45 protein-coding genes (2 of these 45 running past the window's edge) are annotated in these 57,671 nt (G+C 61.7%); 25 read left to right on the top strand and 20 right to left on the bottom strand.

The annotated features are described in order from the left end of the window. Positions 1 to 175: the beginning of a transporter substrate-binding domain-containing protein gene (locus HU748_RS06710; protein ID WP_186719768.1), read on the bottom strand. It extends 584 nt beyond the left edge of the window; 175 of the gene's 759 nt are visible here — the first part of the coding sequence; its start codon is at positions 173 to 175; the stop codon falls past the left edge of the window. 132 nt (positions 176 to 307) lie between these two features. On the opposite strand from HU748_RS06710, the gene dnaX reads away from it, so the two are divergent. The 3 genes from dnaX (at position 308) to recR (ending at position 3,452) form a co-directional block, all read left to right on the top strand. Beyond that, a complete protein-coding gene (gene dnaX, locus HU748_RS06705) occupies positions 308 to 2,368 on the top strand; it encodes a DNA polymerase III subunit gamma/tau (protein WP_186719767.1) in 2,061 nt (686 codons plus the stop codon). A gap of 62 nt (positions 2,369 to 2,430) precedes the next feature. Beyond that, positions 2,431 to 2,766, top strand: coding sequence for a YbaB/EbfC family nucleoid-associated protein (locus tag HU748_RS06700; protein WP_186666736.1), 336 nt, complete (start codon positions 2,431 to 2,433; stop codon positions 2,764 to 2,766). 83 nt (positions 2,767 to 2,849) lie between these two features. After that, a complete protein-coding gene (gene recR, locus HU748_RS06695; protein ID WP_054893641.1) occupies positions 2,850 to 3,452 on the top strand; it encodes a recombination mediator RecR in 603 nt (200 codons plus the stop codon). Positions 3,453 to 3,481: 29 nt separating this feature from the next. Here recR and HU748_RS06690 read toward each other — a convergent pair whose 3' ends face one another. From HU748_RS06690 to gcl, 8 genes are all read right to left on the bottom strand, one after another. After that, positions 3,482 to 4,480, bottom strand: coding sequence for a sulfate ABC transporter substrate-binding protein (locus tag HU748_RS06690; RefSeq protein ID WP_054893642.1), 999 nt, complete (start codon positions 4,478 to 4,480; stop codon positions 3,482 to 3,484). Between the two features lie 93 nt (positions 4,481 to 4,573). Then, entirely contained in the window at positions 4,574 to 5,410 is an 837-nt protein-coding gene (locus HU748_RS06685; RefSeq protein ID WP_186666735.1) for an ion transporter, read from the bottom strand. A 45-nt stretch (positions 5,411 to 5,455) separates the two neighbouring features. Then, on the bottom strand, positions 5,456 to 6,331 hold the full coding sequence (locus HU748_RS06680; RefSeq protein WP_186719766.1) for an urea transporter: 876 nt from the start codon (positions 6,329 to 6,331) through the stop codon (positions 5,456 to 5,458). 190 nt (positions 6,332 to 6,521) lie between these two features. Next, a complete protein-coding gene (gene pyk, locus HU748_RS06675) occupies positions 6,522 to 7,937 on the bottom strand; it encodes a pyruvate kinase (RefSeq protein WP_186666733.1) in 1,416 nt (471 codons plus the stop codon). Continuing rightward, complete coding sequence (locus tag HU748_RS06670) at positions 7,934 to 9,208, bottom strand: glycerate kinase (RefSeq protein WP_186666732.1); 1,275 nt, start codon at positions 9,206 to 9,208, stop codon at positions 7,934 to 7,936. The genes pyk and HU748_RS06670 overlap by 4 nt, the downstream gene beginning before the upstream one ends. Before the next feature lie 189 nt (positions 9,209 to 9,397). Continuing rightward, a complete protein-coding gene (locus tag HU748_RS06665; protein ID WP_186719765.1) occupies positions 9,398 to 10,291 on the bottom strand; it encodes a 2-hydroxy-3-oxopropionate reductase in 894 nt (297 codons plus the stop codon). A gap of 129 nt (positions 10,292 to 10,420) precedes the next feature. Beyond that, positions 10,421 to 11,203 (bottom strand): hydroxypyruvate isomerase, encoded by a 783-nt coding sequence (hyi, locus tag HU748_RS06660; protein WP_186719764.1) that lies wholly within the window; start codon positions 11,201 to 11,203, stop codon positions 10,421 to 10,423. A 54-nt stretch (positions 11,204 to 11,257) separates the two neighbouring features. Then, positions 11,258 to 13,033, bottom strand: a complete 1,776-nt coding sequence (gcl, locus tag HU748_RS06655; RefSeq protein ID WP_151924134.1) for a glyoxylate carboligase — start codon at positions 13,031 to 13,033, stop codon at positions 11,258 to 11,260. A 257-nt stretch (positions 13,034 to 13,290) separates the two neighbouring features. Between gcl and HU748_RS06650 the strand changes: the two genes are divergently transcribed. Continuing rightward, on the top strand, positions 13,291 to 13,731 hold the full coding sequence (locus HU748_RS06650) for a heme-binding protein (protein ID WP_186666729.1): 441 nt from the start codon (positions 13,291 to 13,293) through the stop codon (positions 13,729 to 13,731). A 66-nt stretch (positions 13,732 to 13,797) separates the two neighbouring features. Here HU748_RS06650 and HU748_RS06645 read toward each other — a convergent pair whose 3' ends face one another. Next, positions 13,798 to 14,409, bottom strand: coding sequence for a TetR/AcrR family transcriptional regulator (locus tag HU748_RS06645; protein WP_054893651.1), 612 nt, complete (start codon positions 14,407 to 14,409; stop codon positions 13,798 to 13,800). Positions 14,410 to 14,540: 131 nt separating this feature from the next. On the opposite strand from HU748_RS06645, the gene HU748_RS06640 reads away from it, so the two are divergent. After that, entirely contained in the window at positions 14,541 to 15,455 is a 915-nt protein-coding gene (locus HU748_RS06640) for a DUF808 domain-containing protein (RefSeq protein WP_186666728.1), read from the top strand. A gap of 54 nt (positions 15,456 to 15,509) precedes the next feature. On the opposite strand, the gene HU748_RS06635 is transcribed toward HU748_RS06640, so the two are convergent. From HU748_RS06635 to puuE, 7 genes are all read right to left on the bottom strand, one after another. Next, positions 15,510 to 16,292 carry an outer membrane protein OmpK gene (locus tag HU748_RS06635; protein ID WP_186666727.1) on the bottom strand — a complete coding sequence of 261 codons (783 nt, stop codon included), beginning with the start codon at positions 16,290 to 16,292 and terminating at the stop codon, positions 15,510 to 15,512. Between the two features lie 354 nt (positions 16,293 to 16,646). After that, positions 16,647 to 17,432, bottom strand: coding sequence for an outer membrane protein OmpK (locus HU748_RS06630; RefSeq protein ID WP_186709330.1), 786 nt, complete (start codon positions 17,430 to 17,432; stop codon positions 16,647 to 16,649). Positions 17,433 to 17,569: 137 nt separating this feature from the next. Beyond that, the gene (locus HU748_RS06625; protein WP_065861332.1) at positions 17,570 to 18,925 is read right to left on the bottom strand and encodes a nucleobase:cation symporter-2 family protein; all 1,356 of its coding nucleotides are present in this window, start codon (positions 18,923 to 18,925) and stop codon (positions 17,570 to 17,572) included. Positions 18,926 to 19,124: 199 nt separating this feature from the next. Next, the gene (locus HU748_RS06620) at positions 19,125 to 20,444 is read right to left on the bottom strand and encodes a urate hydroxylase PuuD (RefSeq protein WP_186666725.1); all 1,320 of its coding nucleotides are present in this window, start codon (positions 20,442 to 20,444) and stop codon (positions 19,125 to 19,127) included. 56 nt (positions 20,445 to 20,500) lie between these two features. Continuing rightward, positions 20,501 to 21,004 carry an ureidoglycolate lyase gene (locus HU748_RS06615; protein WP_133331566.1) on the bottom strand — a complete coding sequence of 168 codons (504 nt, stop codon included), beginning with the start codon at positions 21,002 to 21,004 and terminating at the stop codon, positions 20,501 to 20,503. Between the two features lie 106 nt (positions 21,005 to 21,110). Then, positions 21,111 to 21,626, bottom strand: a complete 516-nt coding sequence (gene uraD, locus HU748_RS06610) for a 2-oxo-4-hydroxy-4-carboxy-5-ureidoimidazoline decarboxylase (protein ID WP_186709333.1) — start codon at positions 21,624 to 21,626, stop codon at positions 21,111 to 21,113. Continuing rightward, on the bottom strand, positions 21,626 to 22,552 hold the full coding sequence (puuE, locus tag HU748_RS06605) for an allantoinase PuuE (protein ID WP_186666723.1): 927 nt from the start codon (positions 22,550 to 22,552) through the stop codon (positions 21,626 to 21,628). Before puuE ends, uraD begins: the two co-directional genes overlap by 1 nt. A 400-nt stretch (positions 22,553 to 22,952) precedes the next feature. Here puuE and uraH point away from each other — a divergent pair, with 400 nt between their 5' ends. From uraH to HU748_RS06585, 4 genes are all read left to right on the top strand, one after another. Continuing rightward, the gene (gene uraH / locus HU748_RS06600; RefSeq protein ID WP_186666722.1) at positions 22,953 to 23,306 is read left to right on the top strand and encodes a hydroxyisourate hydrolase; all 354 of its coding nucleotides are present in this window, start codon (positions 22,953 to 22,955) and stop codon (positions 23,304 to 23,306) included. Positions 23,307 to 23,555: 249 nt separating this feature from the next. After that, the gene (locus HU748_RS06595; protein ID WP_065861330.1) at positions 23,556 to 25,250 is read left to right on the top strand and encodes a ShlB/FhaC/HecB family hemolysin secretion/activation protein; all 1,695 of its coding nucleotides are present in this window, start codon (positions 23,556 to 23,558) and stop codon (positions 25,248 to 25,250) included. 89 nt (positions 25,251 to 25,339) lie between these two features. Continuing rightward, entirely contained in the window at positions 25,340 to 36,283 is a 10,944-nt protein-coding gene (locus HU748_RS06590; RefSeq protein ID WP_186719763.1) for a DUF637 domain-containing protein, read from the top strand. Continuing rightward, positions 36,283 to 37,149, top strand: coding sequence for a hypothetical protein (locus HU748_RS06585; protein ID WP_186711734.1), 867 nt, complete (start codon positions 36,283 to 36,285; stop codon positions 37,147 to 37,149). Before HU748_RS06590 ends, HU748_RS06585 begins: the two co-directional genes overlap by 1 nt. Here the strand turns inward: HU748_RS06585 and nfi are convergent. Next, positions 37,133 to 37,831 carry a deoxyribonuclease V gene (gene nfi / locus HU748_RS06580; RefSeq protein ID WP_186711735.1) on the bottom strand — a complete coding sequence of 233 codons (699 nt, stop codon included), beginning with the start codon at positions 37,829 to 37,831 and terminating at the stop codon, positions 37,133 to 37,135. The two genes, HU748_RS06585 and nfi, sit on opposite strands and share 17 nt — an antisense overlap. A gap of 376 nt (positions 37,832 to 38,207) precedes the next feature. On the opposite strand from nfi, the gene HU748_RS06575 reads away from it, so the two are divergent. From HU748_RS06575 to HU748_RS06545, 7 genes are all read left to right on the top strand, one after another. Continuing rightward, positions 38,208 to 39,062, top strand: a complete 855-nt coding sequence (locus HU748_RS06575; protein ID WP_186719758.1) for a hypothetical protein — start codon at positions 38,208 to 38,210, stop codon at positions 39,060 to 39,062. Then, positions 39,026 to 39,757: an HNH endonuclease gene (locus tag HU748_RS06570; RefSeq protein WP_202885225.1), complete on the top strand. Its 732-nt coding sequence runs from the start codon at positions 39,026 to 39,028 to the stop codon at positions 39,755 to 39,757. Before HU748_RS06575 ends, HU748_RS06570 begins: the two co-directional genes overlap by 37 nt. Then, positions 39,754 to 40,131, top strand: coding sequence for a hypothetical protein (locus HU748_RS06565; protein ID WP_346655457.1), 378 nt, complete (start codon positions 39,754 to 39,756; stop codon positions 40,129 to 40,131). The genes HU748_RS06570 and HU748_RS06565 overlap by 4 nt, the downstream gene beginning before the upstream one ends. Before the next feature lie 444 nt (positions 40,132 to 40,575). After that, the gene (locus HU748_RS06560) at positions 40,576 to 41,139 is read left to right on the top strand and encodes a hypothetical protein (RefSeq protein ID WP_238343295.1); all 564 of its coding nucleotides are present in this window, start codon (positions 40,576 to 40,578) and stop codon (positions 41,137 to 41,139) included. A gap of 698 nt (positions 41,140 to 41,837) precedes the next feature. After that, positions 41,838 to 42,080 (top strand): hypothetical protein, encoded by a 243-nt coding sequence (locus HU748_RS06555; protein ID WP_186719757.1) that lies wholly within the window; start codon positions 41,838 to 41,840, stop codon positions 42,078 to 42,080. Between the two features lie 247 nt (positions 42,081 to 42,327). Beyond that, positions 42,328 to 42,711, top strand: coding sequence for a hypothetical protein (locus HU748_RS06550; RefSeq protein WP_238343294.1), 384 nt, complete (start codon positions 42,328 to 42,330; stop codon positions 42,709 to 42,711). A gap of 203 nt (positions 42,712 to 42,914) precedes the next feature. Continuing rightward, positions 42,915 to 43,307: a DUF2846 domain-containing protein gene (locus HU748_RS06545; RefSeq protein WP_186667000.1), complete on the top strand. Its 393-nt coding sequence runs from the start codon at positions 42,915 to 42,917 to the stop codon at positions 43,305 to 43,307. 123 nt (positions 43,308 to 43,430) lie between these two features. Here HU748_RS06545 and HU748_RS06540 read toward each other — a convergent pair whose 3' ends face one another. Then, positions 43,431 to 43,784: a hypothetical protein gene (locus tag HU748_RS06540; protein WP_063543983.1), complete on the bottom strand. Its 354-nt coding sequence runs from the start codon at positions 43,782 to 43,784 to the stop codon at positions 43,431 to 43,433. A 331-nt stretch (positions 43,785 to 44,115) separates the two neighbouring features. Here HU748_RS06540 and HU748_RS06535 point away from each other — a divergent pair, with 331 nt between their 5' ends. Then, entirely contained in the window at positions 44,116 to 48,981 is a 4,866-nt protein-coding gene (locus HU748_RS06535) for an NAD-glutamate dehydrogenase (RefSeq protein ID WP_186666715.1), read from the top strand. 66 nt (positions 48,982 to 49,047) lie between these two features. On the opposite strand, the gene HU748_RS06530 is transcribed toward HU748_RS06535, so the two are convergent. Continuing rightward, the gene (locus HU748_RS06530; RefSeq protein ID WP_054892475.1) at positions 49,048 to 49,866 is read right to left on the bottom strand and encodes a pyruvate, water dikinase regulatory protein; all 819 of its coding nucleotides are present in this window, start codon (positions 49,864 to 49,866) and stop codon (positions 49,048 to 49,050) included. Between the two features lie 181 nt (positions 49,867 to 50,047). Here HU748_RS06530 and ppsA point away from each other — a divergent pair, with 181 nt between their 5' ends. From ppsA to HU748_RS06490, 8 genes are all read left to right on the top strand, one after another. Beyond that, positions 50,048 to 52,423 carry a phosphoenolpyruvate synthase gene (gene ppsA / locus HU748_RS06525; RefSeq protein ID WP_054892474.1) on the top strand — a complete coding sequence of 792 codons (2,376 nt, stop codon included), beginning with the start codon at positions 50,048 to 50,050 and terminating at the stop codon, positions 52,421 to 52,423. Positions 52,424 to 52,592: 169 nt separating this feature from the next. After that, positions 52,593 to 53,555 carry an alpha/beta fold hydrolase gene (locus HU748_RS06520; protein WP_186666714.1) on the top strand — a complete coding sequence of 321 codons (963 nt, stop codon included), beginning with the start codon at positions 52,593 to 52,595 and terminating at the stop codon, positions 53,553 to 53,555. A 190-nt stretch (positions 53,556 to 53,745) separates the two neighbouring features. Next, positions 53,746 to 54,237 carry a ribonuclease E activity regulator RraA gene (rraA, locus tag HU748_RS06515; RefSeq protein ID WP_186719756.1) on the top strand — a complete coding sequence of 164 codons (492 nt, stop codon included), beginning with the start codon at positions 53,746 to 53,748 and terminating at the stop codon, positions 54,235 to 54,237. A 27-nt stretch (positions 54,238 to 54,264) separates the two neighbouring features. Continuing rightward, entirely contained in the window at positions 54,265 to 55,260 is a 996-nt protein-coding gene (locus HU748_RS06510) for a zinc transporter ZntB (protein ID WP_186666713.1), read from the top strand. Between the two features lie 98 nt (positions 55,261 to 55,358). Further along, complete coding sequence (locus tag HU748_RS06505) at positions 55,359 to 55,613, top strand: hypothetical protein (RefSeq protein ID WP_054892470.1); 255 nt, start codon at positions 55,359 to 55,361, stop codon at positions 55,611 to 55,613. Positions 55,614 to 55,615: 2 nt separating this feature from the next. After that, positions 55,616 to 56,440 carry a mechanosensitive ion channel domain-containing protein gene (locus HU748_RS06500; RefSeq protein ID WP_054892469.1) on the top strand — a complete coding sequence of 275 codons (825 nt, stop codon included), beginning with the start codon at positions 55,616 to 55,618 and terminating at the stop codon, positions 56,438 to 56,440. A gap of 113 nt (positions 56,441 to 56,553) precedes the next feature. Then, complete coding sequence (sigX, locus tag HU748_RS06495; RefSeq protein WP_054892468.1) at positions 56,554 to 57,120, top strand: RNA polymerase sigma factor SigX; 567 nt, start codon at positions 56,554 to 56,556, stop codon at positions 57,118 to 57,120. Positions 57,121 to 57,230: 110 nt separating this feature from the next. After that, a protein-coding gene (locus HU748_RS06490; RefSeq protein WP_186666711.1) for an OmpA family protein crosses the window boundary here: on the top strand, positions 57,231 to 57,671 show its 5' end (the start). It continues 597 nt past the right edge of the window; only the first 441 of its 1,038 coding nucleotides appear in the window; it begins with the start codon at positions 57,231 to 57,233; its stop codon lies off the right edge, out of view.

Genomic DNA, 57,671 nt, shown 5'->3' with positions numbered 1-57,671 from the left:
CGGCTTCACGGGCCAGGGCCTGGATCAGGTCGAAGAGAATGCCTTCCACCGGCACATCGCCCTCGGTGCGCATCAACGGCATGCTCCAGCTCTCCGCGACGGAGAAGCGCAGCGCAGGCTGCTCGGCAAGGCCGGTGGAGCACCATAGCAACAGGATGGCGAGAAGTCGCCGCACGTCTATCCTCCTTGGACTTTCTATGTTCACCGGCAGCGTCCAAAGTCTAGACGAGCCTGGCAGGGTGCAATTTTGCCCCCGCTCCGCTAGCATTAGCGATCTTCCGCTCGATCAGGCTGCGATGGTTTTTTGATGAGTTATCAGGTTCTTGCACGTAAATGGCGCCCGCGCTCGTTCCGCGAGATGGTAGGCCAGACCCATGTGCTCAAGGCATTGATCAACGCCCTGGACAACCAGCGGCTGCATCACGCCTACCTGTTCACCGGCACCCGCGGGGTCGGCAAGACCACCATCGCGCGGATCATCGCCAAGTGCCTGAACTGCGAGACCGGTATCACCTCCACACCTTGCGGCACCTGTTCGGTATGCCGGGAAATCGACGAAGGCCGCTTCGTCGACCTGATCGAGATCGACGCCGCCAGCCGCACCAAGGTCGAGGACACCCGTGAACTGCTCGACAACGTGCAGTACGCGCCCAGCCGCGGACGCTTCAAGGTCTACCTGATCGACGAAGTGCACATGCTTTCCACCCACTCCTTCAACGCCTTGCTCAAGACGCTGGAAGAGCCGCCACCGTACGTCAAATTCATCCTCGCCACCACCGATCCGCAGAAGTTGCCGGCCACCATTCTTTCGCGCTGCCTGCAGTTCTCGCTGAAGAACATGAGCCCGGAGCGGGTAGTCGAGCACCTCACGCACGTGCTCGGTGCCGAGAACGTGCCATTCGAGGAAGATGCCCTGTGGCTGCTTGGCCGCGCCGCCGACGGCTCGATGCGTGATGCCATGAGCCTGACCGACCAGGCCATCGCCTTCGGCGAGGGCAAGGTACTGGCCGCCGATGTGCGGGCGATGCTCGGCACGCTCGATCATGGCCAGGTGTACGGCGTGCTGCAGGCCTTGCTCGAAGGTGATGCCCGGGCGCTGCTCGAGGCGGTGCGCGCCTTGGCCGAGCAGGGGCCTGACTGGAACGGCGTGCTGTCCGAGATGCTCAACGTGCTGCACCGGGTCGCCATCGCCCAGGCGTTGCCCGAAGCGGTGGACAACGGCCAGGGCGATCGCGACAAGGTGCTCGCGCTAGCGGCTGCGTTGCCGGCCGAGGATGTGCAGTTCTACTACCAGATGGGCCTGATCGGTCGGCGCGACCTGCCGCTGGCGCCGGATCCGCGCGGTGGCTTCGAGATGGTCTTGCTGCGTATGCTCGCGTTCCGTCCGGCCGATACCGATGACGCGCCGAAACCTGCGCTAAAGCCGGTGGGGATCAGCCAGGCCACAGCTGATCCAGCCAAGCCGGTGGCAACTGCGACCGTGGTTGCCGAGCCTTCCGTGGTTGCCGCTGCGCCTGAGCCTGTTGCGCCGCCCGCACCAGTGGTCGATGAAGCGCCCGCCGCCGAGCCGGTCGCTGCTGTTGCGCCCGCTGTGGCGCCGGAGCCGGCCCCTGTGATGGAACCTGAACCCGAGCCCGAGCCAGCCGTTGCGCCGCCAGAGGCAGTGGTCGACCTGCCATGGGAAGAACCTTCCCCGCCCGTCGCAGCCCCGGCGCCGGTCACCCCGGCCGTTGTCGCGCAGCCTGCTGGCGAGGAACCGGACTACGACGAGCCGCCCTTCGATCCGTCGGCCTATGCGTCGGTCGGCATGGAGCGCGACGACGACGGCCCGGATGACGACTATTACGCACCGCAAGCCGATCCGGCAGGTTTCAGCTACCTGGACGAGCTCGCCGAGCATATCCAGGAAGATGCCCCTGCGGCGGCGCCCGAGCCTCTGCCCGCGGCGCAACCGGCCACGGGCCTGGCCTTGCAATGGCTGGAATTATTCCCACAGTTGCCTGTCTCCGGTATGACAGGCAACATCGCCGCGAACTGTACGCTGATCAGCGCCGATGGCGATGACTGGCTGCTGCACCTGGACCCAGGCCAGGGTGCGTTGTTCAACAGCACCCAGCAACGCCGGCTCAACGAGGCGCTCAACCAGCATCTGGGGCGTACGCTGCGCCTGCAGATCGAGCTGGTTCGCCCCGAGCAGGAAACCCCGGCCCAGGCCGCCGCGCGCAAGCGCGCCGAGCGCCAGCACGATGCGGAGCTGTCGATCGAGCAGGACCCGCTCATCCAGCAGATGATCAAGCAGTTCGGCGCCCGGGTGCGGCACGATACAATCGAACCTGTAGACGCGGCCCTGGCAAACCCTGGGCAGTGAAGCGAACCCCTTGCGCCCGGCCTCGTGCCGGCCGCACATACGACCCAATCGAGGATTCTCCCATGATGAAAGGTGGCATGGCCGGCCTGATGAAGCAGGCTCAGCAGATGCAGGAAAAAATGGCCAAGATGCAGGAAGAGCTGGCCAACGCAGAAGTCACCGGCCAGTCCGGTGCAGGTCTGGTCAGCGTGGTGATGACCGGTCGTCACGACGTCAAGCGCGTCAACATCGACGCCAGCCTGATGACCACCGATCCGGACGACAAGGAAGTCCTCGAGGACCTGATCGCCGCCGCACTCAACGACGCCGTGCGCAAGGTCGAGCAGAACAGCCAGGACAAGATGGGCAGCATGACCGCCGGCATGCAACTGCCGCCTGGTTTCAAGATGCCGTTCTGATCGACGGTTTGCAGCACATGGGGAGCACGATCGACTGATCGCTGCTCCCTTCTTCATTCTGTACCACTGACAGGCCTGCCTACATGAGCTTCAGCCCCCTGATCCGCCAACTGATCGATGCCCTGCGTGTGCTCCCGGGTGTCGGCCAGAAAACCGCCCAGCGCATGGCCCTGCAGTTGCTCGAGCGCGACCGCAGCGGCGGCACGCGCCTGGCCCAGGCCCTGAGCCAGGCCATGGAGGGTGTTGGCCATTGCCGCCAGTGCCGCACCCTGACCGAGCAGGAATTGTGCCCGCAGTGCGCCGATCCTCGCCGCGATGACACCCAGCTGTGCGTGGTTGAGGGGCCGATGGATGTGTATGCGGTAGAGCAGACCGGCTACCGTGGTCGTTACTTCGTGCTCAAGGGGCACCTATCGCCGCTCGACGGCCTGGGCCCGGAGGCGATTGGAATTCCGCAACTGATGGCGCGGATCGAGGAGCAGGGCACCTTCAGCGAGGTGATCCTGGCGACCAACCCCACGGTGGAAGGCGAGGCGACGGCGCATTACATCGCCCAGTTGCTGGCCGAGAAGGGCCTGACTGCCTCGCGGATCGCCCATGGCGTGCCGCTGGGCGGAGAGCTGGAGCTGGTGGACGGTGGCACGCTTGCGCATGCCTTTGCCGGGCGTCGTCCTATCTCGCTGTAAGTGTTGGGGCGCAGCGCGCCCCAAGCCAGTTACTTATTGGTGTAGATCTGGTCGAACACGCCACCGTCGTTGAAGTGGGTCTTCTGTACGGTGCGCCAGTCACCAAAGGTCTTCTCCACCGAGAGGAAGTCGACTTTCGGGAAGCGGTCGGTGTATTTGGCCAGGACCGTGGCATCACGCGGGCGCAGATAGTTCTGTGCGGCGATTTCCTGAGCTGCCGGCGACCACAGGTACTTGAGGTATTCCTCGGCCACCGCGCGGGTCTGCTTCTTCTCGACGACCTTGTCGACCACGCTCACCGGCGGTTCGGCTTCCGCCGACACGCTTGGGTAGACCACCTCGAACTGATCACGACCGAACTCGCGGGCGATCATCTCGGCTTCGTTCTCGAAGGTGACCAGCACGTCGCCTATCTGGTTGGTCATGAAGGTCGTTGTGGCAGCGCGGCCGCCAGTGTCGAGCACCGGTGCCTGCTTGAACAGCTTGCCGACGAAATCGCGGGCCTTGGCTTCGTCGCCGCCTTGCTTGAGGACGTAGCCCCAGGCCGAGAGGTAGGTGTAGCGGCCGTTACCCGAGGTCTTGGGGTTGGGCACGATCACCTGTACGCCATCCTTGAGCAGGTCCGGCCAGTCTTTCAGCGCCTTCGGGTTGCCCTTGCGCACGATGAACACGGTGGCCGAGGTGAACGGGGCGCTGTTGTTCGGCAGGCGGGTAACCCAGTTGTCCGGCACCAGCTTGCCGTTGTCGACCAGGGCATTGATGTCAGTGGCCATGTTCATGGTGATGACATCGGCCGGCAGGCCGTCGATCACCGCCCGCGCCTGTTTGCTCGAACCGCCGAAGGACATCTGCACATTGACCTTCTCCTTGTGCTCTTCTTCCCAGTGCTTCTGGAACGCCGGGTTGTAGTCCTTGTAGAAATCGCGCATCACGTCGTAGGAGACGTTCAGCAGGGTCGGCGCGGCCTGGGCCAGGTTGCCGAGAGCCAGGCCTGCGGCGAGCAGCGAGGCGCTGAAGAGTTTTTTCACAGGGGCGTTCCTTGTTGTGAGTGAAAGTTTGGCAATGTGCCAGCAACTATAACCTTTGGTTCTTGAGCCATTAAAGATCAAAACAGACTTTGCTTATGCCTGCTCGGTCACTGTCTTGGGGAACAACGCATTGCCACAGCGCGAACAGAATGCCGCCGTCGGCTCATGGGTTTTCTTGGCACAGGTCGGGCAATCGTGGCGCAGCTGTTCGCCGCGCATGGCGTTGGCCAGCTCGGCGGTGAAGATCCCGGTGGGCACTGCGATGATCGAGTAGCCGATGATCATCACCAGCGAGGACAGTACCTGGCCCAGCGGCGTCTTGGGCACGATGTCGCCGAAGCCGACTGTGGTCAGGGTGACGATGGCCCAGTAGATGCCCTTGGGAATGCTGGTAAAGCCGTGCTCGGGCCCTTCGATCACGTACATCAGCGTGCCGAACACGGTCACCAGGGTCGAAACGCTGACCAGGAACACGATGATCTTCTGTTTGCTGCCGCGCAACGCCTCGAGCAGATAGTGCGCCTGCTTGAGGTAGGGGCTGAGCTTGAGCACGCGGAAGATCCGCAGCATGCGGATCACCCGAATGATCAGCAGGTACTGGGCGTCGCTGTAGTACAGGGCGATGATCCCCGGCACGATGGCCAGCAGGTCGACCAGGCCGTAGAAGCTGAACGCGTAGCGCAGCGGCTTGGGTGAGCAGTACAGGCGGGTGAGGTACTCGGCGAGGAAGATCGCCGTGAAGCCCCACTCGATGCCGGCCAGCAGGCCGGAATAATTGCGGTGCACATCGTCGATGCTGTCGAGGATGACGGTGACCAGGCTGGCCAGGATGATCAGCAGAAGGATCTTGTCGAAGCGTCTTCCAGCGACGGTGTCGGTCTGGAAGACGATCACATAGAGCCGCTCACGCAGGCTCGCAGGGGTGTTCATGGGCTCGTTCCGTTATGCGTTGCGGGTGAGCCTAGGGCCTGCTTCTCAGCCGTGCAAGCGCTGCGCGCTGCGCCGCCGCCCCTGTTGCACAAGGTGGCTGCCCAGGTGCATCAGCCAGCAGGCGATGACGAACGGGGCGGTGAGCGCCGGCAGCGGCCACAGGCTGGACAACGCTTGCAGCAACAGCGCCAAGGCGATGGCCAGCAGGGGGATCCAGGGGCGCTCGCCCTGGCGGCTGAACGCCAGGGCGGCCAGCGCCGCATTGAAGCCATACAGCCCCATCCAGGCCACCGCAGGTTGGTCGGCCAGCAATGCCGCACCGCCGCCGATGGTCGAGCCGAGCAGGGCCCAGAGCGCCGCATAGGGGTTGGCGACCAGCATCCCTAACACGATCAGCAGGCCTGCCAGGGGCTCGTCCAGCAGGAATATCTGGCCCAGGCCGCGCAATACGCCGTGCAACGGGTCGGGCGCGGCCTGCGGGATGGCCAAGGGTTCGGCCGCCAGCAGGATGATCCAGCCGAGCAGCACGAAGGGCGCGGTGTAGGCGACCAGCAAGGTGCCGCCGCGCTTGCGCCACTGGTGGGTGAGGATGCTCGACAGGCCACCGGCGGCGAGGATCAGTGGCGGCAGGATCGCTGACCAGGGCAGCACCGCGCAGATCAGCACGCCGATCAGCACGCCGTTGTAGCAATACAATCCGGCCTGGCGGTCGGCGCGTTCATAGCCGCGCCGTTGCGCGGTCAGCAGGCCGGCCAGTGCGCCGAGCAGCGCGCCGCCGACCAGGTCGGGCGCAGTGAGGAGGATGGCCAGCAGGCAGCACAGGCCGCACAAGGGACTGCGCAGCAGCAGCACCTGGCTGAAGCCATTGAGCAGTGCCGTGGCCCAGTCGGGGCACGGGTTGACGAAATTCTTGGTGTACATGGGCAGTCGGCAAGGTGAGTGAAAGGCGCTGGGCCTCTTCGGGCCTCGGTTGTGCGCCATCGGATTGTTTTTTGTAGGAGCGGGCTCGCCCGCGAACACGGGCGCAGCCCGTGCCATTCACCGCGGTGCCCTTTTCGCGGGCAAGTCGCAGCGGCGAACCGCCGCTCCTACAAAAGTGCAGAGCCGGTCTTCAGATCAAAGTCTCGATCCGCAGGGTATTGGTGCTCCCCGGCTGGCCGAATGGCACCCCAGCGGTGATCAGCAGGGTGTCGCCGCGGCTGGCCATACCTTGCGCCTGGGCGATCTCCAGTGCAGTCGAGCAGATCTCATCGACCTGGCGCAGACGGTCGTTGACCACCGAATGCACACCCCAGGTGACGCTGAGTCGGCGCGCGGTCTTGAGGTTCGGCGTCAGGTTGAGGATGGGCGCCCGCGGTCGCTCGCGGGCGGCGCGCAGGGTCGAGGCCCCTGACTCGCTGTAGTTGACCAGCACTGCCACCGGCAGGATGCCGCTGATGCGCCGAATCGCGCAGCTGATGGCATCCGAAACCGTGGCCTCGGCCTTGGGGCGGCCGACGTCGAGCTGCGCCTGGTAGTCCGGGCCGTTCTCCACCTGGCGGATGATCTTGCTCATCATCTGCACCGCTTCCAGTGGATAGTCGCCGGAGGCGGTTTCGGCCGACAGCATCACCGCGTCGGCGCCTTCGGCCACGGCATTGGCCACGTCGGTGACCTCGGCGCGGGTCGGTGCGGGCGAGAAACGCATCGATTCGAGCATCTGCGTCGCTACCACCACCGGCTTGCCCAGTTGGCGGCAGGTATTGATGATGCGCTTCTGGATCTGCGGCACGCTCTCGGCCGGCACTTCCACGCCCAGGTCGCCCCGGGCGACCATGATCGCATCGGACAGCTCGGCGATGGCCTGCAGTTGCTCGACCGCCGAGGGCTTCTCGACCTTGGCCATCAGGTAGGCACGTTCGCCGATCAACTGGCGCGCCTCGACGATGTCTTCGGGGCGCTGGACGAACGACAGCGCCACCCAGTCCACGCCCAGTTCCAGGCCGAAGGCCAGGTCGCGGCGGTCCTTCTCGGTGAGCGGCGAGAGGTCCAGCACCGCCTGGGGGACGTTGACGCCCTTGCGATCGGACAGCTCGCCGCCAGCCAGCACTTCGGTGTCGATGGCGTCGGCGTGCTTGGCGGTGACCCGCAGGCGCAGCTTGCCATCGTCGAGCAGCAGGTCCATGCCGGGCTCCAGCGCGGCGATGATTTCCGGGTGGGGCAGATTGACCCGGCGGCTGTCGCCCGGGGCCTTGTCCAGGTCCAGGCGCAGGGCCTGGCCACGCTGCAACTGCACCTTGCCTTCGGCGAAGCGGCCGACACGCAGTTTCGGCCCCTGCAGGTCCATGAGGATGCCCAGCGGGTAGTTCAGTTGCTGCTCGACCTCGCGGATCCACTGGTAGCGCAGGGCGTGGTCGGCGTGTTCGCCGTGGCTGAAGTTGAGGCGGAAGATATTCACCCCGGCCTCGACCAGTTGGCGGATGTCATCGATGCCGTTGATCGCCGGCCCCAGGGTGGCGAGGATTTTCACTTTTTTATCGGGCGTCATGATTGCGAGGTCTCGAGGATCAGGATGGCGCGGAAGTCGTTGACGTTGGTGCGGGTCGGCTCGGTGACGATCAACGCATCGAGCGCAGCGAAGTAGCCATAGCCGTTGTTGTTGTCCAGCTCATCGCTGGCCGACAGGCCCAGGGCCTGTGCGCGGCCGAAGCTGTCCGGGGTCATCAGGGCGCCGGCGTTTTCTTCGGAGCCGTCGATGCCGTCGGTGTCGCCGGCCAGTGCGTACACGCCAGGCAGGCCCTTGAGGCTTTCGGTGAGGCTGAGCAGGAATTCGGCGTTGCGCCCGCCACGGCCATTGCCGCGCACGGTGACGGTGGTCTCGCCGCCGGACAGGATCACGCAGGGGGCCTTCAGCGGCTGGCCATGCAGGACGATCTGCCGGGTGATACCGGCGTGCACCTTGGCCACTTCGCGCGATTCACCTTCCAGATCCCCCAGGATCAGTGGGCTGAAACCGGCCTGGCGGGCTTTCACTGCGGCAGCCTCGAGTGATTGCTGGGGTTTGGCGATCAGTGTGAAGTGGCTGCGCGCCAGGGCTGGGTCATCGGCCTTGACGGTTTCCGATGCCGGGTTGTTCAGCCAGTCGATGACCGCTTTGGGCGCCTCGATGTCGTAGCGCTTGAGGATCGCCAGGGCATCGGCCGAGGTGCTCGGGTCGGCCACGGTGGGGCCGGAGGCGATGACGGTGGCCAGATCGCCCGGTACGTCGGAAATGGCGTAGGTATAGACAGTGGCGGGCCAGCAGGCCTTGGCCAGGCGTCCGCCCTTGATCGCCGAGAGGTGCTTGCGCACGCAGTTCATCTCGCCGATGGTCGCGCCGGACTTGAGCAGCGCCTTGTTGATCTGCTGCTTGTCGGCCAGCGTGAGGCCGTCGGCGGGCAGTGCCAGCAGGGCCGAGCCGCCGCCGGAGAGCAGGAAGATGACGCGGTCGTCTTCATCGAGGTTGCTGACCAGTTGCAGCACGCGCTTGGCGACCGCAAGGCCGGCGGCGTCGGGGACCGGGTGGGCGGCTTCGACCACCTCGATCTTCTGGCAATTGGCGCCATGGCCATAGCGGGTCACGACCAGGCCGGAGACTTCGCCCTGCCAGCTCTTCTCGACCACTTCAGCCATGGCGGCGGCGGCCTTGCCGGCACCGATGACGATGACCCGGCCGCTGCGGTCGGCGGGCAGGTGAGGTTCGAGGACCTGACGGGGGTGGGCGGCGGCGATGGCTGTGTCGAACAGCTCGCGCAGGAGTTTCTGTGGATCGACCGACATGGCAGGCTCCCAAAATTCTTGTTGTTCTGCGAAATCGAAAACGCCCCTGGAACTGCCTCCGTGCAGGCCGAACCAGGGGCGGGTGTTGCTCGGGGTCACCGCTGGGCCTGTGGTCGCAGGTTCAGCGGTGTTGGCTTCTTCGCTCCTAGGAGCGGGCTTGCCCGCGAAGAGGCCGGTATGGCTTACAAATTACTGGTCGTCACGAATCGAGAAGTTGGCCATGTGCTCCAGCCCCTTGATCAGCGCCGAGTGGTCCCAGTTGCTGCCACCCAGTGCTGCACAGGTGTTGAATACCTGCTGCGCATTGGAGGTGTTGGGCAGGTTGATACCCAGCTCCTTGGCGCCCTGCAGCGCCAGGTTGAGGTCTTTCTGGTGCAGGCTGATACGGAAGCCCGGGTCGAAGGTGCCCTTGATCATACGTTCGGCGTGCACTTCGAGAATCTTCGAGGAGGCGAAACCGCCCATCAGCGCCTCACGCACCTTGGCCGGGTCTGCGCCGTTCTTGGTGGCGAACAGCAGCGCTTCGCTGACGGCCTGGATGTTCAGGGCGACGATGATCTGGTTGGCCACCTTGGCGGTCTGGCCATCGCCATTGCCACCGACGCGCGTGATGTTCTTGCCCATGGCTTCGAACAGCGGCAGGGCGCGCTCGAAGGCTTTCGGGCAGCCGCCGACCATGATGCTCAGGGTTGCGGCCTTGGCGCCGACTTCACCGCCGGACACCGGGGCGTCCAGGTAGGCGGCGCCGGTGGCCTTGATTTTCTCGGCGAAGGCCTTGGTGGCGGTGGGGGAGATCGAGCTCATGTCGATCACCACCTTGTTCGGGCCGACACCTTCACCGACGCCATTCTCACCGAACAGCACGCTCTCGACCTGCGGGGTGTCGGGCACCATCACGATGATGAACTCGGCTTCCTGCGCCACCTCTTTAGGGTTGGCCAGGGCCACGGCGCCTGCGGCGATCAGGTCGGCGGGGGCGGCATCGTGGTGGGTGGAAACGAACAGGCTGTGACCTGCCTTTTGCAGGTTCTGGGCCATGGGCTTGCCCATGATGCCGGTGCCGATGAAACCGATTTTAGCCATGAGAATGTGCCTCTCTTGTTATAGGACGCGCGGATCCTGTGGGAGCGGGCTTGTCCCGCGATGGCGGTGGTGGGCTCACCGCCGCCATCGCGGGACAAGCCCTACTCCCCCAGGGAGCGACTGTGTTCGTTAGATCGCGTTATGGGTTTTCAGCCAGGCGAGCCCGGCCTCGGTGGTGGTCTTGGGCTTGTACTCCGCGCCCACCCAGCCCTGGTAGCCGATGCGGTCCAGGTGCTCGAACAGGAAGCGGTAGTTGATCTCGCCAGTGCCTGGCTCGTGACGACCAGGGTTGTCGGCGAGCTGGATGTGATTGATCTGCTTGAGGTGGGTTTCCATGGTCCGGGCCAGGTCACCTTCCATGATCTGCATGTGATAGATGTCGTACTGCAGGAACAGGTTGGCACTGCCCACCTCGGCCTGGATCTCCAGGGCCTGGGCGGTGGTGTTCAGGTAGAAACCGGGGATGTCGCGAGTGTTGATCATTTCCATGACCAGGCGGATCCCGGCGGCTTCGAGCTTGTCGGCGGCGTACTTGAGATTGTCGACGAAGGTCTTGCGCACATCGGCGCACTGCAGGCCTTGCGGACGGATACCGGCCAGGGCATTGACCTGTTTGTTGCCCAGCACCTTGGCGTATTCGATGGCCTTGTCGACGCCGGCGCGGAACTCTTCGACGCGGTCGGGGTGGCAGGTGATGCCGCGTTCACCTTTGGCCCAGTCGCCTGCAGGCAGATTGAACAGCACCTGGGTGAGGCCGTGGGCATCGAGCTGCTGTTTGATGTCGCTGGCGCTGAAATCGTACGGGAAGAGGTATTCGACACCGCTGAAGCCCGCGTCGGCGGCGGCCTTGAAGCGGGCCAGGAAATCCTGTTCGGTGAACAGCATGGACAGGTTGGCAGCGAAGCGAGGCATGGTTGTCTCCTTGCAGATGAAAGCCCCCGGCAGCCTGCGCGGGGGCGTCGGCAATCAGTCGAGCAGCGAGATGGCGGTCGGCGCGTCGTTGCCGACCAGTGCGAGGTCTTCGAACTCGTTGACCGCGTTGATCTCGGTACCCATGGAAATGTTGGTGACGCGCTCGAGAATCACCTCGACCACCACTGGCACGCGGAACTCTTCGGCCATTTTCTGCGCCTTGAGCAGGGCAGGGGCGATCTCGCCCGGCTCGAACACGCGCAGCGCCTTGCAACCCAGGCCTTCGACCACGGCGACGTGATCCACGCCGTAGCTGCCGGCTTCGCTGGAGTTGATGTTCTCGAACGCCAGTTGTACACAGTAATCCATGTCGAAGCCACGCTGGGCCTGGCGGATCAGGCCGAGGTAGGCGTTGTTCACCAGCACATGGACGTAGGGCAGGTTGAACTGCGCACCGACCGCCAGTTCCTCGATCATGAACTGGAAGTCGTAGTCACCCGACAGCGCGACCACCTTGCGTTTCGGGTCGGCCTTGACCACGCCCAGCGCTGCCGGGATGGTCCAACCCAGCGGGCCGGCCTGGCCACAGTTGATCCAGTGGCGCGGCTTGTACACGTGCAGGAACTGCGCGCCGGCAATCTGCGACAGGCCGATGGTGCTGACGTAGCAGGTGTCCTTGCCGAACACCTGGTTCATCTCTTCGTACACGCGCTGCGGCTTGACCGGCACGTTGTCGAAGTGGGTCTTGCGCTGCAGGCTCGACTTGCGCTCCTGGCAGTCTTCCAGCCAGGCCTTGCGGCACTTGAGCTTGCCGGCGGCTTTCCATTCGCGGGCCACTTCCAGGAAGGCGTCCAGCGCGGCACCGGCGTCGGAGACGATGCCCAGGTCCGGGGTGAACACACGACCGATCTGGGTCGGTTCGATGTCGACGTGTACGAACTTGCGGCCTTCGGTGTAGACATCGACCGAGCCGGTGTGACGGTTGGCCCAGCGGTTGCCGATGCCGAACACCAGGTCGGACTTGAGCAGCGTGGCGTTGCCGTAGCGGTGCGAAGTCTGCAGGCCGACCATGCCGACCATCAGTTCGTGGTCGTCAGGGATGGTGCCCCAGCCCATCAGGGTCGGGATCACTGGCACGCCGGTCAGTTCAGCGAACTCGACCAGCTTGTCGCTGGCGTCGGCGTTGATGATGCCGCCACCTGCGACCAGCAGCGGACGTTCGGCGTCATTGAGCAGGGCCAGGGCTTTCTCGGCCTGGATGCGCGTGGCCGAAGGCTTGTGTACCGGCAGTGGCGCGTAGGCGTCGATGTCGAATTCGATCTCGGCCATCTGTACGTCGAACGGCAGGTCGATCAGTACTGGGCCTGGGCGGCCGGTGCGCATTTCGTAGAAGGCTTTCTGGAAGGCATAGGGCACCTGGCCCGGCTCCAGCACGGTGGTGGCCCACTTGGTCACCGGCTTGACGATGCTGGTGATGTCGACGGCCTGGAAGTCTTCCTTGTGCAGACGGGCGCGGGGGGCCTGGCCGGTGATGCACAGGATCGGGATGGAGTCGGCCGAGGCGCTGTACAGGCCGGTGACCATGTCGGTGCCGGCTGGCCCGGAGGTGCCGATGCACACACCGATGTTGCCCGGGTTGGCGCGGGTGTAGCCCTCGGCCATGTGCGAGGCACCTTCGACGTGGCGAGCGAGGACGTGATCGATGCCGCCGACTTTCTTCAGGGCCGAGTACAGCGGGTTGATGGCAGCCCCGGGAATGCCGAATGCCGTCTCTACGCCTTCACGGCGCATGACCAGAACGGCTGCATCGATTGCTCTCATTTTGCTCATGATTTGTGCCTCATCGATTTTGTAATTGTATACAACCTACTTTGCTCCAAAGTGTATTCACGCTCTGAGCTTCAGGTCAATGTATTTTCATCGGGTAGATTGGCTTTCGCTGGAAACCCCACAGAAAAGGCTCTCTATCTGATTGAGTACGATCGTTCAAAAATATTGTATACAAAAAATCTTTCTGTTGTGTTCTATTTGCTTATCGGTTTTCAACTGCCCCTCAGGGCTTCTCACAACAAGAAGAGGACCTTTCCATGAACGCAATGACGCTCAACGTCGCCAACACCTTGGTCGCCGCTGCCCTTGCCGCCGGGCGCAAGATCGACGCCGCACCGCTGACGGTGGCGGTGCTGGATGCCGGCGGCCATCTGCTGGCCTTGCAACGCGAGGACGGCGCCAGTCTGTTACGTCCGCAGGTGGCCATGGGCAAGGCCTGGGGGGCTGTGGCCCTGGGCAAGGGGTCACGCCTGCTGGCGCTGGATGCGCAGCAGCGACCGGCGTTTTTCGCGGCGTTGAACGGCTTGGGCGAGCGGTCGGTGGTGCCCGCGCCAGGTGGGGTGCTGATCCGGGATCAGGCGGGAAAAGTGCTGGGTGCGGTGGGGGTCAGCGGGGACACGTCGGACATCGACGAGCAGTGCGCAATCACTGCCATCGAGGCGCTGGGGCTTACGGCTGATGCTGGCGTGGCTGTCTGATACAGCGTTGGCCTGCGCTCCCGCCAGGGCCAGTCGGCCACGGGTGGGAGCGGTGTACGCCGACCGTCAGGCCGCCTCGGGCTCACACCCCTTGAGCACCAGGCGGATGATGGTTTCGGCGGCGGCGTCGTAATCGCTGTCGGCGAGCTTTGCCTTGCCGGTCACCACGGCAATCTGCCAATCGAAGTCGGCGTAGGTTTGCGTGGCCGCCCAGATGCTGAACATCAGGTGATGCGGATCGACCGGGGCGATCTGGCCGCGCTCGATCCAGCGCTGGATGCACTCGATGTTGTGTCGTGCCTGCTCGTTGAGCTGCTCGACCTGCCCAGGCGACAGGTGCGGGGCGCCGTGCATGATCTCGCTGGCGAACACCTTGGAGGCATGTGGCAGGTCGCGGGAGATGCGGATCTTCGAGCGGATGTAGCCGCTGAGCACCTCTTTGGGATCGCCGTCGGCGTTGAACGGCGTGGACGCCTGCATGATCGGCGCGATGATGCTCTCGAGCACCTCGCGGTAGAGGTTTTCCTTCGACTTGAAGTAGTAGTAGACGTTCGGCTTGGGCAGCCCGGCCTTGGCAGCGATATCGCTGGTCTTGGTGGCGGCGAAGCCTTTGTCGGCGAATTCCTCGCTGGCCGCGCGCAGGATCAGTTCCTTGTTGCGCTCGCGAATCGTGCTCATGGTGTCTGAATCTTCCTGTGACTGGCCGCCTCTAATAGCGATCGGGCATGGTAGCACCGGCCCGGAGAGCGGCTCAAGGCGACGGCATTGGGCTAGAATCGGTCCTTTGCAATCATTGGAAACACAACGACATGGCAGGAAGCAGCTTACTGGTGTTGATCGACGACATCGCCACGGTGCTGGACGATGTTTCGCTGATGACCAAGGTCGCGGCGAAGAAGACCGCAGGTGTGCTGGGCGATGACCTGGCGCTCAACGCCCAGCAGGTCACCGGGGTACGGGCCGAACGGGAGATTCCGGTGGTCTGGGCGGTGGCCAAGGGTTCGCTGCTGAACAAGGCGATCCTGGTGCCGGCGGCCCTGCTCATCAGCGCTTTCATCCCCTGGGCGGTCACCCCGCTGCTGATGCTCGGGGGTGCCTACCTGTGCTTCGAGGGCTTCGAGAAGCTGGCGCACAAGTTCCTGCACAGCCAGGAGGAGGATCAGGCGCAGCACATGGCGCGCAAGGAGGCCGTGGCCGATGTGAATGTCGACCTGGTGGCCTTCGAGAAGGACAAGATCAAGGGCGCAGTGCGCACTGACTTCATCCTCTCCGCCGAAATCATCGCCATCACCCTCGGTACAGTGGCCGATGCGCCGCTGAGCCAGCAGATCATCGTGCTATCAGGCATCGCCGTGGTCATGACGCTGGGTGTGTACGGGCTGGTGGCCGGAATCGTCAAGCTCGATGACCTGGGGCTGTGGCTGACTCGCAAGGGCTCGAGCCTGGCGCAAGCGGTCGGTAATGGCATCCTGCGTGCGGCCCCCTACATGATGAAGGGCCTGTCGGTGATCGGCACTGCGGCCATGTTCCTGGTCGGTGGCGGCATTCTCGTGCACGGCATCGCGCCGTTGCACCACGCCATCGAGGCCTTTGCCGACGGCCGTGGCGGGGCACTGACCGGAGCGTTGATCAATGGCGTGCTGGGGGTAGTGGCCGGGGCAGTGGTGCTGGCGGTGGTGAGCGTGGTTGGCAAGTTGTGGCGGGTGGTGCGGCCAGCAGCGTGATCGTCGGTGGGTCTGCTTCGCGGTTTTACCCGCGAAGCAGACCCACCGCTCAGATCAGAAGTGCACCTTGACCAGGAAGCTCATGGTGTTCTGGTCGGTGGTGAAGGCATCGCTGTCCTTGATCCCGTACTTGTCGCTCCAGTAGTCATACTCGATACCGACGTACAGTTGCTTCTCGCCCAGGTGCAAGGCCTTGCCCAGGTCATATTTGACCTGCGGGTTGAAGTGCAGGTTGGCGTGGTAGCTGCCACGGCTGTTCTCGTCGTTGTCCACCACCCAGTCCATGAAACCGTCGATCAGCACATCCGATGAGCCCACGGGAATGGTGTAGGACCACACCGGAGTGATCTGCCAGACATGATCACCCGGACGGCTGCCATCGGTGGTGCGGTGGTAGAAGTTCAGCTGGAAATAGTCGAAGCCGGGAATCGCCAGGTCGAAGCCAGGGCCGATCAGGTAGGACTCGGTATCACCCTCGCCGAACTCGTAGGTCATGGCCAGCAGCACATCCTTGACCGGGCCGAACTCCAGCTTCTGGTCGAAGATCTTGCCGAACGACAGGCGTGGGCTGATCTCGCCGTAGTAGGTGTTCGGGCCGTTGTTGGCGTCCTTCTTGCCCTGGTAGAAGATCTTGTCGACGAAGATGAAGTTATCGCCGTACTTCCAGGCATCGGCGTGCTCGAAGGTGACGGTCTGCTGGGTCTCGGGGTTGACCTTGAAGTTCTTGCCCCAGAGGTAGGTCAGGCTGTTGGTCTGCCACTGCAGCAGGTCTTCGGCGAAGCTGGTGCCGCAGGCGAGCAGGCCGCCGGCGAGGATCAGGCTGTTGATGATGCGCATTGCGTGTGTCGCTCCCTTGATTGGATATTGCTGTCAGCGCTCGTGTCGGCGCCTTTCTTGTCTTTCGGGTCAGTTTTTTCGGGTTGGCCACAGCTCTCTGGCAAGTGCTGCGCCAACTTTCCGGGTTGGTCACAACCATCCTGCTCGACGTCGTTCTGAACGGATGAAAAGGGTGTTTCTGGCTGGCAAAACATCGACCAACCGCCCGAATTCATTGACTGAGCGGTCAGTAAACGCGGGCAGGATCCGGCCTGCCCTGAGCGAGGGGGCGCGCAGATTACTGGCTTGCGCGCCGGTCCTCAAGTGCTCCGTCCTGGAGCGCGGTGATACAAAATTGGGCGTTCGGTCAGGTTCTTAGAAATGCACCTTGACCAGCGCACTGGCCACGCTCTGGTTGCTCTGTAGATTGCCGCGGCTGTCGATGCCGTACTTGTCCTTCCAATAGCTGTACTCGAAGCCCACATACAACTGCCTGGCGCCCAGGTTGAGGGCCTTGCCCAGGTCGTACTTGACCTGTGGGTTGAAGTGCAGGTTGGCGTGGTAGGTGCCGCGGCGGGTCTGGTCGTTGTCGGTCACCCAGTCCATGTAGCCGTCGATCAGAAGGTCGGAGCGGCCCAGGGGAATGGTGTACGACCAGCCGGGGGTGAACTGCCAGACGTTGTCGCCGGGGCGACTGCCCTCGGTGTTGCGCAGGTAGATGTTGAGGTAGAAATAGTTGAAGCCGGGGATGTCCAGGTCGAACCCTGGGCCGATCAGGTAGGCCGCGTTCAACCCTTCGCCACGCTCGTAGGTCATGGCCAGCAGCACGTCCTTGACCGGGCCGAAGGCCAGCTTGCGGTCTAGGATCTTGCCGAACGACAGGCGCGGGCTGAATTCACCGTAGTAGGTGTTCACACCTTTGCTGGCGTCGGTCTTGCCGTTGTAGAAGATCTTGTCGATGAACAGGAAGGTGTCACCGTACTTCCACTTGTTGGCGTGCTCGAAGGTAATGGTCTGCTGGATGTCCGGGTTGACCTTGAAATCCTTGCCGTAGAGGTAGGTCAGGCTTTCGCCGTGCCATTGCAGCCAGTCGCCCGCGAAGGCGGGGAGGGTGGCCAGCAGGCTGCTGCCCAGCAGCAGGGACGAGGTGGTGCGCTTCATGTGCGAGTTCCCGTGTTCTTGTTGTTGTTCGAGGTGTCTTCGGCGCGCAGGCGCCCCGGACGGCCCGCTCCCGTGGGCCGCCGGTACTGCGTTTCACTGCTTGGATGAGACGGGCGACCAGGGCGCCGCCCGCTGACTCAGTGCGGGTGACAGGCCTCGTTGTGGGCCGCGCGTTCGGCGCCCCCGAGGATGTTGAACAGCACGTTCAGCACCAGGGCGCTGAGCGTGGCCATGGCGATGCCGCTGTGGGTAATGGGCTCCATCCACTGCGGCATCTGCGCAAAGAACTCCGGACGCACCACGGGGATCAGACCGAAGCCCACGCTGACCGCGACCAGCAACTGATTGCGCCGGTCACTGATGTCGGCCTCCTGGAGGATCTTGATGCCGGTGGCGGTGACCATGCCGAACATGGCAATGGAGGCGCCGCCCAGTACCGCAGGCGGGATCGAGGCGATCAGGAAGGCCGCCTTGGGCAGCAGGCTGAGCAGGATCAACAGTGCGCCTGCAACCACCGTGACATAGCGGCAGCGCACGCCGGTCATCTGCACCAGGCCGATGTTCTGGGCGAAGGAGGAATGGGTGAAGGTATTGAAGAAACCGGCTACGAACGAGGCGCCGGCATCGCACAGCAGGCCGCGACGCAGCATGCCGGGTGTCACTTCGCGGTCGGTCACCTTGCCCAGGGCCAGGAACATGCCGGTGGACTCGACGAAGATGATCACCACCACCAGGCACATCGACAGGATCGGCGCGAGGCTAAAGGTCGGCATGCCGAAGTGCAGCGGTGTGACCACCTGCAGCCACGGCGCTTCGTTCAGGCCCGACAGGTCGACCATGCCGATGGAACCGGCCAGCACATACCCCAGGCCCATGCCCACCAGCACCGACACGTTGACCCAGAAGCCACGCATGAAGCGATTGATCAGCAGGATCACGGCCAGCACCAGGCCTGCGACCATCAGGTAGATCGGCGAGCCGAAGGTTTCCGCCTGCTGCCCGCCGCCAGCCCAGTTGACCGCGACCGGGAACAGCGACAGACCGATGGAGGTGATCACGGTGCCTGTGACCAATGGCGGGAAGAAGCGCACCACCTTGGACATGAACGGCGCGATCAGCATGCCGAAGAACCCGGCAGCGATGGTCGCGCCGAAGATCCCCTGCAAGCCCACGCCGGGCATGCCGGCCATGGCCACCATGCTGCCGACGGCGGCGAAGCTTGCGCCCATCATCACCGGCATGCGGATGCCCACCGGGCCGATGCCGAACGATTGGATGATGGTGGCGACGCCGGCCACGAGCAGGTCGGCGTTGATCAGGAAAGCGACTTCTTCACGGGACAGCCCGGCGGCCTGGCCGATGATCAGCGGTACGGCGATGGCGCCGCCGTACATCAGCAGGACATGTTGCAGGCCCACCAGGATCAGCTGGAACAGGGGCAGGGGCTGTCGTGGCGGCGCAACGGGGATGTACGCCTTGGGTGACTCGGACATGCAGCACCTCGAGTTTTGTTTTTATTCTCGGATCCAAGCGGGCAGCTCCAGGCGGCAGGCGCTTCGGTTGAAGGACCTGGGGTTCCCGGATGGAGCCGCACGCTCGATGCTTGCTTGTTACGGTATTTCATTGGAAGCGAGGCCGGCAGGACCGGCCTCTTCGCGGGCAAGCCCGCTCCCACAAACAGGCAGTGGGGTGTCAGTTGACCGGGGCGCCCTTGGCGATCCAGTCACCGACCAGCTTGCGTTCCTCGACGGTCATCTGGGTGATGTTGCCCAGCGGCATGATCTGGCTGGCCACGGCCTGCGCCTGGATGCGCGCGGCCTGGGCCTGGATCTGCTGCGGGGTGTCGAACATCACGCCGCCCGGGGCGGTGCTGAACAATGGGCTGGTCGGTTTCGACGAGTGGCACACGGTGCAGCGTTCCTGAATGACGTTGTGGATCTTCTCGAAGTTGCCGGGCGCCGCCTGGGCGGTGGCCTGGGCCGGAGCTTCGGCAGGTGCCTGGGCAGCCTTGGCCGCTTCCTCGGCGCGTAGCTCGGCAGCGGTCTTGCCGCCGACCGCGGTGGCTGGCAACGGCTGGTACTCGATCTTCGCGGCAGCCTGCTCGGGCGAGGTCGGCAGCGGCTTGGGACCGGTCACATAGGCCAGGCAGATCATCGCCAGGGCACCCACGGGCAGGGTCCAGGCGTACTTGTTGCTGTCGTGGCGGGTGTTGAAATAGTGACGGATCAGTACCGCAGCCACTGCGATCCCGGCCAGGATCAGCCAGTTGTACTGGCTGCCGTAGGTGCTCGGGAAGTGGTTGCTGATCATGATGAACAGCACCGGCAGGGTGAAGTAGTTGTTGTGTCGCGAGCGCAGCAAGCCCTTGGCCGGCAGTACCGGATCAGGGGTCTGGTTGTTCTCGATCGCCGCCACCAGCTGGCGCTGGGCCGGCATGATGATGCGGAACACGTTGCCGACCATGATGGTGCCGATGATCGCGCCGGTGTGCAGGTACGCGCCACGACCGCTGAACACCAGGCTGAAGCCCCAGCACGCGGCGATGATCAGCACGAACAGCACGGCGCCAAGCAGGGCAGGGCGCTTGCCCAGCGGTGAGTCGCAGAGGAAGTCGTAGACGAACCAGCCGACGATCAGCGAACCGATGCCGATGGCCACGCCTTCTGCGCCGCTCAGGGTGCTGCCCGGTGCCAGCAGGTACAGGGTTGGGTTCCAGTAGAACACCACGCACAGCAAGGCGATCCCGGACATCCAGGTGAAGTAGGCTTCCCATTTGAACCAGTGCAGGTTCTCGGGCATTTTCGGTGGTGCGAGCTTGTATTTCTCCAGGTGGTAGATACCACCGCCATGGATGGCCCAGAGGTCACCTGACAACCCATCGCGCGGGTTGCTTCGATTCAGGTGGTTCTCCAGCCAGACGAAGTAGAACGATGCACCGATCCAGGCCACGCCGGTGATCATGTGAACCCAGCGAATGCTCAGGTTCAGCCATTCGTGAAGGTGTGCTTCCACAGTATGTACCTCTGCCGATCACCGACGGGCCGAGACCCGGGATGACCGACCTTTTCTTATTGGTGGGGATTGAGGATCAACATCTGTTCCTCGGTGAAGTAATGCTCGTCGCAGTTGTTGCCGGAACCACTGCGATCAACCACCAGGAAGTCATCCCGCTTTTCGATCGTCAGCACCGGGTGGTGCCAGACGCCGCGATGGTAATTAACGCCCTGCCTGCCGTTGCTGCGGAAGGCTCGGACCAAACCTGATACAGGTGCATCGCCAACTGGCGCGACCACGATCAGAAAGGGGTTGCCGAGCAGCGGGATGAAAGCCTGGCTGCCCAGCGGATGGCGCTCCAGCATGCGTACGGTCAGCGGCATCTCCAGCGCGTCGGCGCGGAAGATGCTGATGATCGCCTTATCTTCCGGCTCGGCGGTCTCGACCGTGGCGAGCTTGTGGAAGCGCATGGTCGAGCCGTTGTTGATCATGAAGTGGTCGCTGCCATCGGTTTCGATCACGTCACCGAACGGGGCGAAGGCTTCTTTGGTCAGGGGCTCGATCATCAGGGTACGCATGCGGTTATCTCTTCTGTATTCGTTATCGGTATGTAGGGCGGACCTCGTTCGGGCAGGCCCTGGGTGCGGTCGCGTCACGCACTCGGGCCAGTCCCGGGGTTGGTCCTCAAAGCTGCAGCAGGCGGAACAGGGCGATCAGGTTGATCTGCGCCAGGGCTTCCTTGAACTCGGCATCGATGTCGTTGTGGATGCGCTTTTCGAAGGAGGCCAGGATCTGGTGCCGGTTGCTGCCCTTGACCGCCATGATGAACGGAAACTGGAATTTTGCCTTGTAGGCGTCGTTGAGCTCGGTGAAACGTGCGAACTCTTCGGCAGTGCACTGGTGAATGCCGGCGCCGGCCTGTTCGTTGGTGCTCGATTCGGTCAGTTCGCCCTGCACTGCCGCCTTGCCGGCCAGGTCCGGGTGAGCGTTGATCAGCGCCAGTTGCTCGGCGTGGCTGGCGCTGAGCAGGATGTCGCTCATGCGCTGGTGCAGCACCTCGATCTCGTCCAGCTCGCTCAGGTTGCCCAGTGCGTAGGCTTTTTCGGCGACCCACGGCGAGTGCTCGTAGATGTCGGCGAAGGCCGCGACGAAGGCGTCGCGGTCAAGGGCCGAGGGCTTGAGGGTATTGAAAGCGGTCATCAGGCGTTCTCTTTCTTGTACGGATGGGTGGCGTGCCAATGGCGGGCGATATCCACGCGACGGGCGAACCAGACCTGCTCGTGGCTCTTGGCGTATTCGACGAAGCGCTTGAGCGCGGCCAGGCGCGCGGGGCGACCGACCAGGCGGCAGTGCAGGCCGATGGAGAGCATCTTCGGCGCTTCGGCGCCTTCTTCGTAGAGCACGTCGAAGGCGTCCTTGAGGTACTGGAAGAACTGCTCGCCGCAGTTGAAACCCTGTACCTGGGTGAAGCGCATGTCATTGGTGTCCAGGGTGTAGGGGATCACCAGGTGCGGCTTGTCGGTGGGGTTGTTTGCTTCCCAGTAGGGCAGGTCGTCGTCGTAGGTGTCGCTGTCATAGAGGAAGCCACCTTCCTCCATCACCAGGCGCCGGGTGTTCGGGCCGGTGCGGCCGGTGTACCAGCCCAGCGGGCGCTCGCCGGTCAGCTCGGTGAGGATGCGGATGGCTTCGAGCATGTGCTCGCGCTCCTGCGCTTCGTCCATGTACTGGTAGTCGATCCAGCGATAGCCGTGGCTGCAGATCTCATGGCCGGCCTCGACCATGGCGCGGATCACGTCCGGGTGGCGCTGGGCGGCCATGGCCACGGCAAAGATGGTCAGCGGTACGCCAGTGTCCTTGAACAGCTTGAGCAGGCGCCACACCCCGGCGCGGCTGCCGTATTCGTAGAGCGACTCCATGCTCATGTTGCGCACGCCCTGCAGCGGCTGGGCAGCCACCATTTCAGAGAGGAAGGCTTCGGACTCCTTGTCACCGTGCAGGATGTTGCGCTCGCCACCTTCTTCGTAGTTGAGCACGAAAGACAGGGCAATGCGGGCGTTGCCCGGCCATTGCGGGTGAGGTGGGTTGTTGCCGTAACCGATCAGGTCGCGAGGGTAGTCAGCGCTCACTGCAGTCTTCCTTATGTTCGTAGGTGCGGGTGGTGGGCGGACCGCGGCGGGTTGTCGCACGCACCGGACGGGGTGATTGTATACAACTTATTTGTCCATTTGTAAGCCCGTTTTTCCGCATTTCTTCCCACTTGTCGCCTCAAACCCAGGCTGGAAAAGCACTGCAAGAAACCTGCCTGATCGGTCAGATAATATCTCGGCCTGCTGCACAGGCCCTGTATTTGCGACTGATGTCCATGCTCGGAAGGCCTGCCATGAGCGGTGCGCAGGGAAGTTCAAAAAATTGTGTACAATCTGAATCGAAAGTGTCTTAATGAGCCCATTCCGGCATTTCGTCAGCCTCGTGTTGGTGCATGCCGTGTATTTTCTGCCCATGCAAACGACAAGAGGCGACAAGCAAATGGGACGTTTGACCACACACGTACTGGATGCCGCTCACGGCTGCCCGGGCAGCTCGATCAAGGTCGAGCTGTACCGTGTCGAAGGCCAGCAACTGGAGCTGGTGAACAGTGCACTGACCAACAGCGATGGCCGCGTCGATGCGCCTTTGTTGCAGGGCGATGACTACCGTACCGGTGTCTACCAGTTGCAGTTCGGTGCCGGGGACTACTACCGGGCCAAGGGTGTTGCACTGCCTGACCAGGCGTTTCTCGATGTCGTGGTGCTGCGCTTCGGCATCGATGAAGGGCAGGAGCACTACCACGTGCCGCTGCTGATCTCGCCGTACAGTTATTCGACCTATCGCGGGAGCTAGTTGGTCGCTAGAAGAATCTTCGTAGGTCCTTGCCCGCTATCACACTGGCGGGCTTTTTTCATTCTGTAGCAATTGTCCGAAACCCCGCCCGATCCCCCAGTCCCGCATCCCTTCGCTATTCCAGGCACGGAAACGTATCAGCGTTCGTCGCAAAGCACTGAGTGGCGCATTGATGGCGTGGTTCTGCTCTTGTATCCTGCGCACCCTTTCGCAGTGATGCGATCAGTTCTCAAGTGACGGATTACTTGCATGTCCCTCTTCCTCCGTGCGCTGGCAACCGGCTTTGCGCTCCTGCCGCTGCTTGCCAGTGCCGCCCCCTTCCAGTCTCCCGGCGACCGCGACCTGATTCGTGACCGTCAGGAAAACCTTCTGCAAGAGCAGCGCAAGCGCCTTGAGGAACTGCAGCAATTGCCCGGCAAGCAGGCCCCTCAGGCTCCTGTGGCGCCCTCGGAGCAAGGGCGCTGCTTCCAGATCCGCAGCGTCGAGCTGCAAGGTGCGACCCTGCTCAGCGAGCGGCAGCGCCAGGCACTGGTGGAGGGCTATGAAGGCAAGTGCCTGCAGGTCGGCGAGCTCAACGGCCTGCTCAAGCGCATCACCGACCACTACATCGACCGCGGCTACCTGACCACCCGTGCCTACCTGCCGCAGCAGGACCTGGGTTCGGGCATCCTGCAGATCATCATCGTCGAAGGGCGCCTGGAAGGCCTGGACAGCTCGGCGCTCGCCAGCCCACGGGAAATGGCCATGACCTTCCCCGGCCAGGTCTCCGAAGTACTCAACCTGCGCGACATGGAGCAGATGGTCGACCAGCTTGGTCGCTTGCCGTCGCGTCAGGTCGAAGTCGAGCTGGTGCCAGGCCAGGAAGTCGGCGGTAGCCGCGTGCAGCTCAAGGGCCAGCGTGACAAGCCCTGGCGGGTCTCGGCCAGCCGCCACAACAATGGTGATGCCAGCAGCGGCGAGCAACAGATGAACCTGGGCCTGGAGTGGGACAGCCCGTTGGGCCTGGCCGATCAGCTGAGCCTCAGGGGCGGGCGTGATGTGGTCAGCGACCACTGGCGCCATTCCGACAGCCATGGCCTGAACTACAGCCTGCCGTGGGGCTGGTGGACCTTCAACTACAGCTACAACCACAACTACTACCGCACCCGCGACACCTCCAGCGGCTTTCCCTTCAAGCTCGACGGCGACAACAGCGTGCACCAGTTCCAGGCCGAACGGGTGATCCACCGCGACAGCCTGAGCAAGACGGCGGTGAACATCGGCGTGAGCCACCTGCGCGCGCGCAACTACCTTGACGACACCCTGATCGATGTCTCCAGCACCCGCATCACCGAGCGTCAGCTTGGCGTCAACCACGGCCGACGCATCGGCAACGCCTTCGTCAACCTCGATGCCGGCTGGCAGCAGGGCATCGGCGCGCTCGACGCCCAGGGCGCAGGCGACCCCCACGGCAACGAACCGGTGTCGCGCTACAACAAGTACACCCTGACCCTGAGCTACCTGCAGCCGTTCCAGCTGTGGGGCGAACAGTTCAGCTTCGACAGCCTGGCCACCGGCCAGCGCAGCGAGGACGCGCTCTACAGTGCGCAGCGCATCAGTGTCGGCGGGCTGACCTCGGTGCGTGGCTTCAAGGATCAGACTCTCACCGGCGACAGCGGCGGCTACTGGCGCAACCAGTTGCGCTGGCGTCGGCCGGTCACCTGGGCAGCCCTGCAGCCCTGGTTGCGCGAATACGGCATGGCGTTCGCCTACGACGCCGGTGTGATCAAAGGCCAGCATGGCAATGGCAAGGACCATGGGCGCCTGAGTGGCAATGCCCTGGAATTCAACGTCCGCGGCCAGTACTTCGCCGCCAGCGCAACCTTTGCCCGTTCGCTGGAGCGGCCCGATGCGGTGACCCGCCGCGAGCACCCGATCTATTTCCGCGTCGACGCCTTCTTCTGAGCGTCGGCCCTACCCATTACCCGTGACATCGCTGCCCCTTGCGGGGCAGGCCGGCAACTGGCCTGAGCTGCGACTGGAGTTTGTTCGACATGGATATCCGCACCCCACTGAACCAGTGCATCGCCCTGATCGTCGCTGGCGTGATGTTCCTCAACCCCATCGTCAGCACGGCTGCACAGCTGACCGTCGATGCAGCGGCCAATGCCAACACCAGCATCAACCAGGCCGGCAACGGGGTGCCGATCGTCAATATCGCCACCCCCAACGGCAGCGGCCTGTCGAGCAACACCTTCCGTGACTACAACGTCGGCAGCAACGGGTTGATCCTCAACAACGCCACCGGCAAGACCCAGTCGACTCAACTGGGCGGCATCATCGTCGGCAACCCCAACCTCAGGGGGCAGGCGGCCCAGGTGATCCTCAACCAGGTCACTGGCGGCAACCGCAGTACCCTGCAAGGCTACACCGAGGTGGCGGGGCAGTCGGCACGGGTCATCGTCGCCAACCCCCACGGCATCACCTGCAATGGCTGCGGCTTCATCAACACGCCACGGGCGACCCTCACCACCGGCAAGCCGATCATGGACGGCGAGCGCCTGGACCGCTTCCAGGTCGATGGCGGCGACATCGCCATCGAGGGCGATACCCTCAACGCCACCAATCTCGACCAGTTCGACCTGATCACCCGCAGTGCCAAGCTCAATACCGAGCTGCATGCCAAGCAACTGAACATCGTCACCGGGCGCAACGACGTCCAGGCCGACACCCTGCAAGCCACCCCGCGTGCCGACGACGGCAGCGAAAAGCCCCTGCTGGCCATCGACAGCTCGGCGCTGGGCGGCATGTACGCCAACACCATCCGCCTGGTCGGCACCGAGCAGGGCGTGGGTGTCAAGCTGGCTGGCAACATGGCCGCCACCACCGGCGATATCCAGGTGGATGCCAACGGCAAGGTGACGCTTGCGCAGACCTCCAGCGCCGGCGACCTGAAGATTGCCGCACAAAGCGCCGAGCTGACCGGCAAGACCTACACCGCCGGCAGCGCCACCGTACGTGTGCGCGACGATGTGAGCGTCGGCCAGAGCCTTGCCGCCAAGGGCAGCATCAGCGTGCAGGGCGCGCGGATCGACAACCAGGGCATCATCGAAGCCGGCGTGGAGCCAGACAACAGCCGCAACGCCCAGGGCGACGTGACCCTCAAGGGCCAGACCCTGCACAACCGCGGTAGCGTGGTCGCCAACCGCAACCTCGAGATCGACAGCAGCGCCAAGCTCGACAACCAGGGTGGCAGCCTCAAGGGCCGCAACACCACGCTGACCGCAGGCCTGTTGGACAACCGCAAAGGCCAGGTGCTGGCCGACGACACCCTGAAAGCCAAGGGCGGTGCGATCGACAACCGTGAGCAAGGCCTGCTGCAAGGCAAGGGCCAGGCCGTGGTGGATATCACCGGCAACCTCGACAACCGTGGCGGCCGCGTGGTCGGCCAGGGGGATCTGCAGGTCAGCGCCGCCCGGGTGGACAACCGCGGCAACGGTCTGATCGGCAGTGACAAGCAGGCCAGGCTGACCACCCGCGCGCTGCTGGACAACCAGGACGGCGGCAAGCTCAAGGCCGATCGCCTCGACATCACCACCGCCGGGCTGCTCAACAGCGGCGGGCAGTTGCTGGGCGGCGACGTGCTGATCGTCGCCAGCGCCGACATCGACAACCGCCTCGGCCTGATCTCGGCCAAGCGTCTGCTCGATCTCAAAGCCGTGGGCCTGGACAACAGCGGCAAGGGCAACCTGCTCAGCGACGGCACCCTGGCCGTCAAAGTGGCCACCCTGAACAACCGCGACAACGGCATGCTGTCGAGCGTCGGCGACCTCGCCTTGCACGGCGAACGCCTCGACAACCGTGGCGGTCTGGTGCTTGCCGACCGCTCTCTGACCGTCACCGGCGGGGACTTCGACAACCGCGACAAGGGCGTAGCCACCACCAAGGGCAAGGCCCACATCGAAGTTGCCAGCCTCGCCAACAGCGATGCCGGTCACCTGCAGAGCGATGGCCGCCTCGAGCTGATCGCCGCTAAGGTCGACAATCAACGCCTGGGCAACATCACCGCCAAAGGTGACCTCGAAGCCCACCTGGGCACCTTGAACCAGCAGGGCGGCAGGCTGACCAGTCTGGGTAGCTTGCTGCTCACCGCCAATACTATCGACAACCAGAACGGCGGCGGGATTGGCGCGACCAGCCTGGTCGACATCCGCGCGGCGCGCGTGCTCAACCAGCAGGGTGAGATCTCCAGCGCAGGCAAGGTCGTGCTCGACGCCAGCGAGCTGCTGGACAACCAGGCGGGCAAGGTCATTGGCGACCGTGGCCTGACCCTGACCGTCCAGCGCCTGCTGAACCAGAACAAGGGCCTGCTCAGCGGCTACGACAGCCTGAGCCTGAAAGGCACCGAACTGCTCAACAACGGCGGCCGGTTGAGCAGCCACAAGCATATCGAGCTGGCCCTGGACGGCCAGTTGGACAACAGCGACGCCGGGCTCATCGTCAGTGACGGCACCCTCACGCTGAACGCCGGCACGTTGCGTAACCGCCAGGGCGGCAAGGTCTCGGCAATCGCTGCCATGGGCCTGACCAGCCAAGGGCTGCTGGATAACCAGGGCGGCATTCTGGTGACCGATGCCGGGCTGGTGCTTGACGCCGCCCGCCTGGACAACAGCCAGGGCGGCGCCATCAGTGCAGCTGGCCATGCCCAGTTGCGCAGCGGCGCCATCGACAACAGCGCCAAGGGCAACATCGGTGCCGGCAGCCTGCTGCTGGTCGCCACCCAGCTCGACAACAGCGCCCGTGGCCGTATCAGTGCCTCCGGCCAGATCGATGCGACGCTGACTGGCCTCGACCAGCATGACCACGGGCAACTGGTCAGCGGGACCGGCATCGACCTCGACCTGCAGCACGGCCAGCTGGTGAACCGCGACGGTGGCTTGCTGCGCTCGCCAGGCAGCCTGCTGTTGCGCCAGATCGGCGCGGTGGACAACCGCAACGGCGCAGAGATTTCCAGCGACCACGGCTTCAGCCTGATCGCCGACCGCCTCGACAACCGTGGCGGACGCGTGATCAGCGCCCAGGACCTGACCCTGCGCATCGCCGGTGTTCTGGACAACAGCCTCAAGGGCGTGTTGTCGGCTAGCCACGACCTCGACGTCGAGGCTGCCAGCCTCGATAACTTCAGTGGCGGCACCCTGGCCAGCGGCAAGGCCCTCAAGGCCGTGATCGACGGCCAACTCGACAACCACGACCAGGGCATCCTTTCTGCCGCCGCAGCGCTGACCGTCACCAGTGCAGGCGTGCTCAACAGCGAGCGTGGCGTGATGTCGGGCAACACCGGCCTGACCGTCACGACCGGACAACTGGACAACCACCAGGGCGGCCAGCTCATCAGCCAGGCGGCGCTGACCGTCACCAGCGATGGCCTCGACAACCGTGGCGGCGCCTTGAGCAGCAAGCAGGCCATGACCCTGACCACGGGCGACGTGCGCAACGGCGCCGATGCCCTTCAGCGCGGCGGTCGCATCCACAGCGATGCCGAGTTGACGCTGGTGGCCGGGCAGGTCGATTCCAGCGAGGGTGGCGAGATCTCCGCCAAGGGCGATCTGCTGCTGCGGGTGAGTGCGTTGATCCAGCGCCAGGGGCGTCTGATCGGTGAACAGAAACTCGACCTCGACCTCAACGGCGGCGACCTGACCAACCAGGGCGGCCTGATCAGTGCCAATGGCCCGCTGATCATCCAGCGCCTGGGCACGCTCGACAACAGCGCTGGCGAAGTCACCAGCCAGCAATCCTTCAGCCTGCTGGCCAAGCGCATCGACAACCAGCAGGGCCGCATCCTCAGCGACGGCCGGCTGACCGTAGAGGCGGCACAGCTGGACAACAGCACCAAAGGCCTGATGTCCGGCGTTCAAGGCTTGCAGGTCACCGGCAGCGACCTGAACAACAGCGGCGAAGGCACGTTGTCGAGCAAGGACGGCGATCTTGCCGTGACCCTGACCGGCGCTCTCGACAACCGTGACCAGGGTGCTTTGGTCAGCAAGGGCCACCAGCAGATCACGGCGGCCAGCCTGGACAACCGCAAGGGCATCGTCTCCTCGGAGCAGGCGATCACCCTCAGTGTCAGCGACCGGCTCGACAACAGCGGCGGCCTCATTTCCGCCACAGGTGACCTGAAGCTCGACCAGGACAGCACCGTCATCGACAACCAGGGCGGGCAGATCAACGGCCAGGCGATCAGCGTCGCCGGCAAGCGTCTGGAAAACGACAAGGGCCAGCTCATCAGCCGCGCGGCGCTCGACCTGACCTTGACCGATGCACTGCTCAATACCGACGGCGCGCGCCTGGTCAGTGGCGCCGACCTGCTGCTCAAGGCCGCGCGTGTCGACAACCAAGGCGGCAAGCTGATCAGTCATGGGTTGCTGCATGTCGATTCGGGCACGCTGGACAACAGCCACGGCGGCAACCTCGCCAGCCAGCAGAACCTGGTGCTGCGCCTGAGCGGCGATCTGCTCAACGGCAACGATGGCCTGTTGTTCAGTGAACACGGCGAGCTCGATATCCATGCCGTAGCCCTCGACAACCAGGCCGGCACGCTCAAGAGCCAGGGCGATATCGACGTGCGCCTGGACAAGCGCCTGGACAACCGCGGCGGTCGCCTGGAGAGCCAGGCAGGCAACCTCGAACTGCACGCGGCGAGCCTCGACAACAGCGGCAATGGCATGCTCAGCGCGGCCAAAGGCCTGTTCAAGGGCGTCTTCAGCGACCTGTTCGACAACGCTGGCGGTACCACCCAGGCGCAGTCCGTGGACATCGCAGCCTATGCCAAGGTGAACAACCAGGGCGGCTACCTTTCGGCGCAGGGCGGTGATGGCAAGATCGTCACCGCCGATCTCGACAACCGCGACGGCGGGCTGTACGCCGCCGGATTGCTGCAGGTGCAGGGCCAGCAACTGTTCAACCAGAGCGGCAAGATCGGCGCCGGACGCATCGACTTTGGCCTGAGCGGCGCGCTCTACAACAGCCTCGGCCAGCTGGAAAGCGAGAGCGACCTGCAACTGCGCGCCAGCGAACTCGACAACCGCAGCGGCAACCTGCGCGCCCTTGGCAAGACCGGCACCAGTCGATTGATCGTCGCGGGCAACCTGCTCAACGACAACGGCGTGCTGGCCACCGCCAACCAGGACCTCGACCTGCAGATCGGTGGCCTGAGCAACAGCGGCGGGCAACTGCTGCACACCGGCCAGGGTAGCTTCGGCCTGGCCTCCGACAAGGTCACCCAGGCTGGCGGCGTGCTGCATACCGATGGCCTGCTGAGCATCGCCGCTGCCAGCTGGACCAACAGCAGCGTGCTGCAAGCCCGGCGCCTGGAACTGGACATCGGTCGATTCGTCCAGACCGCCAGCGGCAAGCTGCTGGCCGTCGAGAGCCTCAAGGGTCGAGGCGGCGACTGGACCAACCATGGCCTGCTGGCCAGCGATGGCAGCCTGCAACTGGATCTGACCGGCAACTATGACGGCAATGGCCGCCTGAGCAGCCTTGGCGCACTGACGCTGGGCGCCAACGATATCCGCCTGTCCAGTACCGCCAGCCTGGCCGGTGGCGCCGACACCGTGGTGACCGCGCGCAACCTGCTGAGCAACGACGGTCGCCTGACCGCCCTGGGCGGCCTGACGGTGACGGCCGCCAGCCTCGAAAACCGCGGCACCCTGGGTGGCGCTGCGGCGGTGAAGCTGGCCGCCAACAGCCTGAGCAACCAGCGCGGCCTGGTGTTCAGCGGCAACGACATGACCTTGCGCGTCGGCAGCCTGAGCAACTACTACGGCGATATCTACAGCCTTGGTGGCCTCGACCTTGCCGGCAACGCCGCTGCCCGCGCGGTGCTGTTGGACAACATCTCCGGCAGCGTGGAAAGCGCCGGCAACATGACCCTGGCGGTGGACACGCTGCTCAACCGCAAGGAATTCCTGAGCTCGACCAAGAAACTGGTCGCCGGCAACGTCAACGTCTATTCCGACGACCGCTGCAAGGGCAAGGGCTGCGAGCTGTACTTCTCGGCAACCGAAAGCTGGGAAGACGTCATCGACCGCGATACCCCCACCGCCTTCATCACCACTGGTAGCAAGCTGACCTTCGCCGGTGACGCATTCCGCAATCACTACAGCAGCGTTTCGGCGGCGGGTGATATCGCCATCAACACAGCGGTGTTCGAGAACAAGGGCGCCGGTGGTGGCGAGCAGCGCAACCTCACCGCGAGCATGTATACCCGCGATCGCGGCCAGTACAACGCTTTCATCCAGGCCAAGAACCAGTTCAATCAGAACCCCGGCTCGCTGACCCTCGACCAGGTCATGGCCGCTGCGGGGTATCCGCAGTACAGCATCTACGACGTCATCGACAACAAGACGCCGATCGCTGGCGCCGTGGTTGCCCCGGCGGTCGTGCAGTCGGCTGGCGCCGTGACCATCAACGCCACCCAGCGCATCGACAACAGCGTGGTGCGCGTCAATCAGGCTGGAGCCGGTGCCATCGGGGCCCGTGGCGATGCCACGGCTGATCCGCGCCAGGTCCAGACCCAGGTGCGCGCGCTCAACCCGCAGTTGCCGCCTGACCTTGCCCAGCGCCAGGTCAATCCGGTCACGCTGCCCAGCTTCAGCCTGCCGCAAGGCAGCAACGGCCTGTTCCGCATCAGCACCCAGACCGGCCAGGCCGCGATCAGCGGCGATGCCCTGGGCGCGACCGCCGACCATACCCAAGCAGGCAGTGGCACCTTCATCTCACCGCTGGCCAGCACCACCAATGCCGACAACCGTGCGGCGCAGACGCTGTCCGCCCAAGGCTCGGCTGCGGCACAAGGCGCCGTCAGCGGCGCCGGTGTGGCGCTGGATGGCCTGGCAGCGGGTGTTCGACTGGTCCAGGGCGTCCCTGAGCGCAGCGTGCCGAGTACCTCGCACAAGTACCTGGTGGAGACCAACCCGGCCCTGACCGACCTCAAGCAGTTCCTGAGCTCCGACTACCTGCTTGGCCAGCTCAACGTCAATCCAGACCAGGCCATCAAGCGCCTGGGCGACGGCCTCTACGAACAACGCCTGATCCGCGAAGCCGTGGTGGCCCGCACCGGCCAGCGCTACATCGATGGCATGACCAGCGACGAGACGCTGTTCCGCTACCTGATGGACAACACCATCGCCAGCAAGGACAAGCTGTCGCTGAGCGTAGGCGTGTCGCTCAGCGCCGAGCAGGTCGCCGCCCTGACCCACGACATCGTCTGGATGGAGCAGGTCGAGGTCAACGGCGAGAAGGTGCTGGCGCCGGTGCTGTACCTGGCCCACGCCAACGGTCGCGTGGCCCCCAACGGCGCGCTGATCCAGGGCCGTGACGTCAACCTGATCAGCGGCGGCGACCTGGTCAACGTCGGCACCCTGCGTGCTACCAACAACCTCGCCGCCAGCGCCACCAACATCAGCAACAGCGGGCTGATCGAAGCGGGCGGGCGCCTGGACATGCTAGCCACCGACTCGATCCGCAACGCCCAGGGCGGGATCATCGCCGGTCGTGAAGTGAGCCTGACCGCGCTGACCGGCGACGTGATCAACGAACGCAGCGTCACCCGCCTGGAAGGCCGGGCCGGTGGCGAGCATGTGACGAAGGACCTGGTCGACACTGCAGCACGCATCGAGGCGGCGAACGACCTGACCATCACCGCTGGGCGGGATATCGGCAACGTGGGCGGGGTGCTCAAGGCGGGTGGCGATATCAGGCTGGATGCCGGTCGCGACCTGTCCATCGTCAGCCAGGAAGGCGTCGACAGCCACGAATATCAACGCCGCCGTGTCAGCGGCCACGACACCAGCATCACCCAGTACGGCAGCGAGATCAGCGCAGGCGGCAACCTCACCGCCACGGCAGGCCAGGACCTGAGCATCGTCGCCAGCGAAGTCGAGGCACGCCGCGACCTGGCCCTGCAGGCCGGCCGCGACGTGACCCTGGCTGCTGCGGCGAACGAGGAGCACAGCTACGCCAAAGGCAAGAAGGGCAAGACCAAGTACGAGCGGCAAGAGGATGACGTCGAGCAGCAGTCTGCCGTGGTGAAGGCCGGCGGCGACCTAGCCATCGACGCCGGGCGTGACCTGCGCCTGGTGGCGAGCAAAGTCAGCGCTGGCGAGGAAGCCTACCTGGTGGCGGGCGACAAGCTGGAACTGCTGGCGGCCAACGACAGCCAGTACTCGCTGTACGACATGAGCAAGAAAGGCGGCTGGGGCAGCAAGCAGACCCAGCGCGACGAAGTCACCGACGTCAAGGCGGTGGGCAGCGAAGTCAGCAGCGGTGGTGATCTGACGCTCAAGAGCGGCGGCGATCAGTTGTACCAGGGGGCGAAGCTCGCCTCGGGTAATGACCTGACCATCGACAGCGGCGGCGCGGTGACGTTCGAGGCGGTCAAGGACCTGCATCAGGAGAGTCACGAGAAGAGCAAGGGTGATCTGGCCTGGACCAGCATGAAGGGCAAGGGCAACACCGACGAGACCGTGCGCCAGAGCCAGTTGACGGCCAACGGTGACGTGCTGATCAAGGCGGTAGATGGCTTGAAGGTCGACGTCAAGCATATCGATCAGGCCACTATCAGCCAGAGCATCGATGCCATGGTGGCGGCTGATCCGCAGTTGGCGTGGTTGAAGGAGGTCGAAAAGCGCGGAGATGTGGATTGGCGGCAAGTGAAGGAGGTGCATGACTCCTTCAAGTACAGCCATTCAGGGCTAGGCGCAGGCGCGCAGATGGTTATCGCGATCCTGATTGCCTATTTCACCGCCGGTGCGGCTAGTGGATTGGTGGCCAGCGGAGCCTCGACCGCCGGCGCTTCTTCGGTGGCTACCTCGGCCGGAGGCATGTGGGCAGCTGGGACCGGTGCATCGTTGCAGGGTATTGGCTGGGCCAACGCCGCAGTAACCGCAGGTGCGATGGGGATGACCAGCAATGCCGCCATCAGCACCATCAACAACAAGGGCAACCTGAGCCTGGTACTCAAGGACGTGACCTCCAAGGATGCGCTGCGTGGGTATGTGGTGTCGGGCATCACCGCCGGATTGACAACAGGGTTGTTCGAGGGCTGGACAGGAACGAAGACTGACGTTGCTGGCGCTGGCGGTGCGACCGGAACGGTGGTCAATACCACGACGGTTCTGCCACCAGGCGGGCTATCCAGCGTAGGGGGAATTGGCCGGTTTGCTGGCAACCAGATGCTGCAGAACGGGACATCTGCTGTGTTGGATCGAGCACTCGGCGGTAACAGCTCATTCAGCGAGGCACTGCGTAATAGCTTGGTTAACACATTTGCGGCGGCAGGCTTCAAGTGGGTTGGCGACATCAGTGCAGAGAACAAGCTTGACCTGAAGGACGGCGGAATCCCCAAGGTTGCTTTGCATGCCCTCATGGGTGGTCTTGCAGCGGAAGCCTCCGGTGGAGACTTCAGAATGGGTGCGCTGTCAGCGGGTGTGAACGAAGCTGTGGTGGGGCTACTGGCTGATCAGTACACCAAGATCCCGAAAGAGGACAAGAATCGGCTGTTGGTGATGAACTCGCAGCTCATCGGTGTTCTGACCGCTGCCGCGGCCGGGGGGGACGCCAAGGATCTTCAAACTGGATCCTGGGTTGCGGGCAGTGCGACTTCCTACAACCGTCTCTTGCATGACGCCGAGAAAAAGGCCCTCACGACCGAGGCTGCGGAGCTGCAGAAGCGGCTGGGTAAACCAGGGACGGATCTGTCTTGGGAAGACTTGTTGTTGGTAGCCGCCAACGCTCAGGTGGATGAGACGGAGAGCAAGCGGCTGTTGCTGCTTCTGAAAATGTATGACCCAACAAAACCTGAAGGGCAGCATTTTGTTGAAAGTCTGAAAATCGCCCAACAGAGCATCTCCAGATTAGCGGCCCAGGACATTGTCCTGACCTGGAAAGATGGAAGCCCCATCACGGCCGATGGGGATGAGGTCAAGGCGTTCCAGTCCACTGGAAAGCAATTCCAGGATCACGGATTGTTCAATACCGATTCGAAATGGACGCAGGCATCGGGCAACAGCTGGGCGGGCGATGTTGATATGGTGCCCGAGGCATGGAAGCGGCAGTTTGGCGAGAAGAATGCCGCAATCTACATGCGTGAGATTGGGCAGGTATCGAGTAGCCCGGCTGAAATGAAGGATCTCGCGGAGCGCATCTCAGTCATCGCCACAGGTGGTGTGCAGGATGTGACGGTGGATCTGGATATCGCGTTGGCGATGACGGGCGTGCCTGCTGTAATGCGCGCGTTGCTGGCCAAGCGCATTAGTGCGGCCATGGCTGAGGTGGGAGGAGCGGCTGGGAAGGAGGGGCTGGTTGATGCTGGGGGCGCGTCGGCAGGGAAGGGTACTGCTGGTGGTGCGGGCAAGGGCGCATGGGTAGATGGGGAGTTTGGCCATCTTGACCCGCTGAACAGTGCTGAGTTTGACCGTCTGCTCTTCCAAAAGGTCGGTTCAGAAGCTGAAGCGCTGATTAAAGCAGGAGATACTGCCGGTGTCGCGTTGTCGAGGGCAGGTGTACCGGGGCGAGATTATGTGAGCGAGGCGTTCACCAATATAAGTGCGAAGGTGCCGAAATTCCCTGGGATAGAGCGGTTTGGCGAGGCCAAAGAGTATTTCACAGTGGTCGATCAGGGGGCGTTCATGCGAAAGGTAGAGCAGCTGTATGCTGACACAGGAACGCCGCTGACACCTCAGGTTAAAGGGATGATTGAAAACCTTGTCAGCAATGGAAAGAGATTTGATGTCCAGAATGGTATTCCTGGGCTGCATGCCGAGGTCAGAGCGGTGAATAGCGCGCTTACTCGGTACCCCAAGGTATCAATTGATGATGTGAAAGTGGCCACCTACAAGCTGGCACCGAAGCAGGGTCAGGGGGATAAATTCGAGGCGTGCTCGAACTGTAGCGGTGTACTGAAGGATGCCGATGTGATTACCGGAAGGAAGCACTGATGATTATCAAAAGAAATGCGATAAGCAACCAGGGCGGATTGTGGACTTTTCGGGGCGTACCCTACACCGGGGGGGCGTTGGAATTCTCGAATGGTCATGTGGTTGGAGGAGGTATGTATGAAGATGGCCGCTATGTTGATGTCTACCGCAGCGAGTTTATTATTGGGGAGGTGCGTAATGGTATCGAAATGGAGCGAGACTATACGGGGGAGCAGTTTTATTGGGGAGATAGTGTCTACAATGGATTTTCCTATGAGTTTAGTGGAAATGTATGTGTCAGCGAGCGCTTGTATGAATATGGCTGGGTGATAGAGGAAGTAACATATTTCCCAGATGGACAGTTGCGAACTGTCGAGATCGGGGAGGATGTTCCACAGAGTTATGAGTGGTTCGAAGGCGGTGGGCTGGAAGCTATGACGGTTCACCAGAATAATATTTTCATGTTTTCCTTGAAATTTTCATTGGAAGGTCTGACGCGGTTGACTCTGTTGGGTGACTATTTTTCTAAGCTACCGCAAGTGATCGGGTGCATAAGGTTTCCTGTGTTGCGTGATAAAGCGGAGCTCTCCTCTCTTAAGTATGCAGCCCGGGTTTCACTCATTGGAGATGGTATTGACAAGGCTGTGGTTGATTACATTTTTATGGGGGGCAATGAGCGCTGTATCAGAGAGTTAGAGCTGGATGGTGTCAATGGTACACCGGAAATTTTGCAGTGTTTGAAAAATTATCAGCAGTTGAGTGTATTGAAAGTTGTGGCTGCTAAGGATTGCGTTGACTGGTGGCGTGAAGGGTGCGTCCAGTTTCAGGTACTTCGTCCCGAATGTGACGTATATTTAAATAATCGGAAGGTTAGTTTGGAGGGGTGATGGGGTGTTTGTTCTGTTCGTAGAATTGCCTTCCATATCGATCTGCAAGCCGGGTCGTTTCTGGTAGTCGATAGTGGCGTGTTGCATTCAATACCCAGTGACAGGCAGTTTCAAGGGAGATTCGGTGGCCGATTGAAACGAACACGGGTTTTACATTTTTTTGAGTCTTGAGCGCGGCCCCGATTAGTTCGTCGCCGTCGAACAGGCCTGATTGGCATCCCCTTTCATTAAGCGGAGGTGCGTATTCACCAATGAAGCGACTTTTTCCGCATCCAATAGTGGGTATGTCATAAAGTACCCCCAAATGCGATGCCAAGCCAAACCGACGAGGGTGAGCTATACCTTGCCCGTCGCAGATGATCAGGTCAGGTCGGTGGGTTATAGTTGATAAGAGCTTTACGATAGAAGGCAGTTCTCTAAACGAAAAAAGACCAGGCACATAGGGAAACGCAGTCGTACCCGACCATGCATGCTCTTCGATGATTTCCAGGCTTTCTGCGTCAACCACAACAATAGAGGCTATGAGTGTATCGTTTTCTTTGTGGTAGGCGACATCAATGCCTGCGATACTAGAAATAGGCCCAAGCTGATCTTGCTTGACTACAAGTTTAGATAGTCGTGTCTGTAGATCGATAGCCTCGCTTGGGGTTATATCCCAAGGGTGTTGTATGACTGGTTGCATGTGGACTGTTCTCGCTAAATCAAATGGGTGAGGTTGTCGTCAATGATTCGTAAGATTATGCCATTTAAGAGGCAAATGACCAGCTGATTTACTATTGATCTTGGGCATGAAAAGCATGAAAGGGGCTAAACGTTGGGTGGGTCTAGTTTTGCTACTCTAATTTTGGTCACTATGGGGTCGAAGGAATCAGGTAGTCATGCAGGTCAAGGAAAAATCAATCTATCCCTGTTTTCTGGTTTTTCTGACTGACGGTTTCGTGGGTTTTTGAGTATTTACGAAAGACGGAAGGGGCGGTGAGACTCAATATATTTTTAGTTTTGCTCTTTGTTCTGTCTTGCTGTGTAACCAATCAACCACACAGCGTAGCGACAAGCTGTTGCAAGTCTACAAGCGCGATCCCTCATTGCTTAGCCAGGATGAGAAGGTCGAGCTCGCGGCAGACCTTCAGGTTTATGCCTTTGAGAGACTGGATGCCGTCAGGAAACTGGATGCCCAAAATGGCTTGGGTCTCAGCCATAGCCTGGCAACCGTCCAGGCAAGTGTCGCCGGTTTGCTCAGTGGTGAGCAGACCTTGGGCTATGGCTATCCCTATGCAGGTAGCAGCCAGGACAAGCTCGCGTGGACAGATGCTCAGCGCAGCCAAAGGCGGTGGGGAGCGAAGTCAGCATGGGTCGCCAAAAACGGCACGCAATACAACTTCCTTGGGGACCATTCGGCCAAGCAGCGAGACGAGGCAAGGGACAATTATCGCAAAGACGGCGGAATGGACGCCGCGCGTGATCTGGTCAACCTCGAAGGCGCGGATCAGCGTAGCGACAAGCTGTTGCAACTCTACAAGCGCGATCCCTCATTACTTAGCCAGGATGAGAAGGTCGAGCTCGCGGCATACCTGCAGGTTTATGCCTTCGCGAGACTGGATGCCGTCAGGAAAGTGGATGCCCAAAATGGCTTGGGTCTAGCCATAGCCTGGCAACCGTCCAGGCAAGTGTCGCCAGTTTGCTCAGTGGTGAGCAGACCTTGGGCTATGGCTATCCCTATGCAGGTAGCAGCCAGGACAAGCTCGCGTGGGCAGATGCTCAGCGTAGCCAAATGGGACTGGTTGAAAACCTGGCCTGGACCCGGGACCGTAGCGTCGACGAGCAGACCTACCTGGATGCCAAGTCCAGCCTTCGCATTGGCGAACAGCAGCAGGGTTTGGCCAACCTGGGTGATCCTGCGATCTACTTCCTGACCGGCTCTATTGGCAGCACGATCAGGGCGGTGGCGGCGACCAATGGAGCGCTGCAGTTTACGCAGGGTGCCAAGCAAGCGGTTGATGGTGATGGATGGAATGCCGCTGGTAATATGGTGGCCGGCCTGCTTGGGATGGCTACACTGGGGATTCCTGCCATCAAGGGTGGGGTGGGGCCTGTAGTCGTTGCTGACTCGAAAGTGGCAGGTGGGGGGAAAGGTAAAGGCTCCGAGGCTCCGTACAATCCGCAAACTACCAGAAATGAGCTGGAGTCCACTTATGGGCGTGACAACGTTCTTTCCACTACGGTTCCGCCAGTTGATGGTCGGAATGTGCATCTTGCAGGGCAGCGTCATCCGGTAACGGGAGTCGTATTCGATAACAGAGGCTTTCCTATATTTGATGATGTGACTGCCTTTGATACGCGGATATCAATTGATGCCTTTAAGGCTGCGAGTTATGAAGGGCAAATTAAACTTGCGACCAAAGATTTGTTAGGGGCTATTCAGCAAGGTCAAGTGAAATCTTCAAGTTTTACTGCTAAGCAACTCCAGCAGATTAGCGCAGGGGCAAAGAAAATCGATGGGTATACGTGGCATCATCATCAAGATAGTGGGCGGATGCAGTTGGTCCCTGAATTTATTCATAAGAAGACGGGGCATATTGGCGGCGAAGCCATGGGGGGTGGAATGTGAGTCTGAATGAGCCTGGTCGCTTCAGTGATGAGTTGATGGCGTTCGTGATGACCTGTCTTTTTTGTGGGGCTATAAGCAGGGATGAATTTAATTTTTGGTGCGCTCAAGCGTTGTCGCTGAATAACGCTCCAGCATTTTTGTTTGACTTAATGGATTTTCATGATGAGATTTTCAAGGTCTATAAGGTAATTGGCTATGTACCCCATTGGGAACATACGGAAGATGACGAGCATGCTTTGTATGGTATTTCTGTTCGTCGAGGGTTTGAGCCTTACGACATGCCTTTAACGTCCAATGAAGCGCTTGCGTGTCTTGAGGCGTCGCCAGATATTGAGCGGCTGTTCGGCCAAGTCTTTGACTTTATCAAGCTGTAAGCAGGGGCAAAAGCTGCAGAGGTCCCAAAGAATCCTAATCCTACTAGGGCGTTGACTGATGCCGAGGCTGGAACTAGTAGTTTGCCAAAGATCGGCTCTTTGAAAGGGGAGCCTGAGCTTCCACCCAAGAACGCGAGTCTGGAGATGGTTCGATCTATAATGGTGCCTGCGGCCGCGACGTCAGCCTCACCAGCCTCAGCGGCGATGTGGTCAACGAGCGCAGCGTCAGCAGTCATGCCAGTGGTGCGGGTAGGTACAGCAAGCGTGCTGACTTCGTCGAATTACATACGTTGATGGTAGTAAGGCTAAGATTATTGATCCTGCAACCTACAGGCCGACATTTCAAAGGCCTTCTAAGCCTATTTATGATGCAAATACGATATACCTGAATCCGCAAGGTCAGAAAGTGGAATTTAATCCTGTCACAAATTTGTGGAGTCCCGAATGATGTCGGTAGATAGATTTTCTATAGCTTGGGACGCTTCCATTATTCCAGGTGTATCACTTGCTGGAATACCCTTGCATGCTAGTGTAGTTGACTTGGATGCTGTGCTTTCGAAGTATTTGACTAGTGAGAACTCCTTGCGGTATAGGTTTGACGGGGCGCCAGACCTTTTGTTGAGTGGGTATCGCCTGGATGAGTGTGGTAATGGTGGTTATTCTTTTTCAATTGTTGAGGATGAAATTGTCGGTGAGTTAAAGAAAGGAGTTCCCGCATTATCTGTTCTTGTTCGCGGGGGGGAAGTGTACGCAGTTAAAGTTTATGACTTTAGCTTTCCGGGTGAAGCTGCGCATAGATTTGTTTACAAGGGTCTTTTGTCGGAGTGCGTAGGTTTGGGAAGTCTTGTATCTGATATTTTGTCATTTACTAGCCTGGAGTTTGATGAGGCCGAAGAGTGGTTTTATACCGATCGTGATTATGGTGTCCTTGAAATTACGGGGTGGGGGGTTCCTTTGGAGGAGCAGCCAGACCAGCTTATTACAGCGATTTGTGTGATTCAGGCGTGATAGGTTTGCATGTATAGAGTATAAAAATCTCTTGGCTGACTTGACGCCCTCTACACCGGCATGGGTACAAAGGCCTAGGTCATGATTATGTAGCTGGTTGGGTGTATATTTTTGCTTTTTTTGGCACGGATGTATCACCTCCGGCAGTACTTACCAGCGCAGCGATAGGCGGTATCATTGCTCAGAAGTCGCTGGAGAGAATATTTAATCTTTTGGATGGGATTAATGATTGGGCCGAAGTCAAGTCTGCAAGCTTTTCTGTTGCTGTTTTTATATTGTTTTTTAATATTTATGCTGGTTAGTGTTAGTGGGGTGCTTTTAGGAGCGACAATAAATTTCTTTAAGATGGGGCGTTGGGTGCTTGAATGCTCTGAGATTCTACAGCTAATTCCTAGGGCTTTAATCTACACAGTGTTTGCTACGGTAGGCATATGAGGCTGTCTCGGCTAAAGTCATATAAAGAACGTAAAGCTCCCGGAGATAAAGAGGAAAAAAGTTAGAGGTATGTCTCATGCGTGCTTTAGCTAAATCTGCCGAAAGCTCTCTGTAGGCGAATGGGGACAGTCATCGTGTCTCGGTTAATGTAGAGTTTCCTTAGCAACATCGGCCAAGAATTCAGCAATGACCTAACTCGCTATGGGTCCTCAGACTTCCGAAGCTACGGGTGGCAAGATAGGGGCAATAGGAGATAACTAGTAATGAAGCCCAAGTCGAGGTTTCAAGCTTATGTGCTGCTTTTAATTTATTTGATTATTTTGTTTTTCTTCGGAGGGGTCGGATCAAATTTTTTAGGGGCTATAGCCTTATATTTCAAATATGACACGTGGTTTTTCGGTTGGTCTGATATTTCCGGTGTGTTTCCTGGCTTTCTGGCCTATGCGGTACCTGTCTGGTTTGGGATATGCCTTGCTTCATATTTCAAATGGGGTGGTGGGAAGTAAATGTCGAAATAGTGCCCGAACGAGAGGTGGTGATTTTTTGAGTGGCTGAAAGGGGTGTTGTTGGTGAGAGTTGGTATATTTCTGGGTTGTTTTTTCTTTTGAGTGGCTGCGTCACAAATCAACTGCATTTTTCCCCTTATACGGCCGATTCTGAATTGGTTGCAATAAAAACAAAAAAATTAATTCATCGATAATCGGAGTTTCCAGCGTTGAGCGCTGCTCTCAGTGTTCTGAGAGCAGCAAGGTAGTGTGGCATGCTGCGAACTACAATGGGGGTTTGTATGAAGGTTTTGCCAGTGTTCCAGTCACTGACTGGATCAATTTTACCAAGCGAGCTATCGGCTCTGATGATGATGCGAACATAAAAACTCGCGTTGAGATCAATCGCATTTTTGTCAAGACTTGGAATAGTCCGGATTATTATGCGTGCGAAGCCAGTGTCTCGGTCTATGTCGAGGGTGCCAAATATGTTGGAGAGTCTCGTGTGAAATTAAAAGGCTCAGGCCAGGCGATGGTTGCTCAGGATTTAGCTTATCTGAAGGCTGAAGCATTGCATGTGGTAAGTCTTGCGTTGAAGGCTGCTTACATGGAAGCACTTGGTAGTAGAGAAAAAACGCGCATTAACAATTAGCGTTTTCAAAGTGTAGCGGGTCAGCCGCCACGGCAGCAGGTTGACGTCAAGATGATGGCGAATTAATATCGCCGCCGCTATTCCGCCCCTACCACCCTTTCGTAAGCAAGGAAGCCTTTGTGATCAAGACCCTCCTCAAAGCCACCGCCGTACTCTCCATTGCGCTGCTTTACGGCTGCGCCTCCACCCCCTCGGCGGACAAGATGCAGGCGGAGGTCGCCAACTACTCGCTGCCCAAGGCTGCGGTAGCCGACAAGGCCCTGGTCTACGTCGTTCGCCCGAGCAACGCCGGGATGATGGTGCGTTTCAACGTCTTCCTCGATAACAAGGAAGCCGAGTCGGAAATGGGCTACAACCGTGGCAATCAATACATCTACTTCTACGTGACCCCGGGCACCCACGTGATCAGCTCCAAGGCCGAGAACTGGGCCGAGATGACCGTGAATGCGAAGGCCGGTGAGGTCATCTACCTCAAGCAGGAAGTCGAAGTCGGCGTGCTGATGGCGCGCAACAGCCTCAAAGTGCTGAGCGACCTTGAAGGCCGCTACCTGGTCAAGGATGCATCGCTGGGCACCCTCGCGAAGGAAAGCAAGTAAGCGCTGTCGATCCATGCGCTGATCGGCAAGTACACAAAGGCGACCCTTGAGTCGCCTTTGTTGTGTGCATTGTCGATGCGTCTTCGACCTCTGCGCAGGCAAGCCCGCAAAGGGGCCTCCACCTCAGATCTCGGAAACGAACGTCCCCGTTCCCTCAAGAATATTGCGCAACGTCAGCGCCACTTCCTCCAGATCGCTACCGGCCGACGTGAGCAGGATCTCCAACGATTCATCACCCCTGAGTGCATCCCGATCCCCCGGGGAGACCTCGATCAGCAGGCGCTCGGCACTCAAGGTCACTTTCAGCCCGTCCAGCGTCGACGGTTCGTCATCGAGCGTCAGGTCGACGGTGTCTTCGTCCGGATAGCGGGTGAGCAGGAACATCTGGCCCTTGTCGCTGTGGCAGCACAGGGTCGCCATGTTGTCTTCCTCGTCATCGCAGGGGGTGGCGAAGAGCAGGGCGGTTTTCAGTTGCATGGGCAGCTCGGTTCAAGGAAATGAAATGCGATTGTGCCAGTCTGGGCCTTGCGCATAAACGCAATGTTACCGCCCTTTGACCGAATATGTCGCAGCGCTGCAAGCCGGGATGACCGCTCAGTCGTTAAGCTGCCCAGTTGATGGACAACCGTAAAGACACAGCCACCGGCAGTCGTCTTTGCAGCTGCCCATCCCTGGAACATGGACGCGAAGGAAGCGTCCTACGCCTTGGTTTTACCGTCTTCCTGCTACGGGTTGGCTATCGTTGATCCGTACATGGCGCACGTACACGACGCTTCACCTATAACAAAGCCCAAGCGGAGTACCACAGATGGCGTTTTTCACCGCAGCCAGCAAAGCCGACTTCCAGCATCAACTGCAGGCGGCCCTGGCGCAGCACATCAGCGAGCAGTCCCTGCCACAAGTGGCGCTGTTCGCCGAACAGTTCTTCGGCATCATCTCTCTGGACGAACTCACCCAGCGTCGGCTGTCCGACCTGGCCGGCTGCACCCTCTCTGCCTGGCGCACCATCGAGCGCTTCGACCCGAGCACTGCGCAGGTGCGGGTCTACAACCCTGACTACGAACGCCACGGCTGGCAGTCCACGCACACCGTGGTCGAAGTCCTGCACCATGACCTGCCGTTCCTGGTCGACTCGGTACGCACTGAACTCAACCGCCGCGGCTACAGCATCCACACCCTGCAGACCACCGTGCTCAGCGCCCGCCGCGGGCCGAAGGGCGAGTTGCTCGAATTGCTGCCCAAGGGCACCCAGGGTGAAGGCGTCAGCCACGAGTCGCTGATGTACCTGGAGATCGACCGCTGCGCCAATGCCGCCGAGCTGACCAGCCTGACCCGCGAGCTGGAGCTGGTACTGGCCGATGTGCGCGTCGTCGTTGCCGACTTCGACCCGATGAAGGCCAAGGTCCGCGACCTGCTGGCGCTGGTTGGCGAAAACGCCTTCGGCCCAGCGCAGAACGACAAGGCCGAGGTGCAGAGCTTCCTCACCTGGCTGTTGGACAACCACTTCACCTTCCTCGGCTACGAAGAGTTCGTGGTCGAGTCCGACGCTGCCGGTGGCAGCCTGGTCTACGACGAATCGTCCTTCCTCGGCCTGCCGCGCGTGCTGCGCAGCGGCCTGAGCAATGAAGACCTGCGCATCGAGGACTACGCCGTCAGCTACCTGCGCGAGCCGCGCCTGCTGTCGTTCGCCAAGGCTTCGCAACCAAGCCGCGTGCACCGTCCGGCCTACCCAGACTACGTGTCGATCCGCCAGATCGATGCCGATGGCAAGGTCATCAAGGAATGCCGCTTCATGGGCCTGTACACCTCGACGGTGTACGGCGAAAGCGTGTACACCATCCCGTACATCCGCGGGAAAGTCGCCGAGATCGAGCGCCGCTCGCACTTTGACCCCAAGGCGCACCTGGGCAAGGAACTCACGCAGGTGCTCGAAGTGCTGCCGCGCGACGACCTGTTCCAGACCCCGATCGACGAGCTGTTCAACACCGCCATGTCGATCGTGCAGATCCAGGAACGCAACAAGATCCGTGTGTTCCTGCGCAAGGACCCGTACGGCCGCTTCTGCTACTGCCTGGCCTACGTGCCGCGTGAAATCTACTCCACCGAAGTGCGCCAGAAGATCCAGCAGGTCTTGATGGAGCGCCTGAAGGCTACCGACTGTGAGTTCTGGACCTTCTTCTCCGAGTCGGTGCTGGCACGTGTGCAGTTGATCCTGCGGGTCGACCCGAAGAACCGCATCGACATCGACCCGCAGCAGCTGGAAAACGAAGTGATCCAGGCCTGCCGTTCGTGGCAGGACGACTTCTCCGCGCTGGTGGTGGAGAACTTCGGCGAAGCCCAGGGCACCAACATCCTCGCCGACTTCCCCAAGGGCTTCCCGGCTGGTTACCGCGAGCGCTTCGCCGCGCATTCGGCAGTGGTGGACATGCAGCACGTGCTGGCGTTGTCCGAAGCCAAGCCGCTGGCCATGAGCTTCTACCAGCCGCTCACCCAACTGGGCGAGCGCCAGCTGCACTGCAAGCTGTATCACGCCGACACGCCGCTGGCGCTGTCCGACGTGCTGCCAATCCTGGAGAACCTCGGTCTGCGTGTGCTGGGTGAATTCCCCTACCGCCTGCGCCATGCCAACGGCCGCGAGTTCTGGATTCACGACTTCGCCTTCACCTACAGCGAAGGCCTGAGCCTGGACCTGCAGCAGCTCAACGACACGCTGCAGGACGCCTTCATCCACATCGTCAAGGGCGACGCCGAGAACGACGCCTTCAACCGCCTGGTGCTCACCGCCGGCCTGCCATGGCGCGATGTGGCGTTGCTGCGCGCCTACGCCCGCTACATGAAGCAGATTCGCCTGGGCTTCGATCTGGGCTATATCGCCAGCACCCTGAACAACCACACCGACATCGCCCGCGAGCTGACCCGGTTGTTCAAGACCCGCTTCTACCTCGCGCGCAAGCTCGGCCAGGATGACCTGGACGACAAGCAGCAGCGCCTGGAGCAGGCAATCCTCACCGCCCTGGACGATGTTCAGGTGCTCAACGAGGACCGTATCCTGCGTCGTTACCTGGACCTGATCAAGGCCACGCTGCGTACCAACTTCTACCAGCCCGACGCCGCTGGCCAGAACAAGTCGTACTTCAGCTTCAAGTTCAACCCGCGCCTGATTCCCGAGCTGCCCAAGCCCGTACCGAAATTCGAGATCTTCGTCTATTCGCCACGGGTCGAGGGCGTGCACCTGCGCTTCGGCAACGTCGCCCGTGGCGGCCTGCGCTGGTCGGACCGTGAGGAAGACTTCCGTACCGAGGTGCTGGGCCTGGTCAAGGCGCAGCAGGTGAAGAACTCGGTAATCGTGCCGGTCGGCGCCAAGGGTGGTTTCCTGCCGCGTCGCCTGCCGCTGGGTGGTGGCCGAGATGAAATCGCCGCCGAGGGTATCGCCTGCTACCGCATCTTCATCAGTGGCCTGCTCGACATCACCGACAACCTCAAGGACGGTGGCGTGGTGCCGCCAGCCAACGTGGTGCGCCATGACGACGACGACCCCTACCTGGTGGTGGCCGCAGACAAAGGCACCGCGACCTTCTCCGACATCGCCAACGGCATCGCCAACGACTACGGCTTCTGGCTCGGCGATGCCTTCGCCTCCGGTGGTTCGGCTGGCTACGACCACAAAGGCATGGGCATCACCGCTCGTGGTGCCTGGGTGGGCGTGCAGCGCCACTTCCGTGAGCGCGGCATCAACGTGCAGGAAGACCCGATCACGGTGGTTGGCATCGGCGACATGGCCGGCGACGTGTTCGGCAACGGTCTGCTGATGTCCGACAAGCTGCAACTGGTGGCCGCGTTCAACCACCTGCACATCTTCGTCGATCCGAATCCGGACCCGGCAACCAGCTTTGCCGAGCGCAAGCGCCTGTTCGAGCTGCCGCGCTCGGCCTGGACCGACTACAACAGCGCGATCATGTCCGAAGGCGGCGGGATTTTCCCGCGTAGCGCCAAGAGCATCGCCATCAGTCCGCAGATGAAGGAACGCTTCGCCATCGAAGCTGATCGCCTGACCCCGACCGAACTGCTGCACGCACTGCTGCAGGCGCCGGTCGACCTGCTGTGGAATGGCGGTATCGGCACCTACGTCAAGGCCAGCAGCGAGAGCCATGCCGACGTCGGCGACAAGGCCAACGACGCCCTGCGCGTCAACGGCAACGAGCTGCGCTGCAAGGTGGTGGGCGAGGGCGGCAACCTGGGCATGACCCAGCTCGGTCGTGTCGAGTTCGGCCTGCACGGCGGCGCCACCAACACCGACTTCATCGACAACGCCGGTGGCGTGGACTGCTCCGACCACGAGGTCAACATCAAGATCCTGCTCAACGAAGTGGTGCAGGCTGGTGACATGACCGAGAAGCAGCGCAACCAGCTGCTGGGCAGCATGACCGAGGAAGTCTCCTCGCTGGTGCTGGGTAACAACTACAAGCAGACCCAGGCCCTGTCGCTGGCGGCCCGTCGCGCCCGCGAGCGGATCGCCGAGTACAAGCGCCTGATGGCCGACCTTGAGTCGCGGGGCAAGCTGGACCGCGCCATCGAGTTCCTGCCGACCGAAGAGCAACTGGCCGAACGTCTTGCCGCCGGCCAGGGCCTGACCCGTGCCGAGCTGTCGGTGCTGATCTCGTACAGCAAGATCGATCTCAAGGAGCAACTGCTCAAGTCGCTGGTGCCGGACGACGACTACCTGACCCGTGACATGGAGACGGCGTTCCCGCCGTCGCTGGTCAGCAAGTTCGCCGAGGCCATGCGCCGTCACCGCCTCAAGCGCGAGATCGTCAGCAACCAGATCGCCAACGACCTGGTCAACAACATGGGCATCACCTTCGTGCAGCGCCTGAAGGAGTCCACCGGCATGAGCCCGGCCAACGTTGCCGGTGCCTACGTGATCGTGCGCGACATCTTCCACCTGCCGCATTGGTTCCGCCAGATCGAGGCCCTCGACTACCAGGTGCCGGCCGAGATCCAGTTGACCCTGATGGACGAGCTGATGCGCCTTGGGCGGCGTGCCACCCGCTGGTTCCTGCGCAGCCGTCGCAACGAGCAGGATGCTGGTCGTGACACCGCTCATTTCGGGCCGAAGATCGCGCAACTGGGGCTCAAGCTCGACGAACTGCTGGAAGGGCCGACCCGCGAACGCTGGCAGGTGCGCTACCAGGGCTTCGTCGAAGCCGGGGTGCCGGAGTTGCTGGCACGCATGGTGGCAGGCACCACTCACCTGTACACCCTGTTGCCGATCATCGAGGCCTCGGATGTGACCGGCCACGATCCGGCCCAGGTGGCCAAGGCGTTCTTCGCCGTGGGCAGCGCGCTGGACCTGACCTGGTACCTGCAGGAAATCAGCAACCTGCCGGTGGAGAACAACTGGCAGGCCCTGGCCCGCGAGGCGTTCCGCGACGATATCGACCTGCAGCAGCGGGCGATCACCATTTCCGTGCTGCAGATGGCTGATGCACCGGACGACATGGATGCCCGTGTGGCCCTGTGGGCCGAGCAGCACCGGGTAATGGTCGAGCGCTGGCGCGCCATGCTCGATGACCTGCGCAACGCCACGGGCACCGACTATGCGATGTACGCGGTGGCCAACCGCGAGCTGGTCGACCTGGCGCTGAGTGGGCAGTCGGTGGTGATTCCGTCCTGACCTTGGCACTGAAATGAAAAACCCCCGGCAGTGATGCCGGGGGTTTTTTGTTCGTCTTCAGCGGCCCTACTTGAACCGCCGCTCCACGCCTTTCTCCACGAGGATCTTCGCCGAAATCTCCTCCACCGAAAAATGCGTGGAGTTGATGTTGGGAATGTTCTCCCGGCGGAACAGGTTCTCCACCTCGCGCACCTCGAACTCGCACTGGGCAAAGCTCGAATAGCGGCTGTTGGGTTTGCGTTCGTGGCGAATGGCGGTCAGGCGGTCGGGGTCGATGGTCAGGCCGAACAGCTTGTTGTGGTGCTTTTTCAGCACCGCCGGCAACTGCAGGCGCTCCATGTCGTCCTCGGTCAGCGGGTAGTTGGCGGCGCGGATACCGAACTGCATGGCCATGTACAGGCACGTCGGCGTCTTGCCGCAGCGCGATACACCCACCAGGATCAGGTCGGCCTTGTCGTAGTAATGGGTGCGCGCACCATCGTCGTTGTCCAGGGCAAAGTTGACCGCCTCGATGCGCTCCATGTAGTTGGAGTTGCCGCCGATCGAGTGCGATTTGCCCACGGAATACGACGAATGGGCGGTCAATTCCTGCTCGAGTGGGGATAAAAACGTCGAAAAGATGTCGATCATGAAGCCATTGGACGTGGCCATGACCTCGCGGATGTCCTGGTTGACGATGGTATCGAAGATAATGGGGCGCACACCGTCGCGCTCGGCCGCGGCATTGATCTGCTGGACCATGGCACGCGCCTTGTCGAGCGTATCGATGTAGGGGCGGGTGAATTTGGCGAAGGGAATGCTTTCGAACTGCGCCAGCAGGCTTTGGCCCAGTGTTTCGGCCGTGATGCCGGTACCGTCGGAGATGAAGAACGCGGATCGTTTCATTTGCACCTGAGGCCTTAAGCTGCCGAATGTTTCTGGATATGATAGGTTCGGTTTGCCGAACGCGGTCGTTCGGCATTCTCACTTATTTTCCAGGTCCAGGCCACAAGCGTCCCGGCCCAGCCGCAGAGTCGACAGGCGGGCGCCCTTGAGCTTTTCCAATACAGTTAGTGGAGAGATCACCTTGGTAGAGTACGTAGTTTCCCTCGATAAGCTCGGCGTCCATGATGTGGAGCATGTGGGGGGCAAGAACGCATCCCTGGGCGAGATGATCAGTAATCTTGCCGGTGCCGGCGTATCGGTGCCGGGCGGCTTTGCCACTACGGCTCAGGCGTATCGCGACTTTCTCGAACAAAGTGGTTTGAACGACCGCATCCACGCCGCGCTCGATGCGCTGGACGTCGATGACGTCAACGCCCTGGCCAAGACCGGCGCACAGATTCGCCAGTGGGTGATGGAGGCCGATTTCCCGGCGCGCCTGGACGCCGAAATCCGCACCGCCTTCGCCGAAATGGCTGCCGGCAACGACAACATGGCCGTGGCCGTGCGTTCTTCGGCGACCGCCGAAGACTTGCCGGATGCCTCGTTCGCCGGCCAGCAGGAAACTTTCCTCAATATCCGTGGCGTCGACAACGTGATCCGCGCGGCCAAGGAAGTGTTCGCCTCGCTGTTCAACGACCGCGCCATTTCCTACCGCGTGCACCAGGGCTTCGACCACAAGCTGGTCGCACTGTCGGCCGGCGTGCAGCGCATGGTGCGTTCGGAAACCGGCACCGCTGGCGTCATGTTCACCCTCGACACCGAGTCGGGCTTCCGCGACGTGGTGTTCATCACCGGCGCCTACGGCCTGGGCGAAACCGTCGTGCAGGGTGCGGTCAACCCTGACGAATTCTACGTGCACAAGAACACCCTGCAGGCAGGCCGCCCGGCCATCCTGCGTCGCAACCTGGGCAGCAAGGCGATCAAGATGGTCTACGGCGACGAAGCCAAGGCCGGTCGTTCGGTCAAGACCGTCGAGGTCGACCGTGCCGAGCGTGCGCGCTTCTGCCTGAGCGACGCCGAGGTCAACGAACTCGCCAAGCAGGCGATGATCATCGAGCAGCACTATCAGCGCCCGATGGACATCGAATGGGCCAAGGACGGTGACGACGGCAAGCTGTACATCGTGCAGGCTCGCCCCGAGACCGTGAAGAGCCGCGCCAGCGCCAATGTCATGGAGCGCTACCTGCTTAAAGAGAAGGGCACGGTACTGGTCGAAGGTCGCGCCATTGGCCAGCGTATCGGCGCTGGCAAGGTCCGCGTGATCCACGATGTGTCCGAAATGGACAAGGTGCAGCCAGGCGACGTACTGGTTTCCGACATGACCGACCCGGACTGGGAACCGGTCATGAAGCGCGCCAGCGCCATCGTCACCAACCGCGGTGGCCGTACCTGCCACGCCGCGATCATCGCCCGTGAGCTGGGTATCCCGGCCGTGGTCGGTTGCGGCAACGCGACGCAAGTGCTCAAGGATGGCCAGGGCGTGACTGTTTCCTGTGCCGAAGGCGACACCGGCTTCATCTTCGAGGGCGAGCTGGGCTTCGACGTCAAGCAGAACTCGGTGGATGCCATGCCGGAGCTGCCGTTCAAGATCATGATGAACGTCGGCAACCCCGACCGCGCCTTCGACTTCGCCCAACTGCCCAACGCGGGTGTGGGCCTGGCGCGCCTTGAGTTCATCATCAACCGCATGATCGGCGTGCACCCCAAGGCACTGCTCAACTACGCGGGTCTGCCGCCTGAGCTGAAAGAGAGCGTCGACAAGCGCATCGCTGGCTACAGCGACCCGGTGGGCTTCTATGTCGAGAAACTGGTCGAGGGCATCAGCACCCTGGCCGCAGCCTTCTACCCGAAAAAGGTGATCGTGCGCCTGTCGGACTTCAAGTCCAACGAGTACGCCAACCTGATCGGCGGCAAGCTGTACGAGCCGGAAGAAGAGAACCCGATGCTGGGCTTCCGCGGAGCCTCGCGCTATATCAGCGAGTCGTTCCGTGACTGCTTCGAGCTCGAGTGCCGCGCCCTCAAGCGCGTGCGCAACGAGATGGGCCTGACCAACGTCGAGATCATGGTGCCGTTCGTGCGCACCCTGGGCGAAGCCAGCCAGGTCGTCGACCTGCTCGCCGAGAACGGCCTGGCCCGTGGCGACAATGGCCTTCGCGTGATCATGATGTGCGAACTGCCGTCCAACGCCATCCTCGCCGAAGAGTTCCTGGAGTACTTCGATGGCTTCTCGATCGGCTCCAACGACCTGACCCAGCTCACCCTGGGCCTGGACCGCGACTCGGGGATCATCGCCCACCTGTTCGACGAGCGAAATCCTGCGGTCAAGAAGCTGCTGGCCAATGCCATCGCCGCGTGCAACAAGGCGGGCAAGTACATCGGCATCTGCGGCCAGGGCCCTTCGGACCACCCTGACCTCGCCAAGTGGTTGATGGAGCAGGGCATCGAGAGCGTGTCGCTGAACCCGGACTCGGTACTCGAAACCTGGTTCTTCCTGGCCGAAGGTCAGGGCGCAGCCTGATGCATCACGCGCGGGGCGCGTCCTGACGCGCTCCGTGCATCTGCCTCTTCGCGGGCAAACCCGCTGCCACCGAACCCGGTGGCAGCGGGTTTGCCCGCGAATGCGCTGAAGCCCCAAATTCAGCGTCGCAGTTTCCCCATCCTGTTTCCCCTTTTCATTCTGTGAATCCATGCAAAGCAGCAGCACCCTTTTTCCCGTGGCCCTGCTCAGTGCCGAGCGCCGTGGCGACCTCAGCGAAGATGTCTACCGAATCAAGGCCGGCAACAGCCCCGACGCCAGTGTCGAGCTGGCGCTGACCCGCCTCGGGCTGGCCGATCAGCCTTCCACTCCAGGCGTGCCGGTGATCCTCCTGCATGGCAGTTTCTCCAACCGCCGCTTTTGGTATTCGCCCAAGGGCATTGGCCTGGGGGCGTTCCTGGCGCGTGCCGGTTTCGATGTGTGGATCCCGGAAATGCGTGGCCACGGGCTGTCGCCGCGCAACCGCCAGTGGCGGCAGAACACCGTGGCGGACTATGCGCGTTTCGATCTGCCGGTGATCGGGGCCTTTGTCCAGGAAATGGCAGGGCAGGCACCGCACTGGATTGGCCATTCACTGGGTGGCACCACGCTGGTGGCGGCGCTCGGCGGCGGCTACCTGAACAGCGCCTGCGTGGCCAGCGTGGCCTTGTTCGGCACTCAGGTCAGTCGTGTGTACTGGCCGCTGAAAGTGCCACCGGTTGCCTGGGGCGCACGTCTGCTGGTCAAGCGCTTCGCACAGCTCTCCGGGCCGCGCCTCAAGCGTGGGCCGGAAGACGAACCGATCGGTCTGGCCCTGGAAAGCCTGCGCTGGCATGGGCTGTTCGGGCGTTTCGGGGTCAAGGGCCAGGATTGGTGGGCTGGGCTGTCGCAGGTCGAGGCGCCGCTGCTGGCAGTGGCTGGCGCGGCAGATTTCCAGGATCCGGTATGGGCCTGTCGCAAACTGTTCGAACAGTGGGGCGGCGAGTGCAAGCAGTTCCTGCGCCTGGGCCGTGAAGAAGGCTTCGAGGCCTTTGGGCATGTCGACATGCTGGTGAGCAAGGCCGCGCAGGCGCAGGTCTGGCCGCTGGTGGCGCGCTGGTTGAGCGATCCCCAGGCGCCCGTCCAAGAAGGTTGAATGAGCGACCATTCGCGGGCAAGCCCGCTCCCACATGCTGTCAGTGGCCGGTTCTCCAGGGTTGTGGGAGGCCTGTAGGAGCGGGCTTGCCCGCGAATGCCGCACCACCGAACTCGCGGATGACTGCAATGGCCTTCAGGGTGTAGCCTTGCCCGATACCCGCTTTCGTTGTGACTGACAGGAGCTTCCCATGCAGCATTACGTAACGCCCGACCTGTGCGACGCCTACCCGGAGCTGGTCCAGGTGCTGGAGCCGATGTTCAGCAATTTCGGCGGCCGCGACTCTTTCGGCGGCCAGATCGTCACCATCAAGTGCTTCGAAGACAATTCCCTGGTCAAGGAGCAGGTCGAGCTCGACGGCAAGGGCAAGGTCCTGGTGGTCGATGGCGGCGGATCGCTGCGCCGTGCGCTGCTGGGCGACATGCTCGCCGAGAAAGCAGCGAAGAATGGCTGGGAAGGCCTGGTGATCTACGGCTGTGTGCGTGACGTGGATGTGCTGGTGCAGACCGACGTCGGCGTGCAGGCCCTGGCCAGTCATCCGATGAAGACCGACAAGCGCGGCATTGGCGACCTCGATGTGGTGGTCAGCTTTGCCGGCGTCACTTTCCGTCCCGGCGAATACATCTACGCCGACAACAATGGCGTGATCGTCTCGCCAAGCCCCCTGAAGATGCCGGAGTGATGCGCCGCGCGCGCTGATGGAGCATTGATGTTCGAGGAAGACAACGCGCAGTGGGGGCTGGTCCATGCCCTGGTGCTCGACGGCAAGGGCGGCGCGCGCGCCATTGCCCGTACCGAGTTGGACAACCTGCAATTGCAGGCGCAAGAGAGCCTCTGGCTGCACTGGGATCGCAGTCATCCGCAAACCCGCACCTGGCTGCTGCACGACAGCGGCCTGAGCGAGTTCGCCTGCGATCTGCTGCTCGAGGAGAACACTCGCCCACGCCTGCTGCCGCTGGCCAACGAGCAGTTGCTGCTGTTTTTGCGCGGGGTCAACCTCAACCCTGGCGCAGAGCCGGAAGACATGGTTTCGGTGCGCATCTTCGCCGAAGCGCGTCGCGTCATTTCGCTGCGCCTGAGGCCTTTGCGCGCGAGCGACGAGATCCTGCAGCAACTGGATGAGGGCAGGGGGCCGAAATCGGCCTCCGAATTGCTGTTGCTGATGGGTGAACTGTTGACCGAAAAGGTCCAGGCACTGGTCAGCGACCTGTCCGAAGCGGTCGATCTCGAGGAAGAGAAGGTAGAATCCGACGAACGGTATAGTCCGGCCCAGGGCAATCTGCAGCAGATCCGCCGTCGTGCCGCCGGGCTGCGTCGCTTCCTGGCGCCACAGCGTGATATCTATGCCCAGCTTTCGCGCAACAAGTGGAGCTGGTTCGCCGACGCCGACGCCGATTACTGGAACGAGCTGAACAACAGCCTGATCCGTTATCTCGAGGAGCTGGAACTGGCGCGAGAGCGCGCTGCGCTGGTGCTGGAAGGCGAGGACCGGCGGCGCAGCGAGCGGATGAACCGGACCATGTACCGCTTCGGCATCATCACCTGCATCTTCCTGCCGATGAGCTTCATCACCGGCCTGCTCGGCATCAATGTCGGTGGTATTCCGGGGGCCGAGAACCCCTATGGCTTCCTGTTCGCCTGCCTGGTGGTGTTGGGCCTGGCCGCAGGGCAATGGTGGTTGTTGCGCAAGTTGCGCTGGGTCTGAGCGTCGAGCACGTATGTATTTTGAAACATTCGTCCCATATCCCTGTGTGACCCGTCGGCCAGAGCCCTCGTCTTTGACTGACATCACGCGAGGTGCCCATGCACGATCCGTTTGAAGAATCCCTGCGCGACCTGCTCAAGGCGTCGCCGTCCGGCCATGACCGAGACGACGACGCCTGCCTGGGTCGCGTGCTCAAAACCGCCAACCGTCAGGTTGGCGCGGGCGATCTGTTCAGCCTGCTGGGCCGCTGGAGCCAGGCGCTGCTGATCGCTGTCAACAATGGCTCGGCGCATGTCGCGCCGGTGCGCCGTACCCCTGCCGCAGGCAGACAGAAAGCTGATAAGGCCGATTGAATATGGAACTCGATCTCTGGACCCAGAGCCTGGTCACCGCCATGACTGCCCTTTGGACCAAGGTGGCGAACTTCATCCCCAACCTGTTCGGCGCGCTGGTCGTGGTGCTGCTCGGTTTCGTGGTGGCCAAGCTGCTCGACACACTGCTGTCCAAGCTGCTCGCCAAGTTCGGCCTCGACCGCCTGATGAGCGGGACCGGGCTGACCAAGATGCTCGGCCGGGTCGGTATCCAAGTACCGATCTCGACGCTGATCGGCAAGATCGTCTACTGGTTCATCCTGCTGATCTTCCTGGTTTCGGCCGCAGAATCGCTGGGCCTGGAGCGGGTCTCCGCCACCCTCGACATGCTTGCCCTGTACCTGCCCAAGGTGTTTGGCGCGGCGCTGGTACTGCTGGCCGGCGTATTGCTGGCACAGCTGGTCAACGGCCTGGTGCGCGGCGCTGCCGAAGGCATCGGCCTGGAGTACGCAGCGGGCGTCGGGCGCATCGCCCAGGGGCTGGTCATCATCATCGCGATCTCGGTGGCGATCAGCCAGCTCGAGGTCAAGACCGACCTGCTCAACCATGTGATCGTCATCGGGCTGATTACCGTTGGTCTGGCCGTGGCCCTGGCAATGGGCCTGGGCAGCCGGGAAATCGCCGGGCAGATCCTTGCCGGGATCTACGTGCGCGAGTTGTATCAGGTCGGCCAGCAGGTGCGGATTGGAGAGGTCGAAGGGCATATCGAAGAGATCGGAACGGTCAAGACGACGCTGCTGACCGATGATGGCGAACTGGTATCGCTGTCTAATCGAGTGCTGCTTGAGCAGCGTGTCAATAGCCGCTAACCGCACAAAAGCTGTTAATGTATGCCGCCGCAAAAATCGGCCCCAGGGGCTGAGCGGCGACATTGACCTGACTGTCGGCCAGATCCGTTTTGAATAAAGTCTATTCGCCGCCCATGCGTTACGACCCCCGCGAGCTCACCGACGAGGAGTTGGTGGCGCGTTCGCATGAGGAGCTGTTTCATGTTACCCGCGCCTATGAGGAGCTCATGCGGCGCTACCAACGGACCCTGTTCAACGTCTGTGCACGTTATCTGGGGAACGATCGGGATGCTGACGATGTCTGTCAGGAGGTCATGCTGAAAGTGTTGTACGGCCTGAAGAATTTCGAGGGCAAATCGAAGTTCAAGACCTGGCTCTACAGCATCACCTACAACGAATGTATCACCCAGTACCGCAAGGAGCGTCGCAAGAGAAGGTTGATGGATGCCCTGAGCCTGGACCCCGTCGAAGAGGCGTCCGAGGACAAGGCTCCGAAACCGGAAGAAAAAGGCGGGCTGGATAAATGGCTGGTGTATGTGAACCCGATCGACCGGGAAATTCTGGTGCTACGTTTTGTCGCAGAGCTGGAGTTTCAGGAGATCGCCGACATCATGCACATGGGCCTGAGCGCCACGAAAATGCGTTACAAGCGTGCGCTCGACAAGCTTCGTGAGAAATTTGCGGACTCGGCTGAAACTTAGTCCTACGCAAATGGCTCAAACGAATCGGCAAGGTCTGCTAGACTTGCCGTCGAGTTGTCCCCCGGTTTTTGGTGGGGCGGCTTAACTATCACCAGATGGGGATTTAACGGATGAAATTGAAAAACACCTTGGGCTTGGCCATTGGTTCGCTCGTAGCCGCCACCTCGATTGGCGCTATGGCACAAGGCCAAGGCGCCGTCGAAACCGAGATCTTCTACAAGAAGGAGTTCTTCGACAGCCAGCGCGACTTCAAGAACGACGGCAACCTGTTCGGCGGCTCGATCGGTTACTTCCTGACCGACGACGTTGAACTGCGTCTGGGCTACGACGAAGTTCACAACGCTCGTGGCGACGACGGCAAGAACATCAAGGGCTCGAACACTGCCCTGGATGCCGTTTACCACTTCAACAACCCATACGACGCTATCCGTCCGTACGTTTCGGCTGGTTTCTCCCACCAGTCGCTGGGCCAGACCGGCCGTGGCGGTCGTGACCACTCCACCTTCGCCAACGTTGGCGCTGGCGCCAAGTGGTACATCACCGACATGTTC

This window comes from Pseudomonas sp. RW3S2, assembly GCF_014268955.1.
Taxonomy (GTDB): domain Bacteria; phylum Pseudomonadota; class Gammaproteobacteria; order Pseudomonadales; family Pseudomonadaceae; genus Aquipseudomonas; species Aquipseudomonas wayambapalatensis.
Note: the sequence above shows the minus strand (reverse complement) of the source record. Positions and strands in the feature narration are given on the sequence as shown.

What these genes read in the sequence shown, in the direction of transcription:
- dnaX (WP_186719767.1), top strand. Translation starts at nt 308, where the DNA reads ATGAGTTATCAGGTTCTTGCACGTAAATGGCGCCCGCGCTCGTTCCGC.
- HU748_RS06700 (WP_186666736.1), top strand. Translation starts at nt 2,431, where the DNA reads ATGATGAAAGGTGGCATGGCCGGCCTGATGAAGCAGGCTCAGCAGATG.
- recR (WP_054893641.1), top strand. Translation starts at nt 2,850, where the DNA reads ATGAGCTTCAGCCCCCTGATCCGCCAACTGATCGATGCCCTGCGTGTG.
- HU748_RS06685 (WP_186666735.1), bottom strand. Translation starts at nt 5,410, where the DNA reads ATGAACACCCCTGCGAGCCTGCGTGAGCGGCTCTATGTGATCGTCTTC.
- HU748_RS06680 (WP_186719766.1), bottom strand. Translation starts at nt 6,331, where the DNA reads ATGTACACCAAGAATTTCGTCAACCCGTGCCCCGACTGGGCCACGGCA.
- pyk (WP_186666733.1), bottom strand. Translation starts at nt 7,937, where the DNA reads ATGACGCCCGATAAAAAAGTGAAAATCCTCGCCACCCTGGGGCCGGCG.
- HU748_RS06670 (WP_186666732.1), bottom strand. Translation starts at nt 9,208, where the DNA reads ATGTCGGTCGATCCACAGAAACTCCTGCGCGAGCTGTTCGACACAGCC.
- HU748_RS06665 (WP_186719765.1), bottom strand. Translation starts at nt 10,291, where the DNA reads ATGGCTAAAATCGGTTTCATCGGCACCGGCATCATGGGCAAGCCCATG.
- hyi (WP_186719764.1), bottom strand. Translation starts at nt 11,203, where the DNA reads ATGCCTCGCTTCGCTGCCAACCTGTCCATGCTGTTCACCGAACAGGAT.
- gcl (WP_151924134.1), bottom strand. Translation starts at nt 13,033, where the DNA reads ATGAGCAAAATGAGAGCAATCGATGCAGCCGTTCTGGTCATGCGCCGT.
- HU748_RS06650 (WP_186666729.1), top strand. Translation starts at nt 13,291, where the DNA reads ATGAACGCAATGACGCTCAACGTCGCCAACACCTTGGTCGCCGCTGCC.
- HU748_RS06645 (WP_054893651.1), bottom strand. Translation starts at nt 14,409, where the DNA reads ATGAGCACGATTCGCGAGCGCAACAAGGAACTGATCCTGCGCGCGGCC.
- HU748_RS06640 (WP_186666728.1), top strand. Translation starts at nt 14,541, where the DNA reads ATGGCAGGAAGCAGCTTACTGGTGTTGATCGACGACATCGCCACGGTG.
- HU748_RS06635 (WP_186666727.1), bottom strand. Translation starts at nt 16,292, where the DNA reads ATGCGCATCATCAACAGCCTGATCCTCGCCGGCGGCCTGCTCGCCTGC.
- HU748_RS06630 (WP_186709330.1), bottom strand. Translation starts at nt 17,432, where the DNA reads ATGAAGCGCACCACCTCGTCCCTGCTGCTGGGCAGCAGCCTGCTGGCC.
- HU748_RS06625 (WP_065861332.1), bottom strand. Translation starts at nt 18,925, where the DNA reads ATGTCCGAGTCACCCAAGGCGTACATCCCCGTTGCGCCGCCACGACAG.
- HU748_RS06615 (WP_133331566.1), bottom strand. Translation starts at nt 21,004, where the DNA reads ATGCGTACCCTGATGATCGAGCCCCTGACCAAAGAAGCCTTCGCCCCG.
- uraD (WP_186709333.1), bottom strand. Translation starts at nt 21,626, where the DNA reads ATGACCGCTTTCAATACCCTCAAGCCCTCGGCCCTTGACCGCGACGCC.
- uraH (WP_186666722.1), top strand. Translation starts at nt 22,953, where the DNA reads ATGGGACGTTTGACCACACACGTACTGGATGCCGCTCACGGCTGCCCG.
- HU748_RS06595 (WP_065861330.1), top strand. Translation starts at nt 23,556, where the DNA reads ATGTCCCTCTTCCTCCGTGCGCTGGCAACCGGCTTTGCGCTCCTGCCG.
- HU748_RS06590 (WP_186719763.1), top strand. Translation starts at nt 25,340, where the DNA reads ATGGATATCCGCACCCCACTGAACCAGTGCATCGCCCTGATCGTCGCT.
- HU748_RS06585 (WP_186711734.1), top strand. Translation starts at nt 36,283, where the DNA reads ATGATTATCAAAAGAAATGCGATAAGCAACCAGGGCGGATTGTGGACT.
- nfi (WP_186711735.1), bottom strand. Translation starts at nt 37,831, where the DNA reads ATGCAACCAGTCATACAACACCCTTGGGATATAACCCCAAGCGAGGCT.
- HU748_RS06560 (WP_238343295.1), top strand. Translation starts at nt 40,576, where the DNA reads ATGATGTCGGTAGATAGATTTTCTATAGCTTGGGACGCTTCCATTATT.
- HU748_RS06555 (WP_186719757.1), top strand. Translation starts at nt 41,838, where the DNA reads ATGAAGCCCAAGTCGAGGTTTCAAGCTTATGTGCTGCTTTTAATTTAT.
- HU748_RS06545 (WP_186667000.1), top strand. Translation starts at nt 42,915, where the DNA reads ATGCAGGCGGAGGTCGCCAACTACTCGCTGCCCAAGGCTGCGGTAGCC.
- HU748_RS06540 (WP_063543983.1), bottom strand. Translation starts at nt 43,784, where the DNA reads ATGCAACTGAAAACCGCCCTGCTCTTCGCCACCCCCTGCGATGACGAG.
- HU748_RS06535 (WP_186666715.1), top strand. Translation starts at nt 44,116, where the DNA reads ATGGCGTTTTTCACCGCAGCCAGCAAAGCCGACTTCCAGCATCAACTG.
- HU748_RS06530 (WP_054892475.1), bottom strand. Translation starts at nt 49,866, where the DNA reads ATGAAACGATCCGCGTTCTTCATCTCCGACGGTACCGGCATCACGGCC.
- HU748_RS06520 (WP_186666714.1), top strand. Translation starts at nt 52,593, where the DNA reads ATGCAAAGCAGCAGCACCCTTTTTCCCGTGGCCCTGCTCAGTGCCGAG.
- rraA (WP_186719756.1), top strand. Translation starts at nt 53,746, where the DNA reads ATGCAGCATTACGTAACGCCCGACCTGTGCGACGCCTACCCGGAGCTG.
- HU748_RS06510 (WP_186666713.1), top strand. Translation starts at nt 54,265, where the DNA reads ATGTTCGAGGAAGACAACGCGCAGTGGGGGCTGGTCCATGCCCTGGTG.
- HU748_RS06505 (WP_054892470.1), top strand. Translation starts at nt 55,359, where the DNA reads ATGCACGATCCGTTTGAAGAATCCCTGCGCGACCTGCTCAAGGCGTCG.
- HU748_RS06500 (WP_054892469.1), top strand. Translation starts at nt 55,616, where the DNA reads ATGGAACTCGATCTCTGGACCCAGAGCCTGGTCACCGCCATGACTGCC.
- sigX (WP_054892468.1), top strand. Translation starts at nt 56,554, where the DNA reads ATGCGTTACGACCCCCGCGAGCTCACCGACGAGGAGTTGGTGGCGCGT.